This is a genomic window from Hydrogenoanaerobacterium saccharovorans (assembly GCF_016901815.1).
Taxonomy (GTDB): Bacteria; Bacillota; Clostridia; order Oscillospirales; family Ruminococcaceae; genus Avimicrobium; species Avimicrobium caecorum.
The window spans coordinates 115343-170914 of the sequence record NZ_JACSNR010000006.1 but is presented as its reverse complement, the minus strand read 5'-3'; the positions used below and the strand labels follow the sequence as shown (position 1 = coordinate 170914).

Here is a 55572-nt window from a genome sequence, read left to right as displayed (position 1 = left end):
AGGAAGATCCCCAGTCCCACCGAAACAGCCAGACAGGCCCCAGCCAGAAGCAGCAGGGCATTACGAACGGTTTTTTGCATAGAACATTCACTCCCGTGAACACATATTTTCTTGGAATTCCCCCACAGCGGGGACAGACGGTTCCGAATCCCTTTCACACTGCCGGGTCAGCCGGACAGCGGCAAAGGGCGGCTGCTCCGAAGCACCGGAACATCTCTCGGAACCGGCCTCAAAAAACAGGTATAATAACGGTTCTGTGGTTATTATATCACAAATCCCCGGATTTTCTGTTGCGGTAATATGAATAGCGGGGCGGCAGACGGGAAAAGTTTTGTTTGACAAGGGCTGAAACTGGCGATATGATTTACCTGAGAATGCGCCGTATCCCTGGAGAGAGGTGAGCGGCAGCAAATGGAGGAACTGAAAATGGTATTGACAGTTGATATTGGCAACACAAATATTGTATTGGGCGTATTTGACCAGGACGAGCTGGTCTTTACCGCCCGGGTATCCACCGACAAGAACCGCACTGCGGACGAGTATTCGGTGCTGATTCATGGCATTTTTGAGATCAACGGGTTTGACCTGTCCCGGTTCGACGGTATTATCCTGTCGTCGGTGGTGCCGCAGCTCAACTCGGTGGTGGCCTATGCGCTGGGCCGGTTCACATCGGTGCGCATCCGCACTGTGGGTCCGGGACTCCGCACCGGCTTCCGCATCCTGGCAGACGATCCCACCGAGCTGGGATCGGATATGGTCTGCAATGTGGCAGGCGCCCTCAGTGAGTTCGAAGGCCCGCTGACCATCGTGGACTTCGGTACTGCCACAACCTTTACTGTGGTCAATGCCCAGTCGGATATCTGCGGCGTCATCATTGCGCCGGGCATGCGCATCTCGGCAGAGGCGCTCACCGGCGGCACCGCTCAGCTTCCGCCCATCCCGCTGGACGGCGAGGTCAAGGTGTTCGGGCGCAACACTGTGGAATGCATGCGGTCAGGCATTGTGGGCGGCACAGCGGCGATGGTGGACGGCATGCTGGCCCGGATCGAAGAGGAACTGGGCACACCGGTGAAGCTGATCGTCACCGGAGGAATTTCGGAACTGCTGGTACCGCAGATCCGCCACGAGCTGGTGCACCGTCCCAACCTGCTGGTACAGGGATTGTACAGCCTCTACAAGCGCAACACCCGTTCGGAACGGTAAAAATGAATCCTTTTTGAAATTGTCTGAAGGCACATCCTGCAAGAACGAAGAATTCCGGCAGGGTGTGCCTTTTCGCATCCTGTACAAAACCAGGGGAGAAAATTCATGCGGAACGGCGGAAATGTATTTGATATAAATACATTTGTATGCAAATTTTGAACATTTCAAGTTGAAATAACTGGTTTCTGTTTGTGAATAACTGATAAATTCATCATTGTGACAAAGAAATTTCATATTTTCGCTTGCAAAAGTGCGGGAGATGAACTATAATCAATTTTAACATTTCGCCACAGTAAAAATTCAAAAATGCGGCGGAAAATTTTATAAGGAGATGAGTAAGATGTCGCTAAGCGCAATCATGAACAGCACCACTCTGTACATAGCGGTAATCGTCGGCCTGCTGCTGATCTTCCTGCTCTGTGCAGTGATGCTCAAAATGGCCTGGGGAAGATGTATTGAGTTGGGTATTTCCCAGGAAAAGATTAAGGGTGTCATCAAGTCATCCGTCATCTTCTCGATTGTTCCGTCGCTTTCTATTGTGATCGGCCTGTTTTCTCTGGCTGCCGTTCTGGGTGTGCCGTGGCCCTGGTTCCGTCTGTCGGTTGTAGGTTCTGTCAGCTATGAGCTGATGGCTGCCGATATGGTGGCCACCGGTGCCGGCTATGAGTCCATCGGCGCTCTGGCAGCCGCCAACGATGCTTCGCAGGCGGGCGCGATTATGTTCGTAATGAGTATCGGTATCATGTTCGGTATCGTAACCTGTACCTTCTTCGGCAAGAAGATCCAGACCAGTATGACCAGCTTCCGTGAAAAGAACGGTGCCTGGGGTGCTCTGGCTACTGGATGCTTCACTCTGGCACTGATGGTTGTATTCCTGCCTGTACAGGTATTCAAGGGCCCCATCTATATGCTGACCCTGGCTGTATCCGCTCTGGTTACATATCTGCACGGCGTTATTATCAAAAAGACCGGCTGGACCTGGCTTTCCAACTTTGTGCTGGCGGATTCGCTGGTACTGGCAATGGTTGCCTCGGTATTCTTTGCCAATCTGCTTGCGTAAGGGGGTAAGTTGACGATGAAAGATATGAAGTATTCGGATAAAATCCATCTGGTCGGACGGGCCGGTTCGGTTATGTCGCTCTGCATTATGCTGGGAATCCCCGCTCTGATCTGCGCGGTCTATGATATCTGGCCCACCATTGGTGAAGTCGTATCCATCGGTTCCGGTCTGCTGGCAATCTTTGTGCCCACTGCCATTTCGGAAGTATTCAGCTATACTCCCATCCTTGGCTCGGCCTGCTATATCGCCTTCATCACCGGCAACGTTCTGAACCTCAAGCTCCCCTGCGCTGTTTCCGCAATGGAACTGGCGGATGTGGCCCAGGGTTCGGAGGAAGGCGACGCCATTTCCACCGTTGCCATCGCAGCTTCTTCCATGCTCACCATGGTGGTAATTGCACTGGGCGTTGTACTGCTGGTTCCCCTGCAGCCCATTCTGCAGCAGCCCGCTGTACAGACTGCCACCACCTATATGCTCCCGGCGCTGTTCGGCAGCATGTTCTTCGGCATGATCACCAGCAAGAGCGCCGGTGAGTATATCATCCATGGCAAGCTCAAGGCTGTGGTTCTGCCGCTGATCGTGATTGTTCTGGTAAACTTCTTCGTAACCCCCATCTCGGGCAAGGAAGGCTATGCTATGCTGGGTGCCATCCCGCTGACCATCCTGTGCGCTTATGTTCTGTACAAGAAGGGCGCCATCAAGGTGGAGCTTGCCAAGAAGAAGGAAGTACAGCCTGTGGCTCCCACCGCTGATGGAGATATGATCCACGGCGATGATGTCCAGGAAGACCTGTAATCCCCAAATCCCATACCTTTTGAAAAAAAACAGCACCGGAATATTCCGGTGCTGTTTTTCTATATGGTCATGTGGGTCATGGAGGGAATTTCCTGGGAATCGGGCTGGCGGGCGGCCTGTACCGCGCAGTATTTGTACAGGGCTACAAACCGGCCCCGGGCTCCTGGCTTCCAGGGCTTGAGCCGTCCGCAGAAGTGCAGAATGGCGGTGTGCTGCATCACCCAGTCCATATCCTTTTCCCCGGCACTGAGCAGACGATAGGCGTCATACTGGCGGGCATCGTAGTTGTAGAGGGTGTCGTCCAGCGGAAGAATCCGGGAGCCATACAGGGCGTTGAGAATATCCTGGTCCGGGAGGATCAGCTCATTGGCATGTTCCCGGGTCCAGGCGAAGATTTCAGCGGGGTCCAGTTCCCGGCGCTGGGCTGCCAGATCCATCACCAGCACGCCGGAATTGAAGTACCCGGCGTCGTCATCGCTGTGCAGGCGCACCCGGTTGACCGGCGCCGAGATCTGTGCCAGGCCGGAATGGATGGCTGCCGCGAACAGATTCCCCTCAAGGGGGAGATCCAGCAGCGGGGAAACGGGGTTGAGGATCAGAATATCCGGGTCAAGGTAGAGCACCTTGTCCACCGAATCCGGCAGGATGCGGCTGGCAAGCAGACGGTAGTACATGGCCTTGGTATAGTGGCGGAACACCGGAGCGTCCGCAAAGAGCTCCTCGCCGGCCTCACAGGGGCAGAAGTCCCAGCCGAAGCCATCGCAGTAGGAGCGGACAGTTTCCAGGGCATCGGGGTGCATGCGGGAATGGATCAGCCATAGGGTGACAGGGGTATCCGGTTCTGCCTGGTGCAGGGACCAGAGCATAGTGCGGAGCGGGTCGAGATAGTTTTCATCCAATGTGACGAGGATATTCATAAAACGGGATTCTCCTTTATTTTGGAAATAACTGCTATGCAGCATTTTAAGGCAGAAAAGGGGAGCCTTCAAGCAGCATTTTGGAAATGTTCTTTTAAGAGTTTCGGCGATTTATGAATAGTTTTTGAATTCACGGGGAAGTTATGCAGAATCCCTGCGGCGGAAAAAGGCGGTGAGCGGCTGTTTTTGGGCAAAATAAATATCCCCCGGCAGCAGCCAGGGGATACCGATACTTATTTAATATGGAGGATTATTCCTGAGCCGCCAGAAGCTCATCCACCATCTCGGTGAGAGCGTCCAGGTCACGGGTGCCCTCTACGATCTTCAGGATCTTGCCCTCACTGTCCAGGAACAGGGTAGTGGGGGTACCGGTGATGTCGTAGAGCAGGCTGTCGTCCAGTACGGTGTCGGGCAGCAGGTTTACATAGGTGACGCCGGTTGCGGACAGGATCTCCTTGGCTTCTGCCTTCTTCTCCTCATCGTCAAAGACATCGGCTACCAGGCCGACTACCTGCACGCCCCTGTCCTTGTAGTTCTGGGACAGGGTTTCCAGGTCGGGCATCTCGTTGACGCAGGGGGTGCAGTAGGTTGCCCAGACATTGAGCACGGTCAGCTTGGCTTCGGACAGGATCGAGCTGTCCACGGCATTGCCGTCCAGGTCGGTGGTGGAGAAGCCGGTGATCACTGCGCCTTCCTCCACGCCCTGGGCAGTGCTCTCAATGGGGGTGTACAGCACCAGATTGGAAGCCAGTTCGGGCAGGGAGTCCTTCATGGCCTGCAGGTCGGCGGCGTCCTCTTCGCTGAGGCTCTCGGGAGAGAGGTTGTCATTGCTCAGATAGAAGCTGTTTCCGCCCAGCTCTCCGATGAGCTCATTGTTCTCAAATCCGGTGCAGTCCGCCAGGTTGTTTTCACCCAGGGTATCTGCCTTGATGCTGGTGATGGCACACAGGTTGCCCGCCTGTTCCGACAGAGTCAGGTATTCCTCTTCGCTCATGGCCTCGCCGGTGCTCTGGAGTTCCAGGACCCGGTCATACACTGCGCCGCTCTGATAGAGGAACAGCACCTGTCCATTGACAGTGACGCCCTCCGGGGCAGCAGGGCTGTTGGCGGTGGGGAAGACCTGTTCGCCCAGACGGTCATAGATGGCGTCGGGCAGTTCCACTGCCATGCCCAGATAGTCCACAACGATGGCGTGATCGGAGATGTCCTCGGGTTTTTCCACGATGGTCTCCTGGGGTTCAGAATTGCAGGCAGCCAGCGAGAGCATCAGGGCACAGCTGGTCAGGACAGCAAAGGCTTTTTTGAGAATGGTCATAGATTTTAGTTGCTCCTATTTGTTCTTGGTGTAGAAAATGCCGATGGAATCCGGGCCCGACTGTGTGGACATGGTTCCCAGCATGGGGTAGATATAGTACTTGAGGTTGTGATACCGCTCGCGGATCTTTTCCACGATTGCCATGGCCTTTTCCGGACAGCCGGCATGGCTGACATACAGTTCCGAATCCGGAGTGCAGTCCTCCCAGAAGAAGTGAGCCAGCTTGGAAAGGCCGTTCTGATAGCCCATGGCGTTGGCGGGAATGGAACCCTCGCCATTCTTGATGGCAACAATGGGCTTGATGCGCAGCTTGGAAGCGATACCGCCCTTGAGCGGGGAAACACGACCGCCCTTGATGAGGAATTCCAGGTTGTCGATGAGGTAATAGGTGCGCACCTTTTCCCGGACCGCATAGAGCTCATCGAGGATAGTGCGGATGCCAGCGCCGGCCTCCAGCAGATGGTTTGCCAGGCGCAGCTCCATCACCATGTTGAGCGAACAGCTCCAGGAATCCACCACATGGATCTGCATTGCAGATTCGGGATGGCGCTCCTTGAACATTTCACTGGCAAGCACAGCACTGTTGTAGGTGCCGGAACCATGTACCGACATGGTGATGCAGATGATGTGGTCATACCCTTCGTCAGCGAAGCGCTCATACCGGGTGAGAAAATCCTCGGGGCTGGGCTGGGAAGTGGTAGGGATCTCCTTGCAGGTTTTCAGGTATTCACTGTACTCCTGAATGTTGAAATCATGATAATCCAGAACCGGGACTCCATCAATTACCCGGTAAAGGGGAACGACCTCGGCATCCAGCGCGTCAGCTACTTCGGGAGGGATATCGGAACCGGAGTCGATCATAAATTTAATGCGATCCATAACTCAATCCTCACTTATTATATTTTTACCTACATCATAGCATTTATTGCGGGGGTTTACAATGTAAAATCCGGTGAATCCGTCCGTGAAATGCCGGGGGTGTCATATTTTGGGGATTTTTGTCCGGTACAGGCAACACATTGTTTGAGAGTTACACACAGAATTGTCATAAATATTATCTATATTCACTAAAAATGTCCGAGGAAATCCTCTGTAAAAGCAATGGATTGTATAATTTTTTTGTGTTACAATCTATATGAAATGGAAAAGCGGCTCCCTGGAAAATCCAAAGCCGTATCGGGACTCCTTTTAGAATCAAACCCCTGTCCCCGGGGACAGAACGAATTACGAAAGGAATGTGACAGCTATGAAACTGACCGAACTTGAACGCATCCATGTAGGCTATCTGGATACACCTCTGGAGTATATGCCCAATCTGACCAAGGAACTGGGCAAGGGCAAACTGTATGTCAAGCGGGACGATATGACCGGCCTGGCTTTCGGCGGCAACAAGGCCAGAAAGCTGGACTATCTGGTGAAGGACGCTCTGGATCACGGCTATAATGCCCTGATGACCTTCGGCGGTGTCCAGACCAACCACGGTCGTATGACCGTAGCTGCGGCAGTCCGTTACAATATGAAGCCCATCCTGGTGCTGACCGGTCCGAAGCCGGATTACTGCTCGGGCAACCTGATCCTCGACCGCATGATGGGCGCGGATGTGCACTTCATCGATACCACCGCCTATGCCGACCTGCCTGAGCCGGAAAAGAGCGAAAAGACCGCCGCCTTCCTGGCCCAGGAGACAGAGAAGATCGTGGCTGAATATGAAAAGCAGGGCATCCATCCTTATAATGTACCGGTGGGCGGAAGCAGCCTGGTGGGTGCAGCCGGTTATATCAACGCCATCCCCGAGATTATGAAGCAGATGAAGGAACAGGGCATTGAGGCCAAGTATCTGGTCTGCGGCTACGGCTCGATGGGTACCTTCGGCGGTCTGCTGGCTGGCGCCAAGTACTTCAAGGCTCCCTTTGAGGTGATCGGTATCCCGGTAAGCCCCGCTTACCGCAGCCCCGAACAGGTTGCCGAGTTCATCGACAAGCTGTCCGCGGAATATGAGCTGGGCATCCATGTTACACCCGAGGAAGTGCGCATTGAAACCGGCACTCCCGAAGAGCCCTACTATGGCATCGCCTACAATGTGCCCGATCCCGTGACCCAGCAGTACATGGCTCTGCTGGCCCGCACCGAAGGCCTGTTCACCGACCCCTGCTACACCGGCAAGATCTTCCATGGCTTTGTGGATCTGGTGCGCAGCGGCAAGATCCCTGAGGGCGAAAATGCCATCTTCCTGCACTCGGGCGGTACACCGGCAATCTGGAGCAAGGAGCATCTGGATGCGGCTCAGGAGATCTTCTATGACGGCGAAGGCCTGTTCGTACACAAGGCATAAGACGCTGAAATTTCCCGGAACTCTCTCTCCGGCCAATAAAAAATATGGGACCCGTTTTTCGGGTCCCATATTTTTTGCGTTTTCAGCCCCGGCGGCGGGAATACCGGCGGATTTGGCGCAGGACTTCCGGAATCTTGCATTCCGCACAGGCCGGGGCCGGGGAGTGCCCAGCTGAAAGTTTTCCTTCGTATGAAGCCGGGACGGATTTCCATGCAGAACTACTCCTCCATCAGTTTGGCCTGATATTCCCGGGAAAGGGCCATCATCTGGCGGATCAGCCGCTCATAGTAGCCTGCCAGGGCGGGATCACTGAGCCGGGCGGTGTTCTTTGCCACCACAGCCTCCTCCCGGGAGGCGTCCAGGATGGGGAGCCCGGCTGCCTTCTTCACTGCCATGACCTCCGCCACCACCTGCATCCGCTCCTCGAAAAGCTGTACCATCTGCTGATCGATCCGATCGATCTCCACCCGGAGTTCCTCCAGTGTACGCATATAAAAATCCTCCTTATTCTGTGAATCACCCGAGCTGTCCCCATCCGGGGAGGCTCTGTCCCTGTTCTGATGCCCGGCAGTCCGGTTCGACGGTGTCTGCCAGGGGCCGCCGGCAGGGCAGCGGTCGGGTTCTCTCCTATGGGCCGCTTTGCGGTCATTATAGCATATTTCAGCAGACTTCGGAACAGCATTCCACAGGTTTATGCAGGTGTCCGGTGAATTTCCTGCACGATTTTGGGAAATTTGCAATTATTGTATTGATTTTTGACGGGGGATATATTATCATCAAGATGAATTATTGTGACACGGATTTTGCAAAACCGGTCAAAAATATAGAAAGTGATGAAAAGGAGGGATCACTGTGGCAAAGGATCTGCTGCACAGCATCTCAGAGGGGATGTCTGGGTTTTCAAAGGGACAGAAGCTCATTGCCCGGTACATCATCGAAAATTACGACAAGGCCGCCTTTATGACCGCTTCCAAGCTGGGCAATACTGTGGGAGTGAGTGAATCCACCGTCGTGCGCTTTGCCACCGAGGTTGGGTTCGAGGGCTATCCGCAGCTGCAGCGGGCCCTGCAGGAACTGATCCGCAACCGTCTGACCGCGGTGCAGCGCATGGAAGTCACCAGCGAGCAGATGGGCGAGCATGACATTCTCTCCAAGGTGCTGACCATGGACATCGAAAAGATCCGCCGCACCCTGGAGGAACAGTCCAACGAGGGCTTTGAAGCCGCGGCAGACAGCATTATCGCCGCCAAGAACATCTATATCCTGGGCATCCGTTCCTCGGCAGCCCTGGCACAGTTCATGAGCTTCTACTTCAATCAGATCTTCCCGAATGTGCGCCTGGTGACCGGTTCCAGTGCCAGTGAGATGTTCGAACAGATCTTCCGGGTGGGCAAGGACGATGTCTTTATCGGTATCAGCTTCCCCCGGTATTCCAAGCGCACTGTCAAGGCCATCGATTATGCCAAGGAGCGTGGGGCAACGGTTATCGCCATCACCGACTCCGCCGGTTCGCCGCTGGCTGCCAAGTGCGACCATCTGCTGCTGGCCCGGAGCGATATGGCTTCCTTTGTGGATTCGCTGGTGGCGCCGCTGAGCCTGATCAATGCGCTCATTGTGGCAGTGGGTATGCGCCGTCAGAAGGAAGTGGGCGAAACCTATGCCCAGCTGGAGAAGATCTGGGACGAATACGATGTATATGAAAAGAATGAGGAGAATATCGTCTGATGAAACGGGAATATGACCTGGTGGTGATCGGCGCCGGAGCCGCGGGAATGCTCTGCGCGGGTACAGCGGCGGAAGAGGGACTTTTGGTGCTGCTGCTGGAGAAGAATCACAAAGTGGGCCGCAAGCTGCTCATCACCGGAAAAGGCCGCTGCAATGTCACCAACAACTGTGATGAGGACTCCTTCCTCAAGGCGGTGCGGCGCAATCCCCGGTTCCTGTACAGTGCCATCAACCGGTTCAGTACAGCGGACACTATGGCGTTTTTTGAAGGACTCGGCGTCCCGCTCAAGACTGAGCGTGGAAACCGGGTCTTTCCGGTGAGTGACCGGGCAGCGGATATAGTCGATGCGTTGCACCGGTATGTAAAGCGCAGCGGCGCCGAACTCCGGGAGGGGGAGGCAAAAGAGCTGCTCCTTGACGAAACCGGGGTCCGGGGTGTAATCTGTAAGGATGGAAGCGAAATTTATGCCCGCCGGGTGGCTGTGGCAACCGGCGGCGTGAGCTATCCCCAGACCGGCTCCACCGGCGATGGATACCGGTTTGCAAAGCAGGCGGGGCATACCGTTGTGCCGGCAGTGCCGTCGCTGGTGCCCATTGTCACCCGGGAGGACTACTGCCGGGAGATGATGGGGCTTTCGCTGCGCAATGTGACGCTGACCGTCCGCAGAGCCGGCAAGAAGAAGCCGGTCTTTTCCGAGCTGGGTGAGATGCTGTTCACCCACTTCGGCGTATCAGGACCGCTGGTGCTCAGCGCGTCCAGCCACATGACCGGCGATCTCGGGGAATACTCCATGGAGATCGACCTCAAGCCCGGGCTTACAGTCCAGCAGCTGGATGCCCGTCTGCTCCGGGACTTTGAGAAGTTCATCAACAAGGACTTTTCCAATGCCCTGGACGAGCTGCTCCCCCGGAAGCTGATCCCGGTGGCAGTGCGGCTTTCGGGCATTGCGCCGGATACCAAGGTCAACCAGATCACCCGGGAGGAACGGGAAAAGCTGATTTCGGTCATCAAGGTATTTCCGGTGACACCGGTGCGGTTCCGTCCGGTGGAGGAGGCCATTGTCACTTCCGGCGGCGTGAAAGTCAGCGAAGTGGACCCGCATACCATGGAGTCCCGGCTGGTTCCGGGGCTGTACTTTATCGGGGAAGTGCTGGATCTGGACGCCTATACCGGCGGCTACAACCTTCAGATCGCCTTTTCCACCGCCCGCCTGGCAGCACAGTCCATGGCAGAGGGCGAGATGACACAATGGGAAGGATAGAAAAACTATGACTGCGATTGCAATCGACGGCCCGGCAGGAGCCGGAAAAAGCACCATTGCCCGGGCACTGGCCCGGAAGCTGGGCTATATCTATGTGGACACCGGAGCGCTGTACCGTTCCATCGGACTCTACTGCACCGAGGCAGGGGTTCCGCTGGAGGACAAGGCCGCGGTGACTGCCGCCCTGGAGCAGATCCGGGTGGAGCTGCGGTATGTGGACGGTGTGCAGCGGGTGCTGCTCAACGGACGGGATGTGTCGGAGGAGATCCGCCGCCCCGAAATCTCGCTGGCGGCGTCCAGTGTATCGGCGATGGATACGGTGCGGGCATTCCTGTTCGATCTCCAGCGCAATATGGCTCTGGAGCATGATGTGGTGATGGACGGCCGGGACATCGGCACCGTTGTGCTGCCCGATGCCCAGGTGAAGATCTATCTCACCGCGTCGGCAGAGGAGCGTACCCGCCGGCGGATGGCGGAGTATGAGGCCAAGGGACTGCACGCGGACTTTGAAGAGCTGCTCCGGGAGGTCAATCTCCGGGACGAGCAGGACAAGAACCGGGCGGTGGCGCCGCTGCGCAAGGCAGAGGACGCCGTGGAACTGGACAGCACCTGCATGAACGCGGAAGAAGTGCTTGCCGCCATTGAAACCATCGTCAAGGAGAGAAACGCATAATGTGGCTGTACTATTTTGCAAAGGCCATCTGTATGATCGCCTTCAACATCTGGTATAAACTGGATTATCATGGACTGGAGAATATCCCGTCCGGCGGCGGCTATATCCTGATGAGCAACCACCGCTCGATGATCGACCCGATTATCCTGGCGGAAAAGGCGCATGGTCAGGTGCGGTATATGGGTAAGATGGAATTGTTCCGAAACCCCATTCTGGGCTGGGCGCTGCGTACCATCGGCACCTTCCCGGTGGACCGGGGCGCCGGCGACACCTCCGCCATCGACAACTCCCGCAAGGTCATTGAGGAGGGGGATATTCTGGGCATTTTCCCGGAAGGACACCGCTCCAAGACCGGCGAGCCGCTGCGTCCCAAGTCGGGCGTGGCGCTGGTGGCACGGCTCACCGAAGCGCCGGTGCTGCCCTGCTCGGTGTACTGGGAGGGCAAGCTGGGCTTCCGCCGGAAGATCGTGATCCGGTACGGCGAGCTGATCCCTTACGAGGCCATGGGACTCACCGAGTCCTCCTCGGCCCGGGAGCTGCGCAATGCCACTCAGCTGCTGTTCGGCAAGGTGCTTGAGAGCATTGAGGTGAGCAAGAATGAGTATTGAGGTAGCCAAGACTGCCGGGTTCTGTTTTGGAGTGAACCGGGCGGTCCAGATGGTCTATGATCTGATTGAGGCCGGGGAATCCATCTGCACCCTGGGGCCGATTATCCACAATCCCCAGCTGGTGGAGGAACTGGCGGAAAAGGGGGTGGAGGCCATTGCTTCCCCGGAGGAGGCAGCCGGGCGCAAGGTGGTGATCCGTTCCCATGGCGTAGCCCAGAGCGTCTATGATGAGATCGCTGCCCTGGGGCTTTCCTGTGTGGATGCCACCTGTCCGTTTGTGGCGAAGATCCATCAGATCGTAGCCCAGGATTATGGCCCTGAGGGCCTGGTGCTCATAGCGGGAGATGTGTCCCATCCGGAGGTTCAAGCCATTTACGGGCACTGCAAAGGCGACTATGCTGTGATTGCAGATGCCGCAGAATTGGTGGAATTTATGGAAAAACACCCAAATTTACCTAAAAAACGGGTGATTTTGGTGGCGCAAACTACCCTCAATGTAAAAGAATGGGCAAACATCGTAAAAAGCCTAAAAAAAGTGTGTACAAACGCCGAGATTTTTGATACAATATGTAGTGCGACGATGCGTAGGCAGCAGGAGGCCGAGAGCCTTGCTGCCAAAGTGGACCGCATGATTGTGGTCGGCGGGCGTCACAGCTCCAATACGGGCAAACTCTTCGACATCTGTTCCAGGCACTGTCCCACTGTCTGGGTGGAAACAGCAGCGGAACTGCGTGCGGAAGATTTTGCCGGTGTGGATACTCTCGGCATTACGGCAGGAGCTTCAACTCCGGCCCGCATAATTAAGGAGGTACAAAAAACCATGAGTGACATTCTGACTGATGATCTCAGCTTTGAGGAAATGCTCAATCTTTCCTTCAAAAGTACATATACAGGGGAGAAGGTAACCGGCGTCGTTACAAGCGTTGCACCGAACGAAGTAGCAGTCGATATCGGCACCAAGCATGCCGGCTACATTCCGCTGTCCGAGCTGACAGACGATCCGGCTGCCAAGGCCACCGACCTGGTACAGAAGGGCGACAAGCTGGACCTGATTGTCCTGCGCGTCAACGATGTGGAAGGCACTGTAATGCTTTCCAAGAAGCGTCTCGATGCCATTGCCGGCTTCGAGAAGATTGCTGAAGCCTGTGAGAGCGGCGAGGTTCTGGAAGGCGTTGTAACCGAAGTGGTTCGCGGCGGTGTTCTGGTTCTCACCAATGGCGTGAAGGTATTCATTCCCGCTTCTCAGGCTACCCGTTCCAGAAACGATAATCTCGAGGATCTGCTCAAGCAGCCCGTTCGCTTCAAGATCCTGGAATACAACCGTCAGAGAAGAAGAGCTGTCGGCTCCATCCGTGCCGTTCTCAAGGATGAGAAGAAGGCCCTGGAGAATCAGTTCTGGGAGAGCGTTGAGGTTGGCAAGGTATACCACGGCAAGGTTAAGAGCCTGACCGATTACGGTGCCTTTGTTGATCTGGGCGGCGTTGACGGCATGATCCACATCTCCGAGCTGTCCTGGAGCAAGATCAAGCATCCCTCTCAGGTTGTCAGCGTTGGCGACGAAGTAGAGGTTTATGTCAAGGACATCGATCCTGAGAAGAAGAAGATTTCTCTGGGTTACAAGAAGGCTGAGGACAATCCGTGGGAGATCCTCAAGAAGAACTACGAGGTTGGTTCTGTTGTTGAGGCCAAGATCGTGTCTCTCACCCAGTTCGGCGCCTTTGCTCAGATCATTCCCGGTGTGGACGGCCTGATCCACATCAGCCAGATCTCCAACGAGCGCATCAACAAGCCTTCGGATGTTCTGAAGGTTGGCGATGTTGTCAAGGTAAAGATTACCGAGATCGACTTCGACAAGAAGCGTATCAGCCTGTCCATCAAGGCTCTGCTGAATGATGAGGCTGAGGAGGCTGCTGACGCTGAATAAGCGCCTGCGGGTCTGAATCCCTTATATGAAACAAGACGGAACAGTCCAAGCTAGCTGACAGCAGGACTGTTCCGTCTTTTTGTTTTCCGCGGAAATTTCCGGCAGGAAAACCCGGATTTTTTTGCACAGATATATTGCAGTTTTCGGCGCAATCTCCTATACTTTTAGTGTATGTCCCGTCCGGGCAGAAGCATAAAGCAGTCGCTCCTGTGAAGAATAAAACTGACCCTTTTTGCGGTCAGTTTTAATTCGGAAAGCCAAAGGAGAATCAGAATGATGAAACGATATGCGGCATTGCTTCTCACAGCGGCGCTGGTCACTTCTCTCACAGCCTGTAACTGGGATAAGAATATGGATTCCAGCAGTTCCGGGGAGCTGTCGTCCTCATCGTCGGGCAGCGGCATGGAACGCTCTATGCCCATGAACGGCGATCAGCTTCTGGAAAACCGTTCCCTCCAGTCGATTATTGAGGATATTCAGGCGGAGTTTGAAACCGGCGGCATCTATCAGCCCGGGCAGGTGACCGATACAGTTCTTTGGGACCGATATGGGCTTACCACCGATCAGGTGGCGGATTATTACGGCTATTATTCCACCGCGGATGGATATTCGGATAATCTGCTGGCTGTCGAAGCCAAACCCGGTCAGATTGACTCGGTGAAAAAAACACTGGAAAAGTATCGGGAAGATCTGATGACTGCCATGGAAAAAAGCGGGATTGGCTATGCCTATGACCGTGCCAAGAATATGCAGATTATCACCCGGGGTAATTACGCCTTTCTGGTGGCGGTGAACAGCCTGGAGGCGGATTCCACCACGGTTCCGCTCTTTGACAGCGAAAACAAGCTGGTCACCGAGATCATCAACAAATCCTTTGCCTGATCAGGGCAGGGCCGCTGTATGGCGGCCTACATAGCAAAAATTCTCGAGAGGTTTTAGAAAGAATGGTTTTCAGCAGTATTCTGTTTCTCTTCCGGTTTATGCCGGCAGCCTTTGCCATCTACTATCTGGTTCCCAAGCGGTTCAAGAATTTCACCCTGCTCGTCCTGAGCCTGATTTTCTATTCCTGGGGTGAAGCAAAGTACTTCCCGGTCATGATCGCATCCATTGTGGTGGACTATACCGCCTCCGGTCTGATCGAATCCCATCGGGATAATAAACTGATCTGTCGGTTGGGACTGATCTATTCCGTAGTGTTCAATCTTGGTATGCTGGGATTCTTCAAGTACACCAACTTCTTTGTGGGCAATCTCAATGCGCTGTTTGGTCTCAGCCTTCCCACCATCAGCTTTGTATTGCCGCTGGGTATCAGCTTCTATACCTTCCAGACCATGTCCTATACCATTGATGTGTATCTGGGCAAGGTCAAGGCAGAACGCAATATCATCGACTTCGGCGCCTTTGTGGTGCTGTTCCCCCAGCTCATTGCCGGTCCCATCGTGCGGTATACCGACATCAACCGGGAGCTCAAGGAGCGGCAGATCAACCTGCCCCAGATCCAGGACGGCATCAAGCTGTTTATTCTGGGCCTGGGCAGCAAGGTGCTCATTGCCAACAATGTGGGCGCCCTCTGGACCGAGATCGAAGCCATCGGCGCCGGGGAAGGATTCCTTTCCATCTCCACACCGCTGGCCTGGATGGCGGTATTTGCCTACTCGCTGCAGATCTACTTCGATTTCAGCGGCTATTCCCTTATGGCCATCGGCCTCGGCAAGATGCTGGGCTTCGAATTCCCCAAAAACTTCGACTTCCCCTACATCTCCCGCAGCTTTACGGAGTTCTGGCGGCGTTGGCACATGACCCTAGGCTCCTGGTTCCGGGAGTATCTGTATATTCCCCTGGGCGGCAACCGCGTCAGCAAGTCCCGGCTCTATTTCAACCTCTTTGTGGTGTGGGCAGCCACCGGCTTCTGGCATGGCGCCAGCTGGAATTTTATATTTTGGGGCCTGTTCTTCTTCGTCTTTCTGGTGATCGAACGCATGGGCTTTAAACAGGTCCTGGAGCGCCACAGCGCCTTTTCCCATGTGTATGTAATCTTCTTCCTGCTGCTGAGCTGGGCGCTCTTTGCCGTCACCGACCTCGGCATGCTGGGGGATCTCTTCACCCGGATGTTCGTACCGGTGGGCGGTGTGGACTGGATCTACTACCTGCGCAACTATATTGTGGTCTTTATTCTGGGAACGGTGCTTTCCACCCCGGCCCTCAAGGGGCTTTATCTGCGCCTGGAGAAGAACAATGTCTTCTGTCTGGTCTTCTTCGGCGCCATCTTCCTGGCCTCCACTGCCTATCTGGTGGACGCCACCTACAACCCGTTCCTGTACTTCCGGTTCTGATGAAGGAGGCCTGACCCATGAAACAAGTAAAACAACTGCTCCGGTATCCGGTGGTCCTGGTCTTTTTCCTGTTCCTGTTCGGGTACACACTCTTTGACCTGACCCAGACAGACCGGGAATATTCGGAATTTGAAAACAAGTACCTGGCCCAGAAGCCGCCTTTCACCATGAAGGCGTTCCTGAACAACGAATGGACCCAGGACTATGAGGAGTACATCAACGACCAGTTTGTACTCCGGGACGACTGGATCACACTGAAATCGGTCTGTGAGTCGATGCTCCTGAAGATCGAGAACAACGGCATCGCCTATGGCGAGGACGGCTATATGTTTGAGAAGTTCACCACCCTTTCCGGGGACCAGCGGGCCCAGTATGACCGCAACCTCGGCTATGCGATGACCTTCCTGAACAACCACCAGAATGACAATGTGACCTTTGCCATTATTCCCAATGCCTATGCCATCATGCCTGAGAAGCTCCCCGCGGGGCTGGAGCAGATCGACCAGCTCGGGCTGATCCAGGAAGCCTATGCCCAGGCACCGGAGAGCGCCGGGATTGTGGACTTCTCCGGGACGCTCACCGAGCACAAGGACGAGTATATCTACTACCGCACCGACCATCACTGGACCACACTGGGCGCCTATTATGCCTATGCCCAGCTGATGCAGCAGCTGGGACAGGAGCCGGTGGCTCTCTCCGGGCTGGACGGCAAGACGGTGGAAAACTTCTACGGCACCTATTTCAGCAAGGCCAAGAAGTTTGATGCCCAGGCGGATACCATCACCTATTACGAGATCCCGGACGCCGGTGTGACCATCGACGGCAAGGAACAGGACGGTTATTACGACTTCTCGAAGTTTGAGGTGCGGGATAAGTATGCCGCCTTCCTCCGGGGCAACAACGGCTATACTGTCATCAAGAGCGGTGTGCGCACCGTAGAGGAGGAACAGGAGCCCAGCCGGATTCTGATCATCAAGGATTCCTATGCCAACAGCTTTGCGCCCTTCCTGCTCTGCAATTATGATGAGGTGCACATTGTGGATCCGCGGTATCTGGCAGGATCGCTGAGCCAGCTGATCAATGAGGGCGGCTTTGATGAGATCCTCCTGATGTACAATTTCTCCAATCTGGTGACCGATACCAATCTCTACAAGCTGGGTTATTAACCCTCAGAACAGGCTCTTTCCCGATGGGGGAGAGGGCCTGTTTTTTTGTTTTCTCCGACGGTTCGACAAAGGTTTTGCCAAAGCTGTGTTATGCTGTCAGGCGGAGCGGTTATTTGCATTTCTGCACAAAATCCGAAGAATTTCCCACAATTTTGCCCAATCAAAGCAAAACCATCCGAAAAAATCTTGGAAATAGTTCTAATTTATGCGAGAAGGCATTTACTTTTAAGTTCCAATATTTTATAATTCAAAAGAAATACGCGCAAAGCCAAACTTGAACACAGGAGGCAGCAGGGAATGGTACTCGAAAAGGTCAAGACAATTATTGCAGATACACTCAACTGCGAGGAGAGCGAGATCACCCTCACTTCGAATATCACCGAGGACTTTGGTGCAGATTCGCTGGAGATGGTGGAACTGGCTATGGCGCTGGAAGATGCATTCGGCATCTCCATTGCCGAGGAGGAATATGCTTCGCTGCGTACAGTCGAGGATATTGTAGACTTCATCGAAAGCAAATAAAAAGCAACTGGAAGGTCTGCCGCTTTATCGGCGGCAGACCTTGTTTTGTCGCTTTAGCTTTGAATTTCAAATATTTTGACGAAATCTTCCGGCCCTGCCGGAAGTGGAAAGGCGGAATACGCATGAAACTTGCAGAGATCCGGGAACTGATGGAAACATTTGACGGTATGAACATCTGCCGTCTGGAACTGGAGGACGGTGCGTTCTCTCTGGTACTGTCCAAGGAACACACCCCCGCACAGCCCCCGCATCGGGAAGAGCCTTCCCGCCGCCGGGAGCCGGAACTGCGTCCCATGCCTCCGGTGGAGGCGGAAGCTGCTGCTGAGCTGACCCCGGCTGTGCCTGAGACTCCGGCGCCTGCCGTGACCGAAGGGGAGGCAGTGACTGCCCCGGTGGTAGGAGTGTTCTACTCCGCATCGGCACCGGGCGCGGCTCCCTTTGTGAAGGTCGGGGACCGGGTACAGAAGGGTCAGACCCTCTGCATCGTGGAAGCCATGAAGATGATGAACGAGATCACAGCGGACTTTGACGGCATTGTCACCGAGATCGCCCCCAAGGACGGCGACCTGGTGGAATACGGCGCACCGCTCTGCTATCTCAAGAGGGTCTGATATGTTCCGCAGAATACTGATCGCCAACCGCGGCGAAATCGCGGTACGAATCATCCGTGCCTGCAAGGAGATGGGCATTGAAACAGTGGCGGTTTACTCCACTGCCGACAGTTCCTCCCTGCATGTGCATCTGGCAGATATGGCGGTGTGCATCGGCCCGGCTGCCAGTGCCCAGAGCTATCTCAATGTGCAGAATATCCTCAGTGCCGCCACCCGTCTGGGGTGTGACGCCATCCATCCCGGCTATGGCTTCCTCTCGGAAAACTCCGAGTTTGCCCGCCTGGTGGAGCAGTGCGGCATGGTGTTCATCGGCCCGGATGCCGATGTCATCGACAGGATGGGGGATAAGGCAGCCGCCCGGGAACTGATGCAGAAAGCCGGCGTACCGGTGGTGCCCGGTTCCGATGGCCTGGTGCCGGATGCCGCTGCCGCCCGGGAAATTGCTGACCGCATCGGCTATCCGGTGCTCATCAAGGCCACAGCCGGCGGCGGCGGACGGGGAATGCGCCGGGTCTATGCCCCTGAGGAGCTGGAAAATGCTTTTGCCACCGCATCGGCAGAGGCCCAGTCCTGCTTCGGGGACGGCTCGGTCTATGTGGAAAAGCTGATCCTCGATCCCAAGCACATTGAGTTCCAGATCCTGGCGGATAAGCAGGGTCATGTGGTGCATCTGGGCGAGCGGGACTGCTCGGTGCAGCGCCGCAACCAGAAGATGATCGAGGAATCCCCGTCCCGTGCCCTGACCCCGGAACTCCGGGAGAAGATGGGACAGGCGGCGGTACTGGCGGCAAAGGCTGCCGGTTACCACAGTGCCGGCACCATTGAGTTTGTGCTGGACAAGGACGGGAACTTCTACTTCATTGAGATGAACACCCGCATCCAGGTGGAGCATCCCGTCACCGAGATGGTGACCGGCATCGACCTGATCAAGGAGCAGATCCGCATTGCGGCGGGCCAGGAGCTCCCCTTCACCCAGGAGGAGATCCATCTCACCGGTCATGCCATTGAGTGCCGCATCAACGCTGAAAACCCCCGGGAGGACTTCCGTCCCTGTCCGGGACGCATTGAGGGACTGTTCCTGCCTGGCGGCATGGGTGTCCGGGTGGATTCGGCAGTCTATCAGGGCTATGCCATCCCGCCTTACTACGATTCGATGGTTGCCAAGGTCATTGTCCACGGCGACACCCGCCTGGAGGCCATCCGCCGGATGCGCCGGGCGCTGGAGGAGTTCATCGTGGAGGGTGTGGACACCAATACCGAACTGCAATATCTGATCCTCCACCACGAGGAATTTGTCCGCGGACAGTTTACCACCTCGTTTGTGGAGCGACATTTGAGTGAGCTGATGAGATGATGGAAACAAAGGATATGTTTGCCCGGCGCCGGGAAAAGATCGATCTTTTCAAGGCGTTCCGGAACAAGAAGGTCACCGTGCAGGAGAAATCAGTCCCCGATGACCTGTATACCAAATGCCCGTCCTGTGGGCAGCCGATCCTCTCCCGGAAGTACCGGGAACTGCTGCGGGTCTGCCCGCACTGCGGCGCCCATGGCGTACTGGGTGTCCGGGACCGGCTGACTGCCACCGTGGATGAGGGCAGCTTCCGGGAGCTGTTCGGCAATGTGCGCTCCCGGGACCCGCTGGACTTCCCCGGCTATGCCGAGAAACTCTCGGCTCTGGAACAGAAGACCGGCCTGCGGGAAGCGGTCATTACCGGCACTGCGCGGATCGGCGGCTACCGTACCGCCCTGGCTGTCATGGACAGCCGGTTCATCATGGGCAGCATGAGCAGCGCCGTGGGAGAGAAGATCACCCGGCTGGCGGAATATGCCGCCAAGAAGAAACTGCCGCTCATTATTTTCTGTGCCTCGGGCGGCGCCCGGATGCAGGAGGGGATCTATTCCCTGATGCAGATGGCAAAGACTTCGGCAGCCATCGGGCGGCTGGGAGAGGCGGGCTGTCTTTATATCAGCGTGCTGACCAATCCCACCACCGGCGGCGTGACAGCGTCCTTTGCCTCGCTGGGAGATATTATCCTGGCAGAGCCAAAGGCGCTCATCGGGTTTGCCGGCCCGAGAGTGATCGAACAGACCATCAAGCAGAAGCTGCCCGAGGGATTCCAGCGGGCGGAATTTCTGCAGGAATGCGGCTTTGTGGATGAGGTCGTGCCCCGGAGTGAAATGCGTGGGGTGCTGATCCGTCTGCTGCGGCTGCACAGCGGGGAGGTGCGCAGAAATGGCTGATACACAGCGCAGTGCCTATGAGCGGGTGCAGCTGGCCCGTTCCAAGGACCGGCCCAATATTCAGGACTATATCGACCACCTGTTCACCGACTTCTTTGAGCAGCGGGGCGACCGTGCCAGCATGGACGATGGTTCCATTGTGGGCGGCATTGCCATGCTGGGGGACCGTCCGGTGACAGTGATCGGTCACCGCAAGGGCAAGACCCTGGAGGAGAATGTCCGCTGCAACTTCGGCATGCCTCAGCCCGAGGGCTATCGCAAGGCCATGCGGCTGATGCGGCAGGCAGAGAAGTTCGGACGCCCGGTGATCACCTTTGTGGACACCCCTGGTGCCTATCCCGGTCTGGAGGCGGAGCGCCACGGACAGGGCGAGGCCATTGCCCAGAGCATCATGCTCATGAGCAGCCTGACTGTGCCGGTGATTACGCTGGTCACCGGAGAGGGCAGCAGCGGCGGCGCGCTGGCGATTTCGGTTGCCAACAGCCTCTGGATGCTGGAAAACGCCGTATACAGCGTGCTCTCGCCTGAAGGCTTTGCGGCGATCCTCTGGAAGGACGGCAGCCGGGCCGCAGACGCAGCCGAGCTGATGAAGCTCACCGCCCAGGAGCTGGCTGCCTGCGGCGTGGCAGATCGGGTGATCCCCGAGCCGGAGCATGGCTTTACCGGGGACTGCACCGCCTTCTACCGGGATCTGCGGGAGCAGCTGATCGAAGAGGTCGAGCTTCTCAGCAGCCGGAGCGGCGCCGCCCTCAGCAGCGAGCGATATAAAAAATTCAGGGCCATCGGCGACTGCCGGTCCTGAGATTTGGAAAGGATTGCGATATGAAGATCTTGGCAATGGGCAAATGTGTGCCCCGGCAGATCCTGGACAATGAAGCGCTGTCCCACATGGTGGAAACCAACGATGAATGGATCACCAGCCGTACCGGAATCCGGCAGCGGCGCATTGCAAAGGACGAAACTGTGGTGTCCATGGCGGCAGAGGCAGCCCGGCAGGCCATGGAGCGTGCCGGTACCCGCCCCGAGGAAATCGGTCTGGTGCTGGTGTGCACCTTCACTCCGGATCTGGCGACACCGTCGGTGGCCTGCCTGGTACAGCGGGAACTGGGGCTCCCCCAGGAGATCCTGGCCTATGACCTCAACGCCGCCTGCAGCGGGTTCATCTATGGCCTTGTGACCGCCGAGGCGCTGCTCTCCGGCATGGAGCCGGGGAAGAAGGCGCTGATCATCGGGGCAGAGGTGATCTCCCGGACGGTGGATTATACCGACCGGGGCACCTGTATTCTGTTTGGGGACGGAGCCGGGGCGGCAGTGGCAGTGGCTTCCGAGGACAAGCTCACCGCCGACTGGGGCGCCTCCGGAGACCGTGAGGTGCTCTCTGCCGGACAGCTGCTCCCGGACGGCAGCCGCACGCCGCTGGCGATGAACGGCAAGGAGGTATTCCGGTTTGCTGTGAGCACGGTGCCCAAGAGCATCACCCGGCTGCTGGAAAAGGCCGGTGTACCGCTTTCGGACGTGGATCACATCGTCTGCCATCAGGCAAACCACCGCATTGTGGAGGGCATCGCCAAGCATCTGCACACCGATCTCTCCCGTTTTTATGAGAATATAGAATTTTACGGCAATACATCAGCCGCCAGCATTCCCATCGCACTCTGCGATATGCAGGAGCAGGAGCTTCTGCACCGGGGTGAACGCATGGTGCTGGCTGGCTTCGGCAGCGGGCTCACCTGGGGTTCGGTGCTGATGAACTGGTAGGAGGAACCCCTATGGATATTCGTGACATCATCAAAACCAAATACCCCATCATTCAGGGCGGTATGGCAAACATCGCCACCGGTGAGTTTGCGGCAGCCATCTCCAATGCGGGCGGCCTGGGACTCATCGCCGCCGGCGGCATGAAGCCCGATCAGCTCCGGGAGAACATCGACCGGGCCCGGGAACTCACCGACAAGCCCTTCGGCGTCAACATCATGCTGATGCATCCGCAGGTGGACGAGCTCATGGAGATCGTCATCGAGAAGAAAGTCCCGGTTGTGACCACCGGCGCCGGCAATCCCGGCAAGTATGTTCCGGCTCTCAAGGAGGCGGGCATCAAGGTGATGCCGGTGGTGGCAAGCGTGGCTCTGGCCCAGCGCATGGAGCGGCTGGGTGTGGATGCCGTCATCGCTGAGGGCACCGAATCGGGCGGACATGTGGGCGAAATGACCACCATGGCGCTGGTACCCCAGGTTGTGGACGGCGTGTCCATTCCGGTGGTGGCAGCGGGCGGCATTGCCAGCGGACGCCAGATGCTGGCAGCCTATGCCCTGGGTGCCTGCGGCGTCCAGGTGGGTACCTGCCTGCTGGTATCGGAGGAATGCCCGGTACACCAGAACTACAAGCAGGCAGTGCTGGATGCTTCGGACAGCGATACCATTGTCACCGGACGCATCGGCGGTACTCCGGTACGGGTGCTCAAGAACCGTATGGCACGGGAATATGTCCGTCAGGAGCGGGCCGGCGCCACCAAGGAGGAGCTGGAGGTCTATACTCTGGGCTCTCTGCGCAAGGCCGTATTTGACGGCAATGTCAAGGAGGGTTCGCTGATGGCAGGACAGGTAGCGGGTCAGCTTCATGAGATCCGCCCGGCTGCTGTGATCCTCGAGGAAATGTATACATCGTTCTGTCAGCTCAAAAAAGATCTTGCAAAGGATTGTGACTGAATATGAAAATTCGTGACCGAGAACTTTCGATCCCCATTATCCAGGGCGGTATGGGCGTAGGTATTTCCCTGTCCGGCCTGGCAGGCGCAGTGGCTGCCTGCGGCGGTATGGGTGTGATCTCCGCTGCCCATCCCGGCTACCGTGACCCTGATTTCTATCGCGACCCCTTGAATGTCAACCGCCGCTGCCTGAAGGAAGAGATCGCCAAAGCCAAGGAGATCGCCAAGGGCTGCGGTCTGGTGGGCGTGAATGTGATGGTGGCAGTACAGCACTATGCGGACTATGTCCGGGCTGCCATTGAAGGCGGCGCTGATGCCATTATCTCCGGAGCGGGGCTTCCCACCGAACTGCCCCAGATTGCCGGGGACAGCAAGGTGCTGCTGGCTCCCATCGTATCCAGCGGACGGGCTGCCCGGGTGATCTGCCGGGCCTGGGAGCGGCATGGAAACCGCCTGCCCGACTTTGTGGTAGTGGAGGGAAGCCGTGCCGGCGGGCACCTGGGCTTCTCTGCTGAGGAACTGGCGGACGGCTCTGCCAAGCCGCTGGATGAGATCGTATCCGATGTGGTCGAAACCCTCCGCCCCTATGAGGAGAAGTGCGGACGGAAGATCCCGGTCTTTCCGGCGGGCGGCGTCTATGACGGCGCTGACATTGCCCGGCTGGAGAAGCTCGGGGCAGCGGGGGCGCAGATTGCCACCCGGTTCATTGCCACCGAGGAGTGCGACGCCGCACCGGCCTACAAGCAGGCCATGGTGGACGCAAAGGAAGAGGACGTGCGGATCATCAAGAGCCCGGTGGGCATGCCCGGACGGGCGCTGTTCAGTCCGCTGATCCGGAAGGTGGCGGAACTGGGACGGATCGCTCCCAGCCGGTGCCTGCAGTGTCTGCGCACCTGCAACCCCGCCGACACGCCGTACTGCATTACCCAGGCGCTCATTGATGCTGCCAAGGGAGACTGGGAAAACGGACTCTTTTTCTGCGGCGCGAATGTGGGCCGTATTGACCGGATCACCACCGTCCGGGAACTCATGGACGAGCTGGTGACCGAATGGAGGAACAACCGATGAAACTTGCGTTTGTATATGCCGGACAGGGCAGTCAGTTTGCGGGGATGGGGAAGGATCTCTATGAGAACTATCCCGCAGCCCGGGCTGTCTTTGATCAGTTCCCGGCGGATTTCGACCTCAGGACCACCTGTTTTGAGGACCCGGAGGGTCTGCTGAACCAGACCCGTTATACCCAGCCCTGCATGCTGGCAGTGGCAATGGCGATCACCGATATTCTGGCGGAGAACGGCATCACTCCGGAGATGACTGCCGGACTGAGCCTGGGCGAATACAGCGCCCTGTACTGTGCCGGTGTTCTGGACCGGCAGACCGCCGCGGAGCTCATCACCTTCCGGGGACAGGCCATGCAGAAGGCCTCTGAGGGCGTGGAAAGCGGCATGACCGCTATTCTCGGACTGGACCGGGAGCTGGTGCAGAAGGCCTGCGATCAGGCTCAGGCCGAGGGTTCGGTCTGCCCGGCGAACTTCAACTGCCCCGGACAGATCGTCATCGGCGGCGAACGCCGGGCGGTGGACGCGGCGGCACAGAATGCCCTGCTGCTGGGCGCCCGCAAGGCAGTCCCGCTGACGGTAAGCGGTCCGTTCCACACCTTCTTCATGCAGCCGGCAGGCGATGCCCTGCGGGAGCGCTTCAAGAGCGTTTCCTTCGGTGAGATGAAGATCCCGGTGGTCTTCAACTGCCTGGGACGGGAGAAGACTGCCGAGGAATCCATTCCCGAGCTGCTGGAGCGTCAGGTGCAGAGCCCGGTTTACTTCTGGGACAGCATTGAATATATGCGTGCTCAGGGCGTGGATACCATCGTGGAGATCGGCCCGGGCAAGGTGCTTTCGGGCTTTATCAAGAAGATCGACAAATCCATCAAGACCTATGCCGTTCAGGACTGCGACAGTCTTGCCGCGGCAATTTCCGCACTGAAAGGAGCCATGCAGAATGTTTGATCTCACAGGAAAGACCGCAGTGGTCACCGGCGGAAGCCGGGGTATCGGACGGGCCATCTGTCTCAAGCTGGCAGGGCAGGGCGCCAACATTGTGCTGAACTTTGCCGGCAATGAGGCTGCTGCCGAGGAGACCCGTTCCCAGTGCGAGGCGCTGGGGGTCAAGGCTTTGGCTGTCAAGGGCGATGTGGCAGACGCGGAAGCCTGCAATGCCCTCATCGAAAAGGCTGTGTCTGAATTCGGCGGGGTGGACATTCTGGTGTGCAACGCCGGCGTCACCCGGGATAATCTGCTCATGCGCATGAGCGATGAGGAGTTCCAGAAGGTCATCGACACCAACCTGAAGGGCACCTTCCACTGCATGCGGGCGGCCATCCGTCCCATGATGAAGAAGCGTCGGGGCCGGATCATTTCGATCAGCAGTGTGGTGGGCCTGATGGGCAATGCCGGTCAGATCAACTATGCCGCCAGCAAGGCCGGTGTCATCGGCATGACCAAGTCGCTGGCCCGGGAGGTTGCCAGCCGGCACATCACTGTCAATGCTGTGGCGCCGGGCTTCATCAAGACCGATATGACCGCCGTTCTCAGCGACAGCGTCAAGGAGGGAATCCTCCATGGCATTCCGCTGGGCGAACTGGGCGAGGCAGAGGATGTAGCCAATGCGGTGCTGTATCTGGCATCGGACGAGGCAGCCTACATCACAGGACAGGTTATCAGCGTGGACGGCGGCATGGCAATGTAACGCCGCTGCCGGAACGATAAGGAGCAGGGAGAATATGAAAAGACGAGTCGTCATCACAGGCATGGGTGCGGTCAGCCCCATCGGAAATACAGCGGAGGAGATGTGGCAGTCGGCCCGGGAAGGCCGCTGCGGCATCGGTCCCATCACTCATTTTGATACCACCAACCACAAGGTCAAGCTGGCAGGTGAAGTAAAGGATCTGGACTTTACACCCTATCTGGACAAGAAGGAACTGCGCCGGATGGACCTGTTCAGCCAGTATGCCATGGTAGCAGCCATTCAGGCCTGGCGGGACAGCGGCCTGGACTACGAGAAGATCGATCCCACCCGGTTCGGCGTGGACATCTCCTCGGGCATCGGCGGCATCAATACCATCGAAACCGAATACGAACGGGGCCGGGAGAAGGGCTTTGACCGTGTATCGCCCTTCTTTGTGCCCATGGACATCAGCAACCTGGCAGCGGGCAATGTGGCAATCAAGCTGGGTGCCAAGGGTATGTGCACCTGCGTGGTGACTGCCTGTGCCGGCGGCAGTAATGCCATCGGCGACGCCTTCCGCATGATCCGGGACGGCTATCAGGAACTGATGCTCGCCGGCGGCAGTGAGGCGGCGGTTACCAAGCTGGCAATCGGCGGCTTCACCTCCATGAAGGCGCTGTGCGAGAGCGATGATCCCACCCGGGCTTCCATTCCCTTTGATGCGGAGCGCAGCGGCTTTGTCATGGGCGAGGGCGCTGGTGTGCTGATGCTGGAGGAGTATGAGCACGCCCGCGCCAGAGGCGCAAAGATCTACGCTGAGATCGTGGGCTACGGCGCCACCTGTGATGCCTATCACATCACCTCTCCGGCTCCCGGCGGCGAAGGCGGCGCCCGGGCCATGGTGGAGGCAGTGAAGGATGCCGGCATCCAGCCGGAGGACATCGACTACATCAACGCCCATGGCACCTCCACTTCCCTCAACGACAAGTTCGAAACAGCGGCAGTGAAGGCGGCCTTCGGTGACCATGCCTACAAGCTGGCAATGAGCTCCACCAAGTCGATGACCGGTCATCTGCTGGGTGCGGCAGGTGCCATCGAGGCGATCATCACCGCCCGGGCACTTCAGGACGGCTTTATTCCGGCTACCATCAACTACCGTACCCCTGACCCGGAATGCGATCTGGACATCGTGCCCAACGAGGGCCGGAAGGCAGAACTGCGGTATGCCATGTCCAATTCCCTGGGCTTCGGCGGACACAACGCCAGCCTGGTGCTGAAAAAGTATGAGGAGGAGAAGTAACCATGGAACTCAATTCCAATCAGATCCAGGAGATCATTCCCCATCGGTATCCGTTCCTGCTGGTGGACCGCATCACCGATTTTGAGCCCGGCAAGTGGGCCAAGGGCATCAAGTGCGTATCGGTCAATGAGATGCAGTTCTGCGGTCACTTCCCCCAGGAGCATGTCATGCCCGGTGTGCTGATCATCGAGGCGCTGGCTCAGGTGGGCGCCATTGCCATCCTGTCGCTGGAGGAGAACAAGGGCAAGATCGCCTACTTCGGCGGCATCAAGAATGCCAAGTTCAAGCGCCAGGTCAAGCCCGGCGATGTGCTGACCCTGGAAACCACCATGACCCGTACCTTCGGCAAGGTGGGTATCGGTACTGCTGTTGCCAAGGTGGGCGATGAGATTGCCGCCACAGCGGAACTCACCTTCGCCATCGGCTGATCCAGTCTAAGAATAGAAAAAACTCCGGACCACAACAGTGGTTCCGGAGTTTTTTGTTATGCTTCGGGGTTGGGCTGGGGTTTCCAGAGGAAGAGCCCCTCAGAGGCTGCCAGCTGTCCAAGAAGCTGCCGCAGCCGGAGATCCGGGTCATAGACGCTCAGATAGAGGTCGTCCCCATTGAGGATCACCATGGCCCGTCCCTGATCGACCAGGATATTGAGGTAGTCTTTCCGGCTGCCGGTGCATTTTTCCACCAGCCGCTCCAGCCGTTTGGGGGAGGGATTCTCCTCCCATTTCGGCCCGTAGCTCGCGGTGAATTCACAGTAACAGCTCAGCTTGAGCAGAAGACGCAGGAATTTGCGGTACAGCCGCTTGTATTCCCGCTGGGAGGAGAACCATTTCTCCACCTTCCAGTAGTGTCTGCCACGGCTGGCGGGCACCGGTCCGGGCAGATAGTCGATCACATAGACCGGGCCTTCAATGAGCCGGTCAAGCTCTGCAAAATAGTCCATATTGCCCTCCTTGTTTCTCAGGCAGCCTCAGCGGTGGGAGCCGGGGAGAGGAACCAGCCCAGCAGGATTCCCACCAGGGCAGGGCCGACCCAGAGCAGCTCCCGTACAATGGCGGGAATGGAATCCATCAGGAAGGAAGTCAGTCCGGGGATGGTCATAAAGCCGCCGGTTGCCAGTACCACAATGATGCTGGTGACGCTGGTAAAGGCGATTGCCAGCGGGTAAACCAGCTTCCGTTTCCGGGCGCCGTCCCAGAAGCTCAGCAGGATCAGGACCAGGGCAGGCGGGTAGATCATGCCCAGCACCGGAACCGAAACCGCCAGAATGGCACTGAGGCCGGCATTGGAGATGACCATGCTCACAAAGGCAAAGAAGAACGCCCACTGCCGCTGGGAGAACCGGGGCAGGATCTGGGAGAAGTACTCACTGCAGCAGGAGATCAGGCCGATGCAGGTGTTCAGACAGGCCAGCAGGAAGATGAGTCCCAGCAGGACAATGCCGGCGTTGCCGAACAGATCCCGGGTGATGGCAGTCAGGGCGGCAGTGCCGTCTGCCAGTTCGCCGTAAGCGCCGCCGGCAACGGCACCCACATGGGCAATGGCGCCGTATACCACCAGGAAGATCAGGCCGGCGATCCATCCGGCATAGGTGATCTCCTTGACCACGGCAGAGCGTTCGGTCACGCCTCGGTTATTGATATTCATCGCTATGATGATGCCGAAATTCAGCGCGGCGATGGCGTCCATGGTCTGGTAGCCGCCCAGGAAGCCCTGGAGCACCGGGGACTGGGCATAGAGGCCATAGGATTCGCCATAGCCGGCGGGAGGAGCCAGCAGACAGCCCACAAACATAATGCCGATGAGGATCAGCAGACAGGGAGAAGTGAACCGGCCCAGGAGATGGGTGAGTTTTTCCGGGGACAGGCTGACATAAAACGCCACAGCGAAGAAGAGAATGGAATAGATCAGCTGGATCATGGTTTTGGAAGTGTCGCCGGAGAGGAAGGGAGTCACAGCCATTTCAAAGGAAGTGCTGGCAGTACGGGGGATAGCCAGACAGGGGCCGATGGAGAGGTAGATGAGCAGAGTAAACACCTTCGCAAAGACCGGATGGACTCGCCCGGCAAGTTCATCAAGGCTGCCGGCATGAGCGACAGCGATAACACCAAGGATGGGAAATCCGATGGCAGTGATGGCAAATCCCAGCATAGCCAGAGGGGTTTTGGTACCAGCCATGGCGCCGAGATAGGGCGGGAAGATCAGATTGCCGGCTCCAAAGAACATGGAAAAAAGGGTAAGGCCTACCAGCATCCGGTTACGGGTGGACAGTCTGTTCATAAAAAACCTCCTATTTGATTTTTGTATAAAGCCAAGTGTGCTCTATTAAAAAACAATCATAGCATAATCCACAAATATTTGCAACTTACCTAAGAACTGTTGCTTTATCGCTTAAAATTTTAGCGATGTAAAGCGGTAATTTTATTTAATTTTTACAAAAATTCCTCTTTACAAATGAAATCGGCGGTGCTATAATAGCCTCTGGAATTCAGGAAGGAGAGAATTAAATTATGGATCTATTTGAGCAGAAGTTTGTTGAACTGAACTACACCGACAACCGTCCCTCTCACAACGGTGATGCAGCCAAGGAATGTGAGAAGCTGATCCGTGCTGAGGAGAGCAAGGGTTGGCAGGCTGGTCAGGTGCTGATCCCCCTCAACGAAACCATGTGCGCTGGCGGCGTACTGGGCTGTCAGGTGATGTTTGACCGTGCACCTGAGATGCCGATGATCTGTTCTTTTGGTGGTTTTTGATTTTCTCGTACAATAACAAAAACAAAGGGCTTTCCGAGCAGTCGGAGAGCCCTTTTTGTTATACATTTATAAAGGTATCAGAATCAGAGCATCTTCTTGCGGCGGAAATAGAAGAACTCCGCTACCACAATGGAAACGCTCAGCAGGATTACAAAGAGATAGCCATATTTCCACTGGAACATGAGCATATTGGGGAAATTCATGCCGAACCACCCGGCAATGAGGGTCAGAGGCATGAAGATGGTAGTGACGATGGTAAGGAAGGTCATGACCTTGTTCTGCTGGACCTCAATCTGGGACTGGTACAGTTCCCGGATCTGTAACAGATATTCCTTGAGCATCTCCACATGGCTGTGCAGACGGTCGCAGCGGCTGACAAACAGCTTCCAGCCAGCCAGTTCCCGTTCGTCCAGCTCATGACCGATGGAGGCCTGCATCTGATCGCCGATATTCATCATCTGCTCATAGAAGGCACGCAGGGAGGTCAGTTCCCGGCGATAGGCAATGACTGTGGCATAGAAGGAATCCGGAATCCGGCGCAGCAGGTTCTCCTCGATTTTCGCCAGCTTGTCCTCCAGGCGTTCCAGATCCAGGGCATCGTCCTCAATGAGCGATTCCAGCAGGGTCTGTATCAGATAGGAGAGGGTGCAGCGTCCCAGAGGCGTCTTTTCCAGCGACTTCATAAAGGGCAGCAGGAAGCCGCTGTCCTCGATCAGGATCAGACGGTCCTCGTCCAGATAGAAGCCGATCTGCTTTTCCGAGAGATTGCCGGAGGTGCGCCGCGGTACCCGGATAATCCCCTGGGTGCAGTCACTGAATGCCTCGAGCTTGCAGGCAGAGTGATGCTGCAGATTGCGGATAAAGCCGGTTTTATGGGGAATGGTTTTTTCGTTGGAGAACTCCTCCAGGGTCATCACACAGACCTGACGGTCACTGGGGGAAGATTTGTCCATTTCCCGGGCATCCCGGATCTGATGCAGGTCTCCTTTTTCCAGATTGAGCAGATACTGCTGCATGATTACTGATCCCTCACTTTATTTGTCGGTTCAAAGCCCCTGATAGTCAAAGGCCGGGATAAAACTCTCCGCCGCTGTACCGCCTTCCTGGATAAAGGCATTTTCCACACCCAGGGAGAGGGCATAGCGGATCAGACGGTCATATTCATGGCGGGTAACTTTCCGGTTGATCTCCGGGAAGTCCGTGACCTGGGGCAGGGGAGTATACTGATTCATCAGACTCAGCCAGACCCGGTCGCCATAGGTTTCATAGACATATTTTACCACAGCTTTGGCGTTTTGAACATGACCGGGCAGCAAAAGATGCCGGACAATGACGCCGGAGGTCATCATACCGGAGTCATCATAGCGGGCTTCGGGCTGCTGCCGGACCATCTCAGCCAGGGCTGCCCGGGCAACCTCCGGATAATCCGCCGCCCGGGAGTACCGCTCCGCCGGTTCGGACTGCATGTATTTGAAATCGGTGAGGTAGATGTCCACAATTCCCTCCAGGCTGCGGAGGGTCTCCACGCTCTCATAGCCGCCGCAGTTGTAGACAATGGGGATGGAGAGCCCCTTTGTCCGGGCGAGGGTTACCGCCTCGATGATCTGCGGGGTATAGTGGGTGGGAGTGACCAGATTGATGTTGGCGGCCTTCTGCTGTTGGAGCTCCAGGAAGATCTCCGCCAGGCGTTCCACTGAGATGGGTTTGCCAACCTGGGCCCGGGCGATGGAGTAGTTCTGGCAGTAGACGCAGCGCAGCGGACAGCCACTGAAAAAGACGGCGCCGGAACCGGTCTCTCCGGAGATGCAGGGCTCTTCCCAGAGGTGCAGGGCAGCCCGTGCGGCATAGATTCCCGGCTCTGCCACACCGCAGTAGCCGGGAGTACCGCCGGCACGGTCAGCGCCGCATTGCCGGGGACAGAGCCGGCAGCCATTGGACAGTTGGGTCATAAGGGGATTCCTCCGTATAAAATCCCCGGACCAGAAGCAGTCCGGGGAGGATGGATCAAACGATCAGGGTTTGTTTTCGGGGAGAGGATAGCTTCTATCCGGGGTTTTTATGCCTTTTTGATCGGATGCCGGATCACAGTTTTCCATTTTTCCGGGGCAACCTTTCTGGCATCCGAGAGATAGATCTCATGGTGCAGCCGGTCCATGCTCAGATCATTGGCATAGCCATGCTCTTTCAGATAGGCGTCCATCTGTGCAACCGTAGCCGGTTCGTCATCAAAGGGGCCCAGATGCATGATCTGTACGCACAGCCCCTCCTCGATGGTGAGATACTCGGCTGCCGAGCAGTCCAGCTTCTTCTTTTTGGTGGCTGTTTCCACCGCCCAGTCAAAGTCCGCTTTGGAAATGAAATCGGGCAGACGGATCACAGAGATCCAGTTGAAGCTGGATTTGTCCGTATAATCGACGCCTTCCATGCCGTCCTGCCACCAGAAGCCTTCCAGCGGAGGAACAACATATTCAATGAATCCTTCGATCTTGTGATCGGTCTTGTAGCTCATTTTCAGGGTATAGGCGACGGCATACAGAATGCTGACTGCCTGCTGGTATGCCCCACCCTCTTCATTCGGGTCGCCCTTGCCACGGACAGCGATATAGTTCGCCCTGGGAACATTCACAATTTCCGGCTTTTTCCCGGGCATGTAGAATTCCTTGTACTCTTTCTTGAAATCAAAAGCCATAACTACCTCTGAAAATCTTATTTTCACATGCTGCATCTGCGAACAGTTCCCAGGTTATTGCTCCGTTCTGGTCATCAGCGCCACACATTCCACATGTGTCGTGCGGGGGAACATATCCACTGCCTGCAGGCGGCGGGGGATATAGCCCAGCTCCCTGAGGATAGCGGCGTCCCGGGCAAGGGTGGCGCTGTTGCAGGATACATACACCAGCCGGTCAGGGTTCATCTCGGCGATGGTGTGCAGCAGATCCGGGCTGCAGCCCTTCCGGGGCGGGTCGATGATGACCACATTGGGCCGGATGCCCTCCTTTGCCAGGGTCTGGGCCGCCTGAGCCGCGTCGCCGCAGAGGAACCGCGCATTCTCGATGCCGTTCTTCCGGGCGTTCTGGGTGGCGTTTTCCACTGCCTCCCGGACAATCTCCACGCCGATTACCTCCTTGACCTGGTGAGCCAGGCTCAGTCCGATGGTACCGGCGCCGCAGTAGAGATCCAGCAGGACATCGTCCGGGGTCAGCTGGGCAAACTCCCCGGCAATGCGGTAGAGCTGCTCAGCGCCGTCGTGGTTGATCTGATAGAATGCCATGGGGGAGATGTCAAACCGCACGCCGCACAGGGTATCGGTGATATGATCCTTTCCGTAGATCAGCCGGCTCTTTTTGCCGAGGATCACATTGGTGCGCTCCCGGTTGATGTTGAGCATGATGCTGGCAAGTTCCGGGAACTGTTCGGTGATGCGGTTGACAAACTGGCTGCAGTGGGGCAGTTCCGAGCCGTTGAGAACCAGGCAGAGCATCAGTTCCCCTGAAACAGCACCCTGCCGCAGGTAGACATGACGCACCAGACCGGTTCTGGTTTCCTCATCATAGACGGGGATATGATACCGGTCCAGGAACTGTTCCACAAAGCGCAGGATCTCGCCGAATACCGGCGGCTGCAGGGCACAGTCCTCATAGGGGATCACCCGATGGGAACGGCTGGCAAAGAATCCGCCCCGCACACCGGTTTCGGTCTGGGTCAGGGGATACTGGGCCTTATTGCGGTAGCCGTCCACAGCAGGGGAGGGCAGCAGCGGATGCTCCTCCAGTTCAATGCCGCCGATCCGGCGCATATTTTCATAGACAATGCGGTTCTTCAGCCGGCATTCCTCGTCATACCGGATATGGCGCAGGCTGCATCCGCCGCACTTTTTGTAGACCGGGCAGTCCGGTTCGATCCGCATGGGAGAGGGGGTGAGGATCTCTTCAATGATGCCATAGCAGAGATTTTTCTGCACCTTGACGATCCGGACGCTGAGCTTGTCCCCGACAGCGCTCATAGGGACAAAGACAGCCATGCCCTCATGGCGTCCGACTCCCATGGCTTCCGCAGTCAGGTCGACAATTTCCAGGGTAATGATGTCATTTTTGCTCAGCATGGTTTCACTCCGTTTCTCTTGGCTCCTGCCAAAGATTTGCAGAAACCGGGACTCATTTCGTATATAAAAATTATACCATAAATCCGGCTGTACTTCCAGCCCGTCCGCCTCTGGAAAACGAAAAAACCGCCTGAAAAGGCGGTTTTCTGGTATGTTTCCCTGGGAGGGGAATATTACTTTGCGTCCGAACGGGTACCGAAGAAGACAACGGCAATGGTGCCGGGGCCGGTATGACAGCCGACTACCGGACCGATGGAACTGTACCGGATCTCGCCGACCTTGTAGTTCTTCTTGATGGTTTCCGCCAGCTTTTTGGCCTCTTCCGGCGCGCCGGCATGGGTGATGTAGATCACATCCAGATTGTCGGCGTCCTCCAGATGCCGGGCCAGTGCCGCATAGACATTGTTCTTGCCCCGCACCTTTTCCTGGGTGATCAGCTTGCCTTCGCTGTTCAGGTCAATGATCGGCTTGATGCCCAGCGCAGTACCTACCACGGCTCCGGCAGCGGAAAGGCGTCCGCCCCGGTACAGATGGCCCAGATCGTCCACCGAGATCCAGTGGCAGACCCGGCGTTTGTTCTCCTCCAGCCAGTCCCGGGCGTCCTCAATGGAACAGCCGGCTTCCCGCATCTTTACCACCGGTTCGATCAGAGCTGCCACACCGCAGCAGGCACAGAGGGTGTCCACCACAAACAGCTTCTGTCCGGGATAGCGTTCCCGCAGATCCTCCGCCACCAGCTGGGCCGAGGCACAGGTGCCGCTCAGTCCCGAAGTGAAGGCAATGTACAGCACATCCTTGCCCTGGCGCAGCAGAGCCTCCAGGGCATCTTCGATCCGGCCCGGGTTGGGCTGGGAAGTTCCCACTACGGCCTTGGTGTTGCGCAGGGTGGCATAGAGCTCCTCCGCGGTCAGTTCCCGCTCATCCGGATAGGAGAGGTATTCTTTTCCGTCAATGGAAAAGCTCAGCGGGATAAATCCGTCTATATGCATCGCGTCATACTGCTCCTGAGTCAGATCGGCGCTGGAATCCACAACAATGGCAAATCGCTCCATAAGTTCTCCTTTCAGCATTTGAAATCTATCCTGATTGTAACACACGTTACAGGGCTTTTGCAAATCTTTTCGACCATATTTTTCAAATGCAGACAGACTTACTCCTGAAAATCCTTCCGCCAGACCGCTTCACAGAGCATGGCTGAAAGGCATCCGGCCCCCAGGGAGGACCAGGAGGCTTCCAGCAGTCCCTCGGACAGGGCCAGATAGCGCAGATACTGTTCCCCGGCGGCGAGATACCCATAGAGAGCGGACAGGAACAGACAGACCACGGCCAGCAGAAGGCTGCCCAGCAGGATCAGCCGGGTATAGGCGGTGAGGGAGTAGAAATGTTCAAGGAGGAATTTCATGGACAGGGCCCCTTTCCGGATCAAATCAATACTTCTATCATAGCGGGAAGTCCGGTCCGGGGAAAGAGGGGAGATGCCGGAAGGAAAACTGGAAACAGACGGCAGGAGTGCTGACAGGTTTTACAGCTGTAAACCGCAGGGCGAAGCCGGTATAATGGAGAGGAAAGAGGGAGGTGCATCAATATGCAGAATACCAGTTCCAGACGGCTGACTGCCGAAGTGACCCATATCCCCGGAACCGGGTGGAACGGATTGCGGGTTTCTGACCCATTGGGGGGACAGGAGGCATGCTGGGAAGATCTGACCGAGGACGAAACCAGACTGCTGAAACTGGCAGCGGATATGGAACATACGGAGGTCGCCTGGATTCATTTACAGGATCTGATCGAAGATCTGCTGGATTAAAGGAAAAATTTTCATGAAACAGTTGTACAGCTTTCCGCCCTGTGATATACTTTTTGAGAAAGCTTCAGACAAGTGAGCAAGAGATCAACAGGGAAGAATAGGAAGGCAGACTATGAAATGTCCTTTTTGCGGATATACAGAAAGCAAAGTCGTGGACTCCCGTCCCACTGATGACAGCGAACGCATCCGGCGGCGCCGGGAATGTCTGCGCTGTCAGAAGCGGTTTACTACATATGAGGTAGTGGAAACCGTTCCCATCATCGTCATTAAAAAGAATGGAATGCAGGAACCCTTTGACCGGGAAAAACTGCTGCGCGGTGTTCTGCGTGCCTGTGAAAAGCGTCCGGTACCGGTGGAAAAGCTGGAAAAGCTGGTGACCGATATCGAAACAGAACTGCAGAATTCCATGCAGCGGGAAGTTACCTCTGAAACCATTGGTGAGCTGGCTCTGGCAGCTCTGCGGGAAGTGGATGAAGTGGCTTATGTCCGTTTTGCATCTGTTTACCGGCGTTTCAAGGATATTGATTCGTTCCTGGAGGAACTGGAAAAACTCCGGGATTCCCATGAAAATTAAACACAAAACAGAGGCTGTCGTTTCCAAAGCGGCAGCCTCTGTACTTTTTGTTCATGGAATCGGCATAAAATGTCGGATTTTGAAACAAACTGTTAAATTAACAGGACAGATGTCCTTTTTTGCCAAAAATAAATCCAGTATAATATCAAAGTGTGTGATTTGGCGCCTACCGGGACGGATCGGAATCAGGCAGGATGCTCCGCAGCAAGGGGAGCTGATCGGCTGTGATATGGATCTTGCCGGAGCGCACAGTCAGGGCATTCCGTTCCCGGAGGGACTGGACCAGGCGATTGATGGTCCGCACACTCAAGCCGAGGTTATAGCTCAGATCCTCACGGGTCATGCGCACCGATACCTCCTGACGGCTGTCGATGCCGTTTTCCCGGCAATAGCCGATGAGAAACCGCGCGAATTTGACAATGCCGGGTGCAATGGGCATCTGGCTGGCGGTTCTGGCAGAGGAGCCCAGCTTGCGGATCAGCGACTGGATCAGCATCTGACAGAGCCCCGGGTCAACAGCCTGCCAGGCCAGGAAGCCTTCCACGGGCACAGCCAGGAGCAGGGAATCACTCTTGCAGATCAGGTTGTACTGAACTGCCTGGGCACCCTGATAACACTCCATTTCACAGATAAAATCCCCGGGACCCAGTTCGGTGAAGATAAAGATCGCGCCATTGCTCCAGGCTTCACTGACGGTGTACTGACCTTCCAGGATAATGTAGACAGCATGGATCGGGTCCCCTTTTTTCAGAAGGGTATCCCGTTCTTTCTGGGTGACGATCCGCAGCTGCGGCAGTATTGCGGCAGGCGGATCAAAGTGATGCTTTTCCAGAAATTCCTGCAGGATCAGTTCCTGTTTTGCCTGTGCGCTGCGATGCTCCATACAATTCCTCCGGTGGTATTTACTGTTCATATCATACCATAAAAAAGGTATGTTGTGATAATAAAGATGAAAACAGAAAAGCAAAAAAGGAGATGCAACACCATGAAACGACTGATGGCAATGCTTCTGGCGGCTGCAATGGCCTGTTCCATGACTGCCTGCAGCAGCTCGGATGGTCAGAAGAGCACTGCAGAGGGAGAGAACGGCGAAATGGTAGTCCGCGTAGGTGACTTCCTGGGTGAGACCTTCCTCTATCCGGTCAAGATTGCCAATGCAAAGGGCTTCTTTGAAGAGGAGTTTGGCAAGGACAACATCACCATTTCCATTGAGTACCTGGGTTCGGGCGCTGTTATGACCGAGGCTCTGACTGCCGGTGAGCTGGAGATGTCCTTCCTGGGCGGTCAGCCGGCATTCAGCGGTATTTCCAACGGAAACGGCGTCAAGATAATCTCGATGGCTACTTCTTCGTCTACCGACCCCTGTCTGCTGGTTGCGGCTGATTCGGACATCACAGATGTTTCGCAGCTCAAGGGCAAGAACCTGGCAGTAAACATCGGCACCGACAACCACTACCAGCTGGTTGAGATGCTGGCTCTGGGCGGCCTGACCGAAGACGACATCAACCTGTATAACCTCAAGGGCGCCGAGGCCTATGCCGCACTGACCTCCGGCGAGATTGACTGCATGCAGAGCATTGCTCCCAATACCTATCAGTTTGTGGCAAACGGCGATGCCCGGATTCTGGCTACTATGGACCAGACCGAGGGACGCAATAACCAGGTTCTGGTTGTCAGCCCTGATTTTGCCGAGGAGCATGGCGATATCATTGTACGGTTCCTGAAGGTTCTGCAGCGTGCTGTGGACTACTATAAGGAGAATCCCGAAGAGTGCAAGGATATTCTTGTAGACTATGTAGGTGACAATGTGAACCGTGACCTGATGGATGAATACATGGACAAGTATGACTGCTCGCTGCATCTGAATGCTGAGGACAAGGCATATCTGGAGCGTCAGTACAACTTCCTGTATGAGCATGATATGCTCTCTGGTCCGGTAGATCTGGAAACTATCTATGATGACAGCTTCCTCATTGAAGCATTTGGCACAACCGAAGCGCACTGACTATCCTGATATTTGAGCGACAACGGCTGCGGTATGTACTTTGCTGCGGCCGTTGCTGTATGTCGGATTGTATTCTCTGCGCGTCATGAAAGGAGATTTCATGGGTATCATTGATTTTCGCATGCGTCCCCTGTATGGCGGATATCTGTCCATGGCTGAGGCGGGAACCACCGATAAGTTCCTCACCGGACTGCGCTGTCAGATCACTCCTTCGATCCGGGAGTGCTCCATTGAGCTGCTGGTAAAGGAGATGGACGAGGCCGGGATCGAAAAGGCTGTTATCCCCGGACGGCAGTCCTCCGGAACTTTTGTGGACAACCAGGAACTGTGTGACCTGGCAAAGCAGTGGCCCGGACGGTTCATTCCGTTTCCGCTCTATGATCCGCTGCGTCCCAAGGAGAGCCTGGAGGAAGTCCGCCGTATCCTGATGGACGGCCCAGGCGGCGGTGTCACCATTGAACCCGGTTTCGGCAATACCCTGCGGTTTGATGACCCGGGATATTTCCCGCTCTACCGCTGGCTGGAGGATAACGGCATCCCGCTGATGCTCACCTTCAGCGGTTCCATTACCCCCACCATCGACTGCACACTCCCCGGACGGCTGGATCTGGTGGCACAGACCCATCCCAATCTGAAGATTGTAGTCGGACATGCCGGCTGGCCCTGGAGCAAGGAGCTCATCTGCATGGGATTCTTCCGCCGCAACATCTATCTGGCGCCGGATCTCTATTCCATGGCTTCGGTGCCCGGCAGTGAGGACTACCGTCTGGCAGCGGCCGGAATGCTGCAGGACCGGTTCCTGTTCGGTTCCTCTTATCCGCTGGTTCCGCTGGGTGAGGCTGTGGACAATGTCCGTGCCTGGAAGCTGGACCCTGCATGTGAGCAGAGAGTCCTCCATGATACAGCGGCAGAACTGCTGAGCTGGAAATTCTAATCGACCGAAGGAGTTGTGATCTTGTGGAAAAAAATAAGGCTATGCTGGCAGGCAACCGTGCGTACCAGCTCTTCCTGGCGGTGATTGCTCCGCTGACTGTTTTGCTGATCTGGGCACTCGGTTCCAATCTGGGACTGATCCGTGCCAGTATTCTGCCGTCGCCCCAGCGGGTGCTGTCGACCCTCATTTCGCTCTGCACCAGCGGTCAGATGGCAGAGGACCTGAGCATCAGTATGCTGCGTGTTCTGCGCGGCTTCGGCCTGGGTGCTGTCTGCGGCATCATCATCGGTTCGCTGATGGGCTTCTCCAAGACTGCCAATAAGGTCCTGGGTTCGCTGGTCAGCATTCTGCGTCCTGTTCCCATGCTGGCCTGGGTACCGCTGTTTATCCTGTGGCTGGGCATCGGAGAAAGCTCCAAGACTGCTGTTATCTTCATCGGCAGTTTCTGGTCGGTTCTGCTCAATACCATCCATGGCATCCAGAGCACTGACCCCAAGCTCCTGGAGGTTGCCTATATCCTGAAGAAGAGCAAGTGGGAGACCATTACCAGTGTCTATCTCCCTTCAGCTCTGCCGTCGGTTTTCACCGGTCTGCGGCTGGGTATGGGTTCCGCCTGGACCTGCGTGGTCGGTGCTGAAATGATCGCCGCTTCCAGTGGTATCGGCTATATGATCAGCTATGCCCGGGAACTGGCACAGCCTGCCAAGGTATTTGCCGGCATCATCGTGATCGGCGCTATCGGTCTTTTGATCGATCAGGTACTCCTGCGGCTGCAGCGGGTACTGCTGAAATGGTCCTATGTGGACGAGAAGTAAGGAGGACCGATATGTCTGACGAGAGAAAAACACAGGTTCTGGTGGACGGCGTCCGCAGAACCTTCCAGATTTCCGGCAGTGAACTGGTGGTACTGGACCGTATTGACCTGGACATCAAAGAGGGCGAATTCATCAGCATCGTAGGCGCCAGCGGCTGCGGCAAGAGTACACTGCTCAAGCTGATTGTCGGTCTGGACCATCCCACCTCGGGCCAGATCAAGGTGGGCGAACGGGTTGTAACCGAGCCCTCCCTGGACTGCGGCATCATCTTCCAGGAGGCCAGACTCTATCCCTGGCTGACTGTGTGGAAGAATGTGGAATTCGGTATCACCCGCAAGCTCGGTGCAGCCGAGCGCCGGGAACTGATCCAGCAGCACATTGACCTGGTGGGTCTGCATGGATTCGAAAATGCCCTGCCCAAGCAGCTCTCCGGTGGTATGCAGCAGCGTGTGAGCATTGCCCGTGCCCTGGTGAACCGCCCGGATGTACTGCTGCTGGATGAGCCTTTCGGCGCGCTGGATGCCCTGACCCGGATCAACATGCAGCGGGAAGTCCTGCGCATCTGGGAAGCTGAGAAAAAGACCATGATCCTGGTAACCCATGATATTGATGAGGCCATCTATCTCAGTGACCGGATCGTTGTGCTGTCCAGCCGTCCCGGACGGGTACATGACATCATCAATGTGGATCTGCCCCGCCCGAGAGAGCGCAGCGGTGAGGAGTTTATCCGCATCCGCACCAAGATCCATGAGTACTTCTTCCAGAATGCCATCGGCGGCAGCGAACTGGCTGAATAATATTGCTTTTCTGTGTAAAAGCCCGGACCTTTCGATAAGAAAGGCCCGGGCTTTTTGTATTCTTTTGGGAGCGGGGGATCAGACGATGTTGGAGAGGGCAAACTGCTCCGACTCCCAGATGTGGATCAGCATCCGCCGGACGGTGTTGGCCTCAGCCGCAAAGGAGGGGATCTCCCCATAGCGCAGGTATCCCGGCAGTTTGGCAATGGACAGGGTGACCTGGTCCAGATCCCCATGCCGCACAAAGGCAAGGATGCTGTGTTCATTTTCCTCCCAGTCCTGCTGCAGGGCGCTGGCCCGTTCCCAGGCTGCCTGCATCTCGCCCCGTTCCACCAGCTGGGAGATACCGTCGATCTCTGCCAGCACATGATCCTTTACCTCGGTGAGCCGGTCAAAGGTCCAGTCCCCGGCCCAGATCAGCCCCACTACCAGCAGAATGCAGATAATAAACCGTTTCATGTCTTATCCTTCTTTACAATATGGTATTTCCGGCGGCGGTCACAGATCATCAGGAAGATGTCCTTCTGGGCAATGCCCTCCTGTTCCAGCGCCTTCTGCAGCCATACCGGCGATACGCCGCAGTAATCCAGGGAATCGGGCAGCACCCGGCCCTGATCCACGATCACCACCGGGGGAGCGTCGATGAAGTCGTCCCGGTGCAGTCCCAGATCCCCGCCGGTGGCAGGACGGGCGGCAAACCGGGGATAGACCGACAGGGAACCGGTGGTCTCCACCACGGCGAACAGCACTTCGCTGGGGTCAAAATACCCGGCGGCCCGCAGCTGTTCGATGAGGTCGTCCACCGAAAAACGCAGATCCCGCAGTTCCTTCTGCATGATCTGTCCGTCCCGGATCACCATTTTGGGGCCGCCGCAGAAGAGCCGGCGGGCGGTGCGGCTGCGCATGGTGAGCCCGGAGATGAACACCTCAAAGCAGACAATGGTGAGGATCGGCACAATACCGCCCGAAAGGGGCACATCCACATCCTGAATGGGCAGGGTGGCGATATTGGAGATGAGAATGGTCACCACCAGTTCACTGGGCTGCAGTTCGCCGATCTGTCGTTTGCCCATGATCCGGAGCCCTGCGACGATCAGCAGATAGAGCAGAATGGTTCTGGCCATCAGTGCATACATGAAAAAACTCCTCCTTGTTACAGGAATTAGCATGGACAAAGCCGGGCAGGATTATTCCCGGATCACAGACATAAAAAGCCCATGGCTGGTCCATACTCACAGAAAAGGAGGGAAACGGTTTTGCTGTTTGATAAACTGAAGCGGGAAAAGCGGCATACTTATGAGGTTCCGAAGCGGGACCCGGGACTGGATCAGCCGCTGAGTCCCACGCTGGAGGATACCCTGGCAAGGCTGGCACAGCTCACCGGACAGACGGCGGATCTGCAGGTCAACCGTCTGGAGGTGGAGGGCTACAAGCTGGCCTTTGTGATGTTTGAAGGGCTGGTGAACTACCAGACCCTGATCCTGGGGACAGCCTCGGATCTGCACCGGCTGCTGGCAGGGCAGAAAATCCCGTCCTGTCTGGTACCCGACCGGCTCTGTCAGGAGCTGTTTATGGCAGGGGACAAGAAAAAGCTCCGGAGCTTTGAAGAGCTGATCCAGTTCATCGCTTCGGGCTTTGCTGTGCTGCTCATCGACGGCAGCCCCGAGGGGGTGGCACTGGGGGTCCAGGGATTCAGCTTCCGCTCCATCGGGGAGCCGGCCTCGGAAAACAACCTCCGGGGCTCCCGGGAGGGTTTTGCGGAGCCGATCCGTATCAATATGTCCATGATCCGGCGGCGCATGAAAACCCCCAGCCTGCGCATGAAGCTGCTCAAGGTGGGGGAGAAGAGCCGCACCGATGTCTGCCTGATCTATCGCAGCGACTATGCCGATCCCGAGATGGTGCGGCGGGTGGAACAGCGCCTGCGGGAAGTCCGCCTGGATAACCTCATGGACTCGGGGTATCTGCGGCCCTTTCTGGAAAGCGGGCCGTTTTCCCTGTTCTCGGGCACCGGGGTCACCGAACGCCCGGACACCCTCTGTGCCAAGGTCAGTGAGGGGCGCATTGCCATCCTGGTGGATGGCAGCCCCTATGCTATTCTGCTGCCCTGCCTGTTCTCGGAGAACTTCCAGAGCATGGACGACTATGCCGAGCGCCCCTATTATGCGGTGTTTATCCGGCTCATCAAGTATCTGGCCTTCTTTTTGACTATCCTGCTGCCCGGCTGCTATGTGGCGGCAGTGAACTTCCATCCCGAGCTGATCCCCGACCAGCTGCTCTTCCGCATTGCCGAAGCTGAACAGGACATGGCATTTCCGCTCATGTTCCAGGCGCTGCTGATCCACTTTATCTATGAGCTGATGCGGGAGGCCGGACTGCGCCTGCCCCGTCCGGTGGGACATGCTGTGAGCATCATCGGGGCACTGGTGATCGGCGATGCGGCAGTCACCGCCGGGCTCATCAGCACCCCGATGGTGATGGTGGTGGCCCTGACCACCATCAGTTCCTTTGTGATCCCCTCGCTGTATGAGCCGGTGACACTGCTGCGTCTGCTGTTTATCCTGTTGGGCGGGACACTGGGACTGTATGGCGTGGTACTGGGGCTGGCCTTTGTGGGGGTGAACCTCTGCTCGGTGACGGTGCTGGGCGTCCCGGCTACCTCGCCGGAGACTCCGCTGTCCCTCTATTCCCTGCGGGATACCCTGATCCGGGTGGGATGGCGGCAGCTGGGACAGGAGCAGTTCATCATCTCCCGCACCGCCGGAGCGGATCAGAACGGAGAACCAGCCGACCAGAACGGGGAGGGACAGCCATGACAAAAAACCATATCGGAGCACTTCCGGCTTCGGCGCTGATCTTCTGCTGCCGGATCTTCTACCTGCTCACCTATTCGCCCCGGGGGCCGGAGTATGGCGGCTCTGCCAGTATGACCGCCTTCCTGGCGGCAGGACTGGTCTCCATCGGGCTGTGCGCCGTGTTCTGGGGTCTGCTGCGCCGGTGCGGTGCCTCGGGCCTGCCCGAACTGTTCCACCGGCAGGGCAGGGTGTTTGCCGCCTTCTGTGAGCTGGCCGTCCTGCTGGTGCTCACCGGCTCGGCGCTCAGCACTGTAATGAACGCCTCAGGCTTTCTCACCTCGGCGGTCTATCCCGGGGCAGGCGCCCAGATCACGGCAGCTGCCGCCATGCTGGTCTGTGCCTATGGGGCGTACTCGGGCATCGAAGCGGTCTCCCGCATGGCACTGCCGGTGGCGGCGGTGTTTGTAGCGGGCCTGGCGGTAGCTGCCGCCGGGATCGCCCGGGAGATCCAGCCTGCCTATTTCACCTTTGCCGGGGCAGAGGCAGTCCCCCAGGTGCTGGAGCTGTTTTTCCAGGCACTGTACCACAATACCGAAGTTCTGCTCTTCCTGCTCCTCACCGATAAGGTCCGGGGGGCGGGCACGGCAGTCTATGCCCGGGGCGTACTGGGCTCCATGACCTTTTACCAGCTGAGCATCCTGCTGGTCACTGTGACGCTGGGGCCGTTTGCCTATGTGCGCAGCTATCCCATTTATTCCATGCTGGCGGCGGCGGAGCTCTCGGTGGTCACCCGGCTGGACATCATCAACCTGCTGGTGTGGATTCTGGTGGCCTTTGTCCGGGGCGCAGCCTACCTCTACTGCATGGTGGGCTGTGTGCGACGTCTGGCGCCCGGACTGCGCCGGAGTCACGCCGCTGCCGGAGTGGGGCTTGGCATGACGGCCCTGGCCTGGTACCTCTGCGGCAGTCTGGACCGGGGGCTGGAGCTGTGGGAACTGTGGAGCGGCGCGGCGCCCTTTCTGCTCTCAGCGGCAATTATCCTGCTGAGCGTACTGGCGGCGCTGGCAGCTGGAAAGAAGGTGAAATCATGCGAAAATGGCTGATTCTGATGGCAGCGGGAGCCCTTTCTGTCCTGCTGACCGGCTGTATGGGCGCAGTGCCCATCGACCAGCGGATGCTGGTGCAGGCGGTGGGCATTGACTGGCAGGAAGGGCAGTATCAGGTGACGCTGCAGATCTTCTCCCCGGCCCGGAAGGAGGGGGAGAGCGCGGGACAGGAGGTCTGTTCCGCAGCCGGCGAGGACCTGGCAGAGTGTATGCGGGGTATTCGTCTGGAAACGGGACAGGAGCTGTTTCTGGGGAATTGCCGGCTGGTGATTCTCAGTGAACCGGCGGCATCGGAGCGGACGGCAGAGGTGGTGGACTATCTGCTCAGCGACCATGAGCTGCGTCCGGGCACCCCGCTCTATCTCACCGAAGGGGAGGCGGCAGAGCTGCTGGAATCCCCGGAGCTTCCGGCAGAGCAGCTCAGTGAGATGATGCGCTCGGCAGCGGAGGCGGGGCTTTGCCCTGACAGCACGCTGCTCACAGTGGTGCGCAGTCTGGAAAGCCTGGGCAGTACGGCGGCACTGGGACGGATCGAAGCCGGTGAAGCCGGCGGAGTACAGGCCTCCGGTGCGGTGCTGCTCGGCCCTGTGGGGACAGCAGAGCTGACCCCGGAACAGTGGCGGGGCGTCAGCTATTTCAGCGGGGATTCCCGGCAGCTGGAGTACACGCTGGACTATAAAGGCGGAAAGCTTTACACCAACATCGCACCGGTGCAGAGCCGTCTGACCGGCGGCGAAAACCCCGGAGAACTGGCGTTTTATCTCAGTGTGGAGTGCACCATCCAGGAGTACTCCGGCGGCACGCTGAACTGGGACAGTGCCGAGGTGGCATCGGTGCGTGCGGTGGCAGAGCAGGCGGTGCGCCGGGAGCTGGAACAGGGCTTTGCGGCACTGCGGACAGCGGGAGCGGATGTGATCTGCGCTCTGGAGACCATGGAGAAGTTCCAGCCGGACTTCTGCCGGGGGCGCACGCCGGAGGCGATTTTCGGGAGCCTGGTGCTGCGCCCGGAAGTACAGGTGAACATCACAGCGCTGGGGGCTGGTGCGCAGGCATCGGCCTGAGCCGGAGGGTCATGAATCAATGAACGAAAATTTGCCAGACAGAAGCCGCGGAAATCCGGATATAATAAAAACGAGTGCGTGAGAACGCACTCAGGAATGAAGCTGTTTTAAGTCGATGACTTTTACGGGAATCCGACGGCGGATGCATTCAGTGATGGTATGCGCGGTGCCGTGGGAACTCATGTCCCAGAAGGCCAGCACCAGATCGGCCTCTGCGATGATCTGGCTGTTCCGGACCAGCGGAGCCCTCCGTCCGTATGTTTCATAATCGGGCAGATATTCGGTCAGGGGGATTCCCAGGGTTTCGGCAGCCTGCCGTGCCAGCTGATCCACTCCTTCCGCACCGCCGCTGATCAGCCGGGTACAGTTGAGAGGGATCATCTGGATGAGATCATCCACAGTAAGCTCCCGGGAATCCCGGGAACCGACGATTACTACCTGCATGGCAGTTTCCACCTCCGCAAACCTGATTCTGGTAAAGATTGTATCACATTCCTGATCCGTTGAAAATGATAAATCGCAATAAAACAGTGGATTTTCGCATAAATCCTGGTGCCTGGCATCAGGATCGGAGGAAACAAAGCAGATGAAGAAATTATACCAGGTCTTTGCCGGGGCAGTCAGTCTGGCAATGGCGGCCGTCATGGGGGTAGTCACCTATTACAGCACGGCCCTGCCCGATCACTTCTATGTGGCGGCAGGAGCGGCGGCAGAGGGGATCTCCATCGGCACTGCCCTGGAGATCCAGGGAGAAATCCAGCCCATTTCCGCGGAAAACGGAACTGCCTCCCTGACTGTTCTGGGCGGCATAGCCGTCAAACAGGTGGATGTGCAGTTTGTGGACCGTGAGATGGTGATCCCCTGCGGATACCCCTTCGGCATCAAGATGTTCACCGAAGGGGTGGTCGTGGTCGGACTCACCGATGTGGAGGAGAACGGGATTTTCCGCAATCCGGCCCAGGAAGCCGGAATTCGGGTGGGCGATGTGCTGACCGAACTGGATGGTCAGCCGGTCAGCCTGAATGAAGATGTGGCAGCGATCATTGCTTCCAGCGGAGGACGGGAGATCTCCTATACCCTGAAGCGGAAGGACCAGACCCTCACCGGTACGCTGCAGCCCATCCGGGCTGACAGCGGCGAGTACAAAGCCGGCATCTGGGTCCGGGACAGTTCTGCCGGCATCGGCACCATGACCTACTATGCCCCGTCTACGATGATCTTTGCCGGGCTGGGCCATGCGGTCTGCGATGTGGATACCGGGGAAACTCTGCCGCTGGGCAGGGGTGAGATCGTGGATGTCACCATCACCGGCGTGGAAAAGGGAATCTCGGGCCAGCCGGGTTCGCTGCAGGGCAGCTTTGAGGGCAGCCGTCTGGCTGGATTCATGGCAGTGAACAGCGAAACCGGTGTCTACGGTCAGCTGACCTCTCTGCCGGTTTCCACGCTAAAACCGGTCCCCATTGCTATGAAGCAGGAGGTCCGGGAGGGAGCAGCCCAGATCTATACCACTATTTCCGGACGCACTCCGCAGTGCTATGACATTGTCATCGAATCGATGAACCTGAGCTCTACCGCCAAGACCAAGAGCATGGTGATCCGTGTCACCGATCCGGAACTGCTGGAGGCCACCGGCGGTATCCTGCAGGGAATGAGCGGCAGCCCGATTCTGCAGGACGGCAAGCTGGTGGGAGCTGTGACCCATGTGTTTGTCAATGACCAGACACGGGGGTATGGCATCTTTGCCGAGAATATGCAGGAAACTGCCTCGAGTCTTGAGATCCGTTCCGCAGCCTGATCAGAGCGATCCGGAGGGGGATTTCCCTCTCCGGATGCTACATAAAAATCCGGATTTCCATATTGACAAGTGAGGAGAAGCCGCCGGTTCGGGAGAGGGAGATCCGGGAGAGCGGAACAAAGCGCCTCCCGGGATACGGGAATCCGCCGGTGGCAGAATTCCGGGATTCCACAAATGCTGTCAGGCAGAAGAGGGCAGGTTTTGTCGGCACTTCCGGGGTGATTTGTCGAATTTTGTCGAAAAGCACATAAAAAGAGGGATTCAATCGAATTTATTTATGCAACTTCAATAATATTCCGATGCGAATTTATCCGGATTTGATGTCGAGTAAAAAAGGGATTTCTATTGTAAGTTTTGGAAATATATGCTAAAATATGTTTGTCGATACAGCAAAAACAAAAAACGACTGGAGGAAGACGAATGTTGGTTAAAACCAAAGTACTTATAGCGGAAGAAAATCAGGACTTTCTGGACAAAATGTGCAGCTTGCTGGCAGAATGTGGCTTTGAGATGGTTTCTGCGCCGAAAGATGGCCTTCAGCTGGTGGACCGCATCCAGACAGAACGCCCGGGAATTGTACTGATGGATGTATTCCTTCCCGGACTGGATGCACTGGGTGTTATGAAGCGGATCAATCAGCTCATGGAAGGGGATACACCCAAATTCATGCTGATGTCCACCTTTGAGAGCAGCACTCTCGAACGGGAACTCATCGCAGCCGGCGCGCTCTACTATTTCCTTAAGCCCTTCTCGCCGGAAACAGCGGTGGAACGCATTGTCCAGCTCACTGGCGGCAGTCAGCCGGAGATCCGTCCTGACCCGGCAGACCTCGATCTCACCGTCACTGAGATCCTGCATCAGATCGGTGTTCCTGCCCATATCAAGGGATACTACTATCTGCGTTCTTCCATCAAAATGGTGGTAGAGGATCAGAGTATCCTGTCCGCCATTACCAAGCGGCTGTATCCCGATGTTGCCAAGGAAAACGGTACCACGGCTTCCAGGGTGGAACGGGCGATCCGCCATGCCATCGAAGTGGCCTGGGACCGGGGCAATGTGGAAGTTCTGGAACAGTATTTTGGCTACACCATCAATTCCTCACGCGGCAAGCCTACCAACAGTGAATTCATCGCCATGATCGCAGACAAGATCAACATGAATCGCCGTAAATATGCCGTGCAGTAGTCGAGCCTGAGAAAAGATCCCGGAGACTGGTTCTCCGGGATCTTATTATTTGCAAAACTTGGGCAGGTGCGCTATAATGGACAGGTCAGGCACAAAAAGTGCCGGTACTTTTCATATTACACCGGAGGCAGGTATTGGTCAGGCAGAGCGGAATGCATTCTTGATTCCACTGGGACTATGGCTGCGTGGGCAGCGATTCCATCCGGTCACAGGGAGGATAAGAAGATGGCATTTCATGCGGTGATTTTCGATTTGGACGGAACCCTCATCGACTCTATGGGAGTCTGGGAGGAAGTTCCGGATCAGCTGGTCCGCCGGCTGGGAGGAGAGCCTTTCCCCGGCCTGGCAGACGCTCTGCGCACCCAGGATCTCCGGGGCGGGGCTGAGAAGCTCATCCAGATCTATGGCTGGGATCTCACAGCCGATCAGGTGCTGGAGGAGGCTGACCGACTGCTGGACGAAACATACAGCACCGCCGTTCCTCTCAAGCCCGGCGCTGGGGAACTGGTGCGGCAGCTCCATGAAAAGGGAGTGCCGCTGTGCATCGCCACCGCCAGCACCGAGGGACAGGCTGTGGGTGCCATGCGGCATTTTGGCCTGGCGGACTGCTTCTCCTTCGTGCTGAGCTGTACCCGCTACGGCGGCAAGAACCGTCCGGACATCTTCCTGGAAGCAGCCCGGCGGTTTGACCTCCAGCCGGAGGAGATCCTGCTGGTGGAGGACTCGCTCTATTCGGTGCGCACGGCTCATCAGGCAGGCTTTGGCACCGCCGGAGTGGCAGACACCTCGGCAGAAACAGAGCGTACAGCCATGGAGCAGACCTGCGATTATTTCTTCGAAACCCTGGCGGACTTCGATGTGCCGGTGACTGCGCCGGAGCGCGGATGATCCGTTTCCCATTCCCCGTATGGCTGTTTGCCGTGCGGGGATTTTTTACTGCCGGAAAACCGGAAATGTCATGCTTATAAAGCATAAAATACTGCTATAACAAGGTATTGGACATATAAAATCCCCATCCCTTATAATACAATCAGACGAGAACCACACCGACCGGCGCTGCAAAGCCGGTCTGACTGAAAAGGAGATGGGGAGAATATGAAAAAGATCCTGAGTATTCTGCTGGCGGCACTGGTTGCGGCGGGCATGACTGCCTGCGGGACAGAGGGTGAGCCGTCCCCGGAAGCGGAGCAGCAGCCGTCTTCCCAGCAGACTGCGGCAGAGGACCCGCAGCCATCGGAATCCGGGCCGCAGAGCCGGTATCTGGTGGTATACTTCAGCTATGCGGAGAATGCGGAGCTTCCCGAGGATGCGGACGTGGAGGCCTCGGCGAGCATCCAGCGCTGGAACGGCACTCTTACCGGCAATACCGGCGTGGTGGCGCAGATGATCGCTGAAGCTGCCGGGGCAGAGGTGTTCCCGCTGCATACAGTGGAGCTCTACCCGGATACCTATGAGGCCACCATCGACCAGGGCGAGCAGGAGCGCGCCAACGGAGCCCGTCCGGAGCTGCAGGCTGTGCAGGAGAACCTGGAGGACTACGATGTGATTTTCCTGGGGTATCCCAACTGGTGGGGAGATCTGCCCATGGCGGTGTACAGCTTCCTGGACGAGGTCGATCTCTCAGGGAAGACCATCGTGCCGTTTGTGACCTCCGGCGGCAGCGGTTTATCGGGGACACCGGATACCATAGCGGCGCTGGAGCCCGAAGCTGAGGTCCGGGAGGGGCTGGCGGTCCGCAACACCAACGCAGCCGATGCTCAGGAGAGCGTAGAGGTCTGGCTCACAGACCTGGGCTATCTGGGTTAATCGCTGGAACAGGGGGAACAGAATGCGGAAAAGCCGGGAGCAGGATCTCAGATTCTGCTTCCGGCTTTTTGGATGGTTCGGTTCAGGTTTTGGGGGTCAGACCAGGTGGAAGACCTGGATCAGCATGAGCCAGGCCAGGCCGTAGTACGAGATTACAGCCACCAGGTCATTGACGGTGGTGATGAGCGGCCCCGAAGCCACAGCGGGATCGACGCCGAATTTATCGAATACCATGGGAATGGCGGTACCGGCAAAGCTGGAAATGGTCATAGCCAGCATCAGAGCGATGGCAACACAGGCACCCACCGCCATGGAATAGGGCAGGGGATAGTGCTTGAGCACCATGGTGTAGAAGGTCACAACGCCGAAGGCGATCACACCCAGCAGAGTGCCGTTGGTCAGGCCGACCCGCACTTCCTTGGAGATCAGGTGCAGCTTCTCGGACATGGGCAGGGCTTCATCGGTGAGCACCCGGATGGTAACTGCCAGCGACTGGGTTCCCACATTGCCTGCCATATCGAGGATCAGCGACTGGAAGCAGATCAGGATGGCGATCTGGGCAACAATCTGCTCGAACATGCCCACCACGCTGGATACGAACATGCCCAGGAACAGCAGGATCACCAGCCAGGGCAGGCGCTTTTTCATGCTGAGCAGGAGGGGTTCATCCAGGTCGTCATCGGTGCCTTCGGAGATACCTGCCAGCTTGTTGTAGACTTCCCGGGATTCCTCTTCCCGGTAGTCCATGATGTCCTGTACGGTGAGTACGCCCACCAGCTGATCGGCGGCGTTCAGTACCGGCAGGGAGTCCTCCTCATAGTCACTGATCCAGTCCATGCATTCCTCGATCTGGTCGTGATCGTGAACGAAGGGATAGGAGTGCACAATGATCTTGTCAAGGGAGGTGTAGTCCCGGGCCCGGATCAGGTCTTTCAGGTCAATGGCGCCGCAGTAGAGCCCCTGATCGTCAATGACATAGAGGGTGGAGATGTTGTCGTTCTCCGCGCTCTGACGGATCAGTTCCCGCATGGCCTCTTTTACGGAAGCGGTCTGGGGGATGGCGATATAGTTGGTGGTCATCATGCTGCCGATCTCATCATCGGTATAGGAAGCGATCATCCGGATCTCCCCGGAGGTCTCCTCACTCAGGTGACCGGCGATCAGCCGGCGGGTCTCCTCGGGCAGCTCTTCCAGAATTTCGGCTGCTTCATCCGAATCCATGCTGTCCAGAATTGCGGCGGCCTTATCCGCCGGGAAGCCGGCAAGTACCTGCTCCGGCTCATCGCAGTAGGGCAGGATCTCTGCCAGACGCAGGGCACCCAGGGGCAGGAACAGTCCCAGACGCTCCTCCGGGGTGAGCTGTTCCAGGGCCTGGGCAATATCATAGTCGTGGTAGTCGTTCAGACGCTCTGCCAGGACAGCGGGATCGGCAGTCTGATGGATCAGGGCCAGGATCTCGGCTGCTACTGCTTCGTTGATAAACTCATGTCTTCTCATCATCGGTAATTCCTCCTTTTCTGCTGCAAAAAAGAGAAAATGCGCACAGGAAATACTCCCGCGCGCAGCAAATGATGAGGACGATCCTCACAGCATATCGGTCAGACAGACAGCAAGAGCCATCCCGTCCGGCAGACAGGGGATCTTCCGCATGAAACGCAGGCAGAGCAGTTTCCTGTGGATTTTCGGTTGTTCACAGTTCTACTGTCGCCGTCCATGCGATCACATCCTTCCCGAACGGCTTTGGCTTTTTCTTCCATATCCCAAGCGGACATGGAGTCTCCTATCCCTTTTTATCATACCCGGACAGAAAAGTCAAGTAAACAAATTGTGTCGTATCGGTAAACGAAGGTTCCGGCATCTTGCAGGAATTTCCTGAGGTGCTATACTGGAAACAGAAATCAGTGGGAGGAGGTTGTGCAATGGGCTTGTGGGTGCCGAAACTCCGGGCGGAGTATATCATTGAAGGGGCACTCTATCAGGAGGCGCTGGACTATGCCCGCCGTTCCAGGGCCTATACTTCGGACCGGCATGACTTCCACTCCGGCGGCCTTGACAATAAGCAGCAGAAGATGCTCGAGGGCAAGCTCGGGGAGAAGGCGTTCAAGCTGTTCCTGCAGGACAATGGCATCCGGTTTGAGGAGGATCACAGCAGCTATGAGGAACGGGACGAGTATGACTTCCTGCTCCAGGGCTCGGGGCTGCGCCTGCGGGTGGATGTCAAGACCCGCACCGAGGAATTCCATATCCGCACATTGGAACTGGTGGAACAGACCATCTCCCATCCCAAGGAGCTGTATGTTTCCGCCCGGCTCTACCGGGAGCGGAATGCGGTCCGGCTGCTGGGGTGGTTTACCCGGGAGGATCTGCTCACCCAGGGGAAGATCGAAAACCAGGGCTACCTGGATAACTATGTGATGTACGACCGGCAGCTGCGCCCGATGGAATCGCTGGCCCGGCGCTGCCGCCGGTACTTCCCGCTATAAAACAGATTGCGGCAAAAAAGACCGTCCGATAAGGACGGTCTTTTCTTATTCCCCGGAAAGGGGCGGAAGATAGTTGGTGATGAGAACCTCCTGGGTGTTGCCGGAGCGGTCCTTGGCATGATAGCTGCAGTTGGCATAGTTCTGCTCCAGACGCTGCACATGGTACCGCTGGCTCCAGCGGATCAGCTCCTCATTGGTCATGCCCTTGTGGACAAATACATTGGAGAGGGCAAAGCGGATTCCCCCACGGTCCAGTTCGTCCAGCAGATCCAGCAGCTGCCGGTCCTCCAGCGGAGTCCAGTCCTTGAAGCCCCGGCGCCCATCGTTGTAGGAGCCGTTGCTGATGAGGTAGGGCGGGTCGCAGTAGACCAGATCCCCGGGCTGCAGCACCGAGAAGTCAAAGCTGAGGAAATCCCGGGTGGAAAAGCGGATGTCCTTCTGCTGGAGTGCCTCCACAAACCGGACGAGGTTGGCCTCAATGGAAGGATTATAGGCACTCCGGTTGCGTCCGAAGGGAATATTGAATTCATGTTTCTGATTGAAGCGGATCTGATGGTTGAAGGAATAGCAGGTGAGCACAAAGAGGTCGATGGGGCGTCCGGTGCGGTTGTATTCCCGGCGCAGGGCCAGGTACCCCTCGGTATTCTGGTCGGAGAGCTCATATTCCGCAATGCGCTCCCGGATCAGCCCGAGGATAGTCTCAGCCGGTGTGCCACGGAAGAACTCATACAGCCCGATGAGATAGGTGATCTGATCGTTGGCGTAGATCACCGGGGCATCCACATTGATGCCCACATTGAACCCGCCGGCAAACAGATCCACAAACCGGCAGTAATCCCGGGGAAAAGCCGGCAGAATCCGGTCGAGCAGACGATATTTTCCGCCGGTGTAGTTGAGCGGACTTTTGATGTAGCGGTTCTGCGGCATGGCGTTCTCCTTCTGCGGACGGGCGGGAATTTTCGTGCAATCCATTATAGCACAGAACCCTGTTCCGGCTCAACCGGCACAGACGGATTTCCCGGTATCCATTTCTGTCGGAATATGGTATGATGGGGGAGTAAAATCTTGGAATGTCCGGGTGGAACAGCCCGGCAGGAAGCATCAGCGTCAACTGAAGGAAGCAGATCCGCAAAATAAAAAGCATATCCCACGGAAAGCCGGGGATATGCTTTTTTGTTTGGGGTCAGGGTTCAGCGGGCGGAAAGTCAGTTCTCCCGGGTGCCGGAGGCATATTCGCCCATGAAGATGTCCAGCACCTCCCGGGGCGGCTGGATCAGCGAGCCCTCATGCTGGCATTTCCACTGAACCTCCTGGCTGATGGCTCCGTCCAGGACACCATCCACTGTTTCGCCGTCCTGGATGGGGTTGCCTGCCAGCAGCAGGTAGGAGGCCACACTGTATGCGTGTCCCACCACCCAGTTGGGGTCCATATCGTGGAAGTGGTACTGCAGGTCGGGCAGGAACAGGGTGCTCATGCCCAGCGTATCCACCAGCATGTCGTCGGTGCCCTGGATGTTGAAGAACCGTGCGTTGACGCCGAACCGGATAAACCGGTCCGGGCCGGTGATGGTATTGCCGCGCACCTCCTCGGCCTTGAGCAGCTTGCCGCAGTTCTGGAAGTAGAAGGCCGCGCAGGTGGGGAAGAGCCCTGCCAGTGCCTCCAGAAAGTCCATATCCAGGTCGGCACGCTCCAGCGGGTCCAGAGCGGCAGTGAGCATATCCACGCCGACGATCTGCCACCGGCACTCAGCCAGGATCTGATCCCGTTCGCCCATACAGTCCCACATCTGGCTGCGGGTAAAGGGATCAAACAGATCCTCGGAGATTTTGGAGCAGGCGGTGACCATCAGCTGCACCGGAGCCGAGCCATCCTGGAAGGTGGCCATGTGGTCCAGAGCGGCAAAGCCTGCCATCTTATCATCGTGGCAGAAGCAGTCCAGCCGTCCGCAGTGCTGCTGCAGAACCCGCAGCATGGTATCCCGGTCGGGGAGCCCTGTGGGCTCCCGGAAAAGCATCTGGATCAGGAACGGCCCGCCGGGGCGGGGAGATTCCTGGCTGAGATCCTGCTGATATACTTGATCCATTTCAGATTCCTCCTGTTGATATTATGGGGTTTATCGAATCGTACCGGGGCTTAATCCC

The 55572-nt window shown here is 57.0% G+C and carries 60 protein-coding genes (2 of these 60 only partly in view); 39 read left to right on the top strand and 21 right to left on the bottom strand.

Annotated elements, in window-relative coordinates; translation table 11 throughout:
• Positions 1–80, bottom strand: partial view of a hypothetical protein gene (locus tag H9X81_RS07440; RefSeq protein WP_204720959.1) — the 5' end (the start) only. 1411 nt of this gene lie to the left of the window's left edge; only the first 80 of its 1491 coding nucleotides appear in the window; the start codon lies at positions 78–80; its stop codon lies off the left edge, out of view.
• 331 nt (positions 81–411) lie between these two features.
• On the opposite strand from H9X81_RS07440, the gene H9X81_RS07435 reads away from it, so the two are divergent.
• The 3 genes from H9X81_RS07435 (at position 412) to H9X81_RS07425 (ending at position 3058) form a co-directional block, all read left to right on the top strand.
• Entirely contained in the window at positions 412–1203 is a 792-nt protein-coding gene (locus H9X81_RS07435) for a type III pantothenate kinase (protein WP_204720957.1), read from the top strand.
• Positions 1204–1543: 340 nt separating this feature from the next.
• On the top strand, positions 1544–2263 hold the full coding sequence (locus tag H9X81_RS07430) for a DUF5058 family protein (protein WP_177502326.1): 720 nt from the start codon (positions 1544–1546) through the stop codon (positions 2261–2263).
• Between the two features lie 15 nt (positions 2264–2278).
• On the top strand, positions 2279–3058 hold the full coding sequence (locus H9X81_RS07425) for a hypothetical protein (protein ID WP_191391839.1): 780 nt from the start codon (positions 2279–2281) through the stop codon (positions 3056–3058).
• A 59-nt stretch (positions 3059–3117) separates the two neighbouring features.
• On the opposite strand, the gene H9X81_RS07420 is transcribed toward H9X81_RS07425, so the two are convergent.
• From H9X81_RS07420 to H9X81_RS07410, 3 genes are all read right to left on the bottom strand, one after another.
• The gene (locus H9X81_RS07420; RefSeq protein ID WP_204720955.1) at positions 3118–3975 is read right to left on the bottom strand and encodes a glycosyltransferase family 8 protein; all 858 of its coding nucleotides are present in this window, start codon (positions 3973–3975) and stop codon (positions 3118–3120) included.
• Between the two features lie 250 nt (positions 3976–4225).
• Positions 4226–5290 carry a TlpA family protein disulfide reductase gene (locus H9X81_RS07415; RefSeq protein ID WP_191391841.1) on the bottom strand — a complete coding sequence of 355 codons (1065 nt, stop codon included), beginning with the start codon at positions 5288–5290 and terminating at the stop codon, positions 4226–4228.
• 15 nt (positions 5291–5305) lie between these two features.
• Entirely contained in the window at positions 5306–6169 is an 864-nt protein-coding gene (locus tag H9X81_RS07410; RefSeq protein WP_204720953.1) for a DegV family protein, read from the bottom strand.
• 367 nt (positions 6170–6536) lie between these two features.
• Between H9X81_RS07410 and H9X81_RS07405 the strand changes: the two genes are divergently transcribed.
• Positions 6537–7622, top strand: a complete 1086-nt coding sequence (locus H9X81_RS07405; protein WP_177502331.1) for a 1-aminocyclopropane-1-carboxylate deaminase/D-cysteine desulfhydrase — start codon at positions 6537–6539, stop codon at positions 7620–7622.
• A 218-nt stretch (positions 7623–7840) separates the two neighbouring features.
• Here H9X81_RS07405 and H9X81_RS07400 read toward each other — a convergent pair whose 3' ends face one another.
• Positions 7841–8113: a chorismate mutase gene (locus tag H9X81_RS07400; RefSeq protein WP_177502332.1), complete on the bottom strand. Its 273-nt coding sequence runs from the start codon at positions 8111–8113 to the stop codon at positions 7841–7843.
• A gap of 361 nt (positions 8114–8474) precedes the next feature.
• Here H9X81_RS07400 and H9X81_RS07395 point away from each other — a divergent pair, with 361 nt between their 5' ends.
• The 20 genes from H9X81_RS07395 to fabZ all read left to right on the top strand — a co-directional run bounded on the left by H9X81_RS07395 (position 8475) and on the right by fabZ (position 27843).
• Positions 8475–9347: an SIS domain-containing protein gene (locus tag H9X81_RS07395; RefSeq protein WP_177502333.1), complete on the top strand. Its 873-nt coding sequence runs from the start codon at positions 8475–8477 to the stop codon at positions 9345–9347.
• Entirely contained in the window at positions 9347–10609 is a 1263-nt protein-coding gene (locus H9X81_RS07390; protein ID WP_204720951.1) for an NAD(P)/FAD-dependent oxidoreductase, read from the top strand. The genes H9X81_RS07395 and H9X81_RS07390 overlap by 1 nt, the downstream gene beginning before the upstream one ends.
• A 7-nt stretch (positions 10610–10616) precedes the next feature.
• Positions 10617–11282 (top strand): (d)CMP kinase, encoded by a 666-nt coding sequence (gene cmk, locus H9X81_RS07385; protein WP_204720949.1) that lies wholly within the window; start codon positions 10617–10619, stop codon positions 11280–11282.
• On the top strand, positions 11282–11890 hold the full coding sequence (locus tag H9X81_RS07380) for a lysophospholipid acyltransferase family protein (RefSeq protein WP_177502471.1): 609 nt from the start codon (positions 11282–11284) through the stop codon (positions 11888–11890). Before cmk ends, H9X81_RS07380 begins: the two co-directional genes overlap by 1 nt.
• Positions 11880–13814 carry a bifunctional 4-hydroxy-3-methylbut-2-enyl diphosphate reductase/30S ribosomal protein S1 gene (locus H9X81_RS07375; protein WP_204720947.1) on the top strand — a complete coding sequence of 645 codons (1935 nt, stop codon included), beginning with the start codon at positions 11880–11882 and terminating at the stop codon, positions 13812–13814. The genes H9X81_RS07380 and H9X81_RS07375 overlap by 11 nt, the downstream gene beginning before the upstream one ends.
• 273 nt (positions 13815–14087) lie before the next feature.
• Entirely contained in the window at positions 14088–14696 is a 609-nt protein-coding gene (locus tag H9X81_RS07370; RefSeq protein ID WP_204720945.1) for a DUF4358 domain-containing protein, read from the top strand.
• Positions 14697–14758: 62 nt separating this feature from the next.
• On the top strand, positions 14759–16147 hold the full coding sequence (locus H9X81_RS07365; RefSeq protein ID WP_204720943.1) for an MBOAT family O-acyltransferase: 1389 nt from the start codon (positions 14759–14761) through the stop codon (positions 16145–16147).
• Positions 16148–16164: 17 nt separating this feature from the next.
• Positions 16165–17313, top strand: coding sequence for a DHHW family protein (locus H9X81_RS07360; protein ID WP_204720941.1), 1149 nt, complete (start codon positions 16165–16167; stop codon positions 17311–17313).
• 297 nt (positions 17314–17610) lie between these two features.
• A complete protein-coding gene (gene acpP / locus H9X81_RS07355; RefSeq protein WP_177502466.1) occupies positions 17611–17835 on the top strand; it encodes an acyl carrier protein in 225 nt (74 codons plus the stop codon).
• Positions 17836–17957: 122 nt separating this feature from the next.
• A complete protein-coding gene (gene accB / locus H9X81_RS07350) occupies positions 17958–18446 on the top strand; it encodes an acetyl-CoA carboxylase biotin carboxyl carrier protein (RefSeq protein ID WP_177502465.1) in 489 nt (162 codons plus the stop codon).
• Position 18447: 1 nt separating this feature from the next.
• On the top strand, positions 18448–19800 hold the full coding sequence (locus H9X81_RS07345) for an acetyl-CoA carboxylase biotin carboxylase subunit (RefSeq protein WP_191391848.1): 1353 nt from the start codon (positions 18448–18450) through the stop codon (positions 19798–19800).
• Positions 19797–20687 carry an acetyl-CoA carboxylase, carboxyltransferase subunit beta gene (accD, locus tag H9X81_RS07340; RefSeq protein ID WP_191391849.1) on the top strand — a complete coding sequence of 297 codons (891 nt, stop codon included), beginning with the start codon at positions 19797–19799 and terminating at the stop codon, positions 20685–20687. Before H9X81_RS07345 ends, accD begins: the two co-directional genes overlap by 4 nt.
• Positions 20680–21489, top strand: coding sequence for an acetyl-CoA carboxylase carboxyltransferase subunit alpha (locus tag H9X81_RS07335; protein WP_177503907.1), 810 nt, complete (start codon positions 20680–20682; stop codon positions 21487–21489). The genes accD and H9X81_RS07335 overlap by 8 nt, the downstream gene beginning before the upstream one ends.
• Positions 21490–21509: 20 nt before the next feature.
• Positions 21510–22445 carry a beta-ketoacyl-ACP synthase III gene (locus tag H9X81_RS07330; protein ID WP_204720939.1) on the top strand — a complete coding sequence of 312 codons (936 nt, stop codon included), beginning with the start codon at positions 21510–21512 and terminating at the stop codon, positions 22443–22445.
• 11 nt (positions 22446–22456) lie between these two features.
• Positions 22457–23392 carry a DUF561 domain-containing protein gene (locus H9X81_RS07325; RefSeq protein WP_191391851.1) on the top strand — a complete coding sequence of 312 codons (936 nt, stop codon included), beginning with the start codon at positions 22457–22459 and terminating at the stop codon, positions 23390–23392.
• A 2-nt stretch (positions 23393–23394) separates the two neighbouring features.
• On the top strand, positions 23395–24459 hold the full coding sequence (locus H9X81_RS07320) for an NAD(P)H-dependent flavin oxidoreductase (protein WP_177503913.1): 1065 nt from the start codon (positions 23395–23397) through the stop codon (positions 24457–24459).
• Positions 24456–25397: an ACP S-malonyltransferase gene (gene fabD, locus H9X81_RS07315; RefSeq protein ID WP_204720937.1), complete on the top strand. Its 942-nt coding sequence runs from the start codon at positions 24456–24458 to the stop codon at positions 25395–25397. Before H9X81_RS07320 ends, fabD begins: the two co-directional genes overlap by 4 nt.
• A complete protein-coding gene (fabG, locus tag H9X81_RS07310) occupies positions 25390–26136 on the top strand; it encodes a 3-oxoacyl-[acyl-carrier-protein] reductase (RefSeq protein WP_204720935.1) in 747 nt (248 codons plus the stop codon). The genes fabD and fabG overlap by 8 nt, the downstream gene beginning before the upstream one ends.
• Positions 26137–26170: 34 nt before the next feature.
• Positions 26171–27415 carry a beta-ketoacyl-ACP synthase II gene (gene fabF / locus H9X81_RS07305; protein WP_204720933.1) on the top strand — a complete coding sequence of 415 codons (1245 nt, stop codon included), beginning with the start codon at positions 26171–26173 and terminating at the stop codon, positions 27413–27415.
• 2 nt (positions 27416–27417) lie between these two features.
• Positions 27418–27843 carry a 3-hydroxyacyl-ACP dehydratase FabZ gene (gene fabZ, locus H9X81_RS07300; protein ID WP_191391856.1) on the top strand — a complete coding sequence of 142 codons (426 nt, stop codon included), beginning with the start codon at positions 27418–27420 and terminating at the stop codon, positions 27841–27843.
• Between the two features lie 56 nt (positions 27844–27899).
• Here fabZ and H9X81_RS07295 read toward each other — a convergent pair whose 3' ends face one another.
• Positions 27900–28355: a hypothetical protein gene (locus tag H9X81_RS07295; protein ID WP_204720931.1), complete on the bottom strand. Its 456-nt coding sequence runs from the start codon at positions 28353–28355 to the stop codon at positions 27900–27902.
• A gap of 17 nt (positions 28356–28372) precedes the next feature.
• Complete coding sequence (brnQ, locus tag H9X81_RS07290; protein ID WP_204720928.1) at positions 28373–29692, bottom strand: branched-chain amino acid transport system II carrier protein; 1320 nt, start codon at positions 29690–29692, stop codon at positions 28373–28375.
• A gap of 230 nt (positions 29693–29922) precedes the next feature.
• Between brnQ and H9X81_RS07285 the strand changes: the two genes are divergently transcribed.
• Entirely contained in the window at positions 29923–30165 is a 243-nt protein-coding gene (locus H9X81_RS07285) for a hypothetical protein (RefSeq protein WP_191391859.1), read from the top strand.
• 83 nt (positions 30166–30248) lie between these two features.
• Here H9X81_RS07285 and H9X81_RS07280 read toward each other — a convergent pair whose 3' ends face one another.
• From H9X81_RS07280 to H9X81_RS07255, 6 genes are all read right to left on the bottom strand, one after another.
• Positions 30249–31181: a magnesium transporter CorA family protein gene (locus H9X81_RS07280; protein ID WP_191391860.1), complete on the bottom strand. Its 933-nt coding sequence runs from the start codon at positions 31179–31181 to the stop codon at positions 30249–30251.
• 30 nt (positions 31182–31211) lie between these two features.
• Positions 31212–32114 carry a radical SAM protein gene (locus H9X81_RS07275; protein ID WP_204720926.1) on the bottom strand — a complete coding sequence of 301 codons (903 nt, stop codon included), beginning with the start codon at positions 32112–32114 and terminating at the stop codon, positions 31212–31214.
• 107 nt (positions 32115–32221) lie between these two features.
• A complete protein-coding gene (locus H9X81_RS07270) occupies positions 32222–32854 on the bottom strand; it encodes a GyrI-like domain-containing protein (RefSeq protein ID WP_204720924.1) in 633 nt (210 codons plus the stop codon).
• A 54-nt stretch (positions 32855–32908) separates the two neighbouring features.
• The gene (rlmD, locus tag H9X81_RS07265) at positions 32909–34267 is read right to left on the bottom strand and encodes a 23S rRNA (uracil(1939)-C(5))-methyltransferase RlmD (RefSeq protein WP_204720921.1); all 1359 of its coding nucleotides are present in this window, start codon (positions 34265–34267) and stop codon (positions 32909–32911) included.
• Between the two features lie 173 nt (positions 34268–34440).
• On the bottom strand, positions 34441–35319 hold the full coding sequence (locus tag H9X81_RS07260) for a DegV family protein (RefSeq protein ID WP_191391864.1): 879 nt from the start codon (positions 35317–35319) through the stop codon (positions 34441–34443).
• Between the two features lie 98 nt (positions 35320–35417).
• Entirely contained in the window at positions 35418–35669 is a 252-nt protein-coding gene (locus H9X81_RS07255) for a hypothetical protein (RefSeq protein ID WP_191391865.1), read from the bottom strand.
• A gap of 183 nt (positions 35670–35852) precedes the next feature.
• On the opposite strand from H9X81_RS07255, the gene H9X81_RS07250 reads away from it, so the two are divergent.
• Together H9X81_RS07250 and nrdR are read left to right on the top strand one after the other, a co-directional pair.
• On the top strand, positions 35853–36074 hold the full coding sequence (locus H9X81_RS07250) for a hypothetical protein (protein WP_191391866.1): 222 nt from the start codon (positions 35853–35855) through the stop codon (positions 36072–36074).
• Between the two features lie 112 nt (positions 36075–36186).
• Positions 36187–36648, top strand: a complete 462-nt coding sequence (nrdR, locus tag H9X81_RS07245; RefSeq protein ID WP_191391867.1) for a transcriptional regulator NrdR — start codon at positions 36187–36189, stop codon at positions 36646–36648.
• Between the two features lie 166 nt (positions 36649–36814).
• Here nrdR and H9X81_RS07240 read toward each other — a convergent pair whose 3' ends face one another.
• Positions 36815–37531 (bottom strand): Crp/Fnr family transcriptional regulator, encoded by a 717-nt coding sequence (locus tag H9X81_RS07240; protein ID WP_204720919.1) that lies wholly within the window; start codon positions 37529–37531, stop codon positions 36815–36817.
• Between the two features lie 102 nt (positions 37532–37633).
• Here H9X81_RS07240 and H9X81_RS07235 point away from each other — a divergent pair, with 102 nt between their 5' ends.
• The 4 genes from H9X81_RS07235 to H9X81_RS07220 all read left to right on the top strand — a co-directional run bounded on the left by H9X81_RS07235 (position 37634) and on the right by H9X81_RS07220 (position 41199).
• Positions 37634–38653, top strand: a complete 1020-nt coding sequence (locus tag H9X81_RS07235; RefSeq protein ID WP_204720917.1) for an ABC transporter substrate-binding protein — start codon at positions 37634–37636, stop codon at positions 38651–38653.
• A gap of 100 nt (positions 38654–38753) precedes the next feature.
• The gene (locus H9X81_RS07230; RefSeq protein WP_191391870.1) at positions 38754–39587 is read left to right on the top strand and encodes an amidohydrolase family protein; all 834 of its coding nucleotides are present in this window, start codon (positions 38754–38756) and stop codon (positions 39585–39587) included.
• Between the two features lie 23 nt (positions 39588–39610).
• The gene (locus tag H9X81_RS07225; RefSeq protein ID WP_345941532.1) at positions 39611–40402 is read left to right on the top strand and encodes an ABC transporter permease; all 792 of its coding nucleotides are present in this window, start codon (positions 39611–39613) and stop codon (positions 40400–40402) included.
• Between the two features lie 11 nt (positions 40403–40413).
• The gene (locus tag H9X81_RS07220) at positions 40414–41199 is read left to right on the top strand and encodes an ABC transporter ATP-binding protein (protein WP_191391871.1); all 786 of its coding nucleotides are present in this window, start codon (positions 40414–40416) and stop codon (positions 41197–41199) included.
• A gap of 78 nt (positions 41200–41277) precedes the next feature.
• Here the strand turns inward: H9X81_RS07220 and H9X81_RS07215 are convergent, their stop codons facing one another.
• Both H9X81_RS07215 and H9X81_RS07210 read right to left on the bottom strand, forming a co-directional pair.
• Positions 41278–41658, bottom strand: coding sequence for a DUF4363 family protein (locus H9X81_RS07215; protein ID WP_177502728.1), 381 nt, complete (start codon positions 41656–41658; stop codon positions 41278–41280).
• Positions 41655–42335: a DUF421 domain-containing protein gene (locus tag H9X81_RS07210; protein WP_224762410.1), complete on the bottom strand. Its 681-nt coding sequence runs from the start codon at positions 42333–42335 to the stop codon at positions 41655–41657. The genes H9X81_RS07215 and H9X81_RS07210 overlap by 4 nt, the downstream gene beginning before the upstream one ends.
• Positions 42336–42455: 120 nt before the next feature.
• Between H9X81_RS07210 and H9X81_RS07205 the strand changes: the two genes are divergently transcribed.
• The 3 genes from H9X81_RS07205 to H9X81_RS07195 are packed head-to-tail and all read left to right on the top strand — an operon-like array spanning position 42456 to position 46161.
• Complete coding sequence (locus H9X81_RS07205; protein WP_204720915.1) at positions 42456–44015, top strand: spore germination protein; 1560 nt, start codon at positions 42456–42458, stop codon at positions 44013–44015.
• The gene (locus H9X81_RS07200; RefSeq protein ID WP_204720913.1) at positions 44012–45097 is read left to right on the top strand and encodes a GerAB/ArcD/ProY family transporter; all 1086 of its coding nucleotides are present in this window, start codon (positions 44012–44014) and stop codon (positions 45095–45097) included. Before H9X81_RS07205 ends, H9X81_RS07200 begins: the two co-directional genes overlap by 4 nt.
• Positions 45082–46161, top strand: coding sequence for a hypothetical protein (locus tag H9X81_RS07195; RefSeq protein WP_204720911.1), 1080 nt, complete (start codon positions 45082–45084; stop codon positions 46159–46161). Before H9X81_RS07200 ends, H9X81_RS07195 begins: the two co-directional genes overlap by 16 nt.
• A gap of 90 nt (positions 46162–46251) precedes the next feature.
• Here H9X81_RS07195 and H9X81_RS07190 read toward each other — a convergent pair whose 3' ends face one another.
• Positions 46252–46605, bottom strand: a complete 354-nt coding sequence (locus tag H9X81_RS07190; RefSeq protein WP_191391876.1) for an SLOG family protein — start codon at positions 46603–46605, stop codon at positions 46252–46254.
• Between the two features lie 142 nt (positions 46606–46747).
• Here H9X81_RS07190 and spoIVB point away from each other — a divergent pair, with 142 nt between their 5' ends.
• The 4 genes from spoIVB to H9X81_RS07170 all read left to right on the top strand — a co-directional run bounded on the left by spoIVB (position 46748) and on the right by H9X81_RS07170 (position 50947).
• The gene (spoIVB, locus tag H9X81_RS07185; protein WP_204720909.1) at positions 46748–47956 is read left to right on the top strand and encodes a SpoIVB peptidase; all 1209 of its coding nucleotides are present in this window, start codon (positions 46748–46750) and stop codon (positions 47954–47956) included.
• A 420-nt stretch (positions 47957–48376) separates the two neighbouring features.
• Positions 48377–49141, top strand: a complete 765-nt coding sequence (spo0A, locus tag H9X81_RS07180) for a sporulation transcription factor Spo0A (protein ID WP_191391878.1) — start codon at positions 48377–48379, stop codon at positions 49139–49141.
• A 225-nt stretch (positions 49142–49366) separates the two neighbouring features.
• Entirely contained in the window at positions 49367–50029 is a 663-nt protein-coding gene (locus H9X81_RS07175) for an HAD family hydrolase (RefSeq protein WP_204720907.1), read from the top strand.
• A 207-nt stretch (positions 50030–50236) separates the two neighbouring features.
• Entirely contained in the window at positions 50237–50947 is a 711-nt protein-coding gene (locus tag H9X81_RS07170; protein WP_204720905.1) for a flavodoxin, read from the top strand.
• Positions 50948–51043: 96 nt separating this feature from the next.
• Here H9X81_RS07170 and mgtE read toward each other — a convergent pair whose 3' ends face one another.
• Positions 51044–52447 (bottom strand): magnesium transporter, encoded by a 1404-nt coding sequence (gene mgtE / locus H9X81_RS07165; RefSeq protein WP_177502724.1) that lies wholly within the window; start codon positions 52445–52447, stop codon positions 51044–51046.
• A gap of 419 nt (positions 52448–52866) precedes the next feature.
• On the opposite strand from mgtE, the gene H9X81_RS07160 reads away from it, so the two are divergent.
• Complete coding sequence (locus tag H9X81_RS07160; RefSeq protein WP_204720903.1) at positions 52867–53430, top strand: hypothetical protein; 564 nt, start codon at positions 52867–52869, stop codon at positions 53428–53430.
• A gap of 45 nt (positions 53431–53475) precedes the next feature.
• On the opposite strand, the gene H9X81_RS07155 is transcribed toward H9X81_RS07160, so the two are convergent.
• The 3 genes from H9X81_RS07155 to H9X81_RS07145 form a co-directional block, all read right to left on the bottom strand.
• On the bottom strand, positions 53476–54402 hold the full coding sequence (locus H9X81_RS07155) for a Dam family site-specific DNA-(adenine-N6)-methyltransferase (protein ID WP_243424069.1): 927 nt from the start codon (positions 54400–54402) through the stop codon (positions 53476–53478).
• A 233-nt stretch (positions 54403–54635) separates the two neighbouring features.
• Complete coding sequence (locus tag H9X81_RS07150) at positions 54636–55514, bottom strand: DUF4261 domain-containing protein (RefSeq protein WP_204720901.1); 879 nt, start codon at positions 55512–55514, stop codon at positions 54636–54638.
• Between the two features lie 50 nt (positions 55515–55564).
• Positions 55565–55572: the end of a suppressor of fused domain protein gene (locus tag H9X81_RS07145; protein WP_204720899.1), read on the bottom strand. 4450 nt of this gene lie beyond the right edge of the window; 8 of the gene's 4458 nt are visible here — the last part of the coding sequence; its start codon lies beyond the right edge, outside the window — the gene reads right to left on this strand; the stop codon is at positions 55565–55567.

Bases quoted from the DNA above. Each gene is read 5' to 3' on its own strand.
- accB (WP_177502465.1), top strand. From the start codon at position 17,958: ATGAAACTTGCAGAGATCCGGGAACTGATGGAAACATTTGACGGTATG.
- H9X81_RS07320 (WP_177503913.1), top strand. From the start codon at position 23,395: ATGAAAATTCGTGACCGAGAACTTTCGATCCCCATTATCCAGGGCGGT.
- H9X81_RS07170 (WP_204720905.1), top strand. From the start codon at position 50,237: ATGAAAAAGATCCTGAGTATTCTGCTGGCGGCACTGGTTGCGGCGGGC.
- brnQ (WP_204720928.1), bottom strand. From the start codon at position 29,692: ATGAACAGACTGTCCACCCGTAACCGGATGCTGGTAGGCCTTACCCTT.
- H9X81_RS07255 (WP_191391865.1), bottom strand. From the start codon at position 35,669: ATGAAATTCCTCCTTGAACATTTCTACTCCCTCACCGCCTATACCCGG.
- H9X81_RS07370 (WP_204720945.1), top strand. From the start codon at position 14,088: ATGATGAAACGATATGCGGCATTGCTTCTCACAGCGGCGCTGGTCACT.
- H9X81_RS07220 (WP_191391871.1), top strand. From the start codon at position 40,414: ATGTCTGACGAGAGAAAAACACAGGTTCTGGTGGACGGCGTCCGCAGA.
- H9X81_RS07230 (WP_191391870.1), top strand. From the start codon at position 38,754: ATGGGTATCATTGATTTTCGCATGCGTCCCCTGTATGGCGGATATCTG.
- fabZ (WP_191391856.1), top strand. From the start codon at position 27,418: ATGGAACTCAATTCCAATCAGATCCAGGAGATCATTCCCCATCGGTAT.
- mgtE (WP_177502724.1), bottom strand. From the start codon at position 52,447: ATGATGAGAAGACATGAGTTTATCAACGAAGCAGTAGCAGCCGAGATC.
- H9X81_RS07330 (WP_204720939.1), top strand. From the start codon at position 21,510: ATGAAGATCTTGGCAATGGGCAAATGTGTGCCCCGGCAGATCCTGGAC.
- H9X81_RS07365 (WP_204720943.1), top strand. From the start codon at position 14,759: ATGGTTTTCAGCAGTATTCTGTTTCTCTTCCGGTTTATGCCGGCAGCC.
- fabD (WP_204720937.1), top strand. From the start codon at position 24,456: ATGAAACTTGCGTTTGTATATGCCGGACAGGGCAGTCAGTTTGCGGGG.
- H9X81_RS07260 (WP_191391864.1), bottom strand. From the start codon at position 35,319: ATGGAGCGATTTGCCATTGTTGTGGATTCCAGCGCCGATCTGACTCAG.
- H9X81_RS07390 (WP_204720951.1), top strand. From the start codon at position 9,347: ATGAAACGGGAATATGACCTGGTGGTGATCGGCGCCGGAGCCGCGGGA.
- fabG (WP_204720935.1), top strand. From the start codon at position 25,390: ATGTTTGATCTCACAGGAAAGACCGCAGTGGTCACCGGCGGAAGCCGG.
- H9X81_RS07415 (WP_191391841.1), bottom strand. From the start codon at position 5,290: ATGACCATTCTCAAAAAAGCCTTTGCTGTCCTGACCAGCTGTGCCCTG.
- H9X81_RS07285 (WP_191391859.1), top strand. From the start codon at position 29,923: ATGGATCTATTTGAGCAGAAGTTTGTTGAACTGAACTACACCGACAAC.
- H9X81_RS07160 (WP_204720903.1), top strand. From the start codon at position 52,867: ATGGGCTTGTGGGTGCCGAAACTCCGGGCGGAGTATATCATTGAAGGG.
- cmk (WP_204720949.1), top strand. From the start codon at position 10,617: ATGACTGCGATTGCAATCGACGGCCCGGCAGGAGCCGGAAAAAGCACC.
- H9X81_RS07280 (WP_191391860.1), bottom strand. From the start codon at position 31,181: ATGCAGCAGTATCTGCTCAATCTGGAAAAAGGAGACCTGCATCAGATC.
- H9X81_RS07405 (WP_177502331.1), top strand. From the start codon at position 6,537: ATGAAACTGACCGAACTTGAACGCATCCATGTAGGCTATCTGGATACA.
- nrdR (WP_191391867.1), top strand. From the start codon at position 36,187: ATGAAATGTCCTTTTTGCGGATATACAGAAAGCAAAGTCGTGGACTCC.
- H9X81_RS07420 (WP_204720955.1), bottom strand. From the start codon at position 3,975: ATGAATATCCTCGTCACATTGGATGAAAACTATCTCGACCCGCTCCGC.
- H9X81_RS07435 (WP_204720957.1), top strand. From the start codon at position 412: ATGGAGGAACTGAAAATGGTATTGACAGTTGATATTGGCAACACAAAT.
- H9X81_RS07325 (WP_191391851.1), top strand. From the start codon at position 22,457: ATGGATATTCGTGACATCATCAAAACCAAATACCCCATCATTCAGGGC.
- H9X81_RS07190 (WP_191391876.1), bottom strand. From the start codon at position 46,605: ATGCAGGTAGTAATCGTCGGTTCCCGGGATTCCCGGGAGCTTACTGTG.
- H9X81_RS07235 (WP_204720917.1), top strand. From the start codon at position 37,634: ATGAAACGACTGATGGCAATGCTTCTGGCGGCTGCAATGGCCTGTTCC.
- H9X81_RS07295 (WP_204720931.1), bottom strand. From the start codon at position 28,355: ATGGACTATTTTGCAGAGCTTGACCGGCTCATTGAAGGCCCGGTCTAT.
- H9X81_RS07380 (WP_177502471.1), top strand. From the start codon at position 11,282: ATGTGGCTGTACTATTTTGCAAAGGCCATCTGTATGATCGCCTTCAAC.
- H9X81_RS07275 (WP_204720926.1), bottom strand. From the start codon at position 32,114: ATGACCCAACTGTCCAATGGCTGCCGGCTCTGTCCCCGGCAATGCGGC.
- acpP (WP_177502466.1), top strand. From the start codon at position 17,611: ATGGTACTCGAAAAGGTCAAGACAATTATTGCAGATACACTCAACTGC.
- H9X81_RS07400 (WP_177502332.1), bottom strand. From the start codon at position 8,113: ATGCGTACACTGGAGGAACTCCGGGTGGAGATCGATCGGATCGATCAG.
- H9X81_RS07270 (WP_204720924.1), bottom strand. From the start codon at position 32,854: ATGGCTTTTGATTTCAAGAAAGAGTACAAGGAATTCTACATGCCCGGG.
- H9X81_RS07250 (WP_191391866.1), top strand. From the start codon at position 35,853: ATGCAGAATACCAGTTCCAGACGGCTGACTGCCGAAGTGACCCATATC.
- H9X81_RS07240 (WP_204720919.1), bottom strand. From the start codon at position 37,531: ATGGAGCATCGCAGCGCACAGGCAAAACAGGAACTGATCCTGCAGGAA.
- H9X81_RS07375 (WP_204720947.1), top strand. From the start codon at position 11,880: ATGAGTATTGAGGTAGCCAAGACTGCCGGGTTCTGTTTTGGAGTGAAC.
- rlmD (WP_204720921.1), bottom strand. From the start codon at position 34,267: ATGCTGAGCAAAAATGACATCATTACCCTGGAAATTGTCGACCTGACT.
- H9X81_RS07150 (WP_204720901.1), bottom strand. From the start codon at position 55,514: ATGGATCAAGTATATCAGCAGGATCTCAGCCAGGAATCTCCCCGCCCC.
- spoIVB (WP_204720909.1), top strand. From the start codon at position 46,748: ATGAAGAAATTATACCAGGTCTTTGCCGGGGCAGTCAGTCTGGCAATG.
- H9X81_RS07430 (WP_177502326.1), top strand. From the start codon at position 1,544: ATGTCGCTAAGCGCAATCATGAACAGCACCACTCTGTACATAGCGGTA.
- fabF (WP_204720933.1), top strand. From the start codon at position 26,171: ATGAAAAGACGAGTCGTCATCACAGGCATGGGTGCGGTCAGCCCCATC.
- H9X81_RS07155 (WP_243424069.1), bottom strand. From the start codon at position 54,402: ATGGATTGCACGAAAATTCCCGCCCGTCCGCAGAAGGAGAACGCCATG.
- H9X81_RS07195 (WP_204720911.1), top strand. From the start codon at position 45,082: ATGCGAAAATGGCTGATTCTGATGGCAGCGGGAGCCCTTTCTGTCCTG.
- accD (WP_191391849.1), top strand. From the start codon at position 19,797: ATGATGGAAACAAAGGATATGTTTGCCCGGCGCCGGGAAAAGATCGAT.
- H9X81_RS07425 (WP_191391839.1), top strand. From the start codon at position 2,279: ATGAAAGATATGAAGTATTCGGATAAAATCCATCTGGTCGGACGGGCC.
- H9X81_RS07410 (WP_204720953.1), bottom strand. From the start codon at position 6,169: ATGGATCGCATTAAATTTATGATCGACTCCGGTTCCGATATCCCTCCC.
- spo0A (WP_191391878.1), top strand. From the start codon at position 48,377: ATGTTGGTTAAAACCAAAGTACTTATAGCGGAAGAAAATCAGGACTTT.
- H9X81_RS07215 (WP_177502728.1), bottom strand. From the start codon at position 41,658: ATGAAACGGTTTATTATCTGCATTCTGCTGGTAGTGGGGCTGATCTGG.
- H9X81_RS07210 (WP_224762410.1), bottom strand. From the start codon at position 42,335: ATGTATGCACTGATGGCCAGAACCATTCTGCTCTATCTGCTGATCGTC.
- H9X81_RS07200 (WP_204720913.1), top strand. From the start codon at position 44,012: ATGACAAAAAACCATATCGGAGCACTTCCGGCTTCGGCGCTGATCTTC.
- H9X81_RS07345 (WP_191391848.1), top strand. From the start codon at position 18,448: ATGTTCCGCAGAATACTGATCGCCAACCGCGGCGAAATCGCGGTACGA.
- H9X81_RS07335 (WP_177503907.1), top strand. From the start codon at position 20,680: ATGGCTGATACACAGCGCAGTGCCTATGAGCGGGTGCAGCTGGCCCGT.
- H9X81_RS07175 (WP_204720907.1), top strand. From the start codon at position 49,367: ATGGCATTTCATGCGGTGATTTTCGATTTGGACGGAACCCTCATCGAC.
- H9X81_RS07360 (WP_204720941.1), top strand. From the start codon at position 16,165: ATGAAACAAGTAAAACAACTGCTCCGGTATCCGGTGGTCCTGGTCTTT.